The sequence below is a fragment of the Synechococcus sp. Cruz-7E5 genome, assembly GCF_024345995.1.
GTDB lineage: Bacteria > Cyanobacteriota > Cyanobacteriia > PCC-6307 > Cyanobiaceae > Regnicoccus_A.
In genome coordinates, this window is sequence record NZ_JAGQCE010000001.1 from 1 (window position 1) to 57,453 (window position 57,453).

The following is a 57,453-nucleotide window of genomic DNA, read 5'->3' on the forward strand; positions in this document are numbered from 1 at the left end:
TGCTTCTTCCAGCTCTTCCCATGGCATCAGAGAGGAGAAGAGCACCCAGCGGTTGTCCGAGTCCAACGTGCCGCCAAAAGGCACATGGAACTCCTCGATTGATAGCTGCCCGTTATGGTGTTTTCGGTACATCTGCAGCGTTCAGCAGTTGTAGCAATCGTCAATTGCCCTGTTCGAGGCCAGTTTATCGGGTCTCGATCACTGAAACAAGTTGCGCCGCAGTCGATCTGGCTTTTTCAGGAGTCCCGAATTACTGAGAGCTATTTGCAGATCGCCTTTGGCCAGCCCTTGAAAATACGATGAGTATTGCAACAACTATCCTATCAAAGGTGGAGGAGTTCGTAGCCAGCATCGGCAGGCGAAACAACCGAAATAAAAGTGAGTGGTTCAGGGCCACTGTTGCTGACGCCGTGCACACAACCTTTTGGAGCAATGACCACATCCCCAGCTGTGATTGCCAAGCAAGATCCATCGGGCTCTATCTGGTAATCGCCCCGACCCGAAAGAATCGTCCAGGTGTCCTGCCCAGCAGGATGGAGGTGGGCAGCGATTCTTTGGCCTGGCTTGACGTACCACGCGACGACTACGGCCTCAGCGGTTTCAGTGATCACGCTCCGTATCGGCTCATCGTCCGAGGGCTTCATGAACTCGAAAGCATGAAAATGGCGACCAATACCCATGGATAAACCTGAATTGGGATAGAACGGTTGACGACTTTGATGAAGACAATGTCAATATTACGCCAATTCCAAAGACTAATTGTATTGCGTTTGACGGAAGTCATAGCTCTAAGACCAAGCGGCACCACAGCCAGAGGCCAAGGTTTGCACGCAAGGGCCTTCGGGTCAGCCACCTGAGGGTTCAAGCATGATGGGCATCGAATCCATTCGAGCTTCTCGCCGGTACTGGTTGCAAGCGTGAGCAGATCCGCCAGGAATTCCAGCTCGCGCCGTACTCCTTCGATCCATTCGTCATGAAGATTCTTTCGATGCCCCTGGCAGGCGCGCTGGCCATGTCGTTCCTTGGCAGCTCCGCGGCTCTCGGGCAGACCCATGACCTTTCGGGCCCCGTACCGACGGTGATCGCGCAGGCGGCTCCGCTGGCCATGCAGAGCTTCCGCATGGCCGAGGCCCCCGTCAACGGCAGCTTCACCATCATCCAGAAAGGTGGTAAACAGTTGCTGGTGCTTAGCAGTGACTTCAAGACCAAGGAAACCGCTCCCGACCTGAAGGTGATATTCAGCCCATCGGCGACGCCCCTGACCAGTTCCAAGGCACCCAGCTTTCCACTCAAGACTGGCACCTACACGGTTCTCGCCCCGCTCAAATCCGCCTCCGGGGCCCAGAGCTACGTGATACCCGCCTCGATCGACCTGAGCCAGCAGGGATCGGTGATGATTTGGTGCGAAGCATTTAACGCCACAATGGCCTGGGCCCCCCTGAAGCCCTGAGCCATGCAGATCGTTGACTGGCTTTGGCTGCTCCACCCAGCCCTGGCAGTGGTGCTCGTCTACCCCCTGCTCGGGATGGTGTTGCGGCTTGCGCAGCAGACCCGGCAGCGACGTCTCACCCAAGCCAAGCATCCGCCGACTGTGGGCCGGGATCACGCCGATCTCGGCAAGTGGCTGGCGGGTTCGGTGGTGGCGATCGTGCTGCTGGCGGAGGCGGTGGTGATTGCCACCAAGAACCCTCTCCCCTCCTTTGAGGGGGGAGGATCACGGCTGGCGCTGCTGCTGCTGGTGCTCATCGGATCCGGTGTCGCCCTGGCAGCCCTCTGGTTGGTGAAACGGCCCATCTATCGGGCCAGCTTTGCCCTGCTCTGCTGGGTGGGGGTGATGGGCCTTGGGCTGCAGCCGGAGGTGTTCCGGCTCAGCGACAATCCCCTCAGTCCAGCCTTCTGGCAATCGCACTTCTGGGGCGGTGTCGGGCTAACCGGTCTGATGCTGTTCTCGGTGGCCTGCCGCCCCGAAATTCACAAGCACCTGCGCTGGCGCAGGCTGCATGTCAGTGCCAATGCCCTGGCGGCCCTGATCTTCCTTGCCCAAGGCATCAGCGGTCCACGAGATTTACTCGAAATCCCGCTCAGCTGGCAGAAAGCCACCCTCTACAGCTGCGACTTTGAGGCGAGAAGCTGTCCCGCGCTGGCTCCAGGAGTTTCACCATCCTGAGTTATCTCCAGGGATCCTCGAAATATTGCCACTATCGAGGCAGCCCTGAGAAGACATAGTCTCATCCTCTGCACGTGCAGATTTGCCAGATAACTGACATCCATAACTTCAAGGCGGGGCGATTATCCAGCTACCCGATGATCATGCAGTCAGCGACTGCCTTGATGAGCAGCGCAGATAACGCAGGAAGTTGTATGTCAGATTGCGCAGTCCCCACCAAGCCTTCGTTCTGGCCAGTCCAATCCGCCTGGTAAGCTTGCCGCGCAAGCTGGTTGTGATTGCAGCAAAGACATGCTCAACTCTTGCTCGCAGGCTCGATCGGACCTTGTTCCGATCCTTGGCCTCCTCGCTCAAGGGATAGCAGCGTGATCCCTTTTCATGAATTCGGCTCTCAAAGCCAGTCATTTCCAGTCCATCCTCATAGCGCGCCCCTGCGTAGCCGGAATCAGCCCAGACGAAGTCATCCCTGTTCACAGGATCCAGCACCCGCGGGATCATCTGGCTGTCGTGAATGTTGGCTGGGGTAATGGCGTATCTGCGGATGAAGCCGTGAGTGGCGTCAATGCAGATGCTGCTCTTGCACCCGTAGTGGCTGATGCCGTTCTTTTTGACCCATCGAGCATCAAGATCCTTCTGCCGCAGGCGCTCTGGCTTATCGGCCCACCCCTCTGGCAGCTGGTTTCGCATTATGGCTTCATTCTCAGGCCGCGAGTTTCGCTGTTTGGGAACAGGGACCAGTGTGGCATCGATGATCTGCCCGCCACCGGCCTCCAGTCCCTGGGATCGCAGGTGCTCCTCAAACCGTTCAAATAGCTCATCGATGACACCCGCCTTGCGGAGCCTCTCGCGGAAGAAGGCAACTGTGGTGGCATCGGGAATAGTGTTCATCACTCCCAACCCGACAAACTCCTCAAATGAGCGCCTGTCGTTGACCTGAAATTCCAGCTCCTCATCGCTGAGGTTGAACAGCTGCTGCAGCACCAGCATCTTGAAGAGGATGAGCGGATCAATCCGCTGCCGAACAGCATTTCTCTTAAGTTCATGGCTGTAACTCTGCTCCAGCAGTGGCCTGAAGGCCTCCCAGGAAATCGCCTCAGGTAAGGTCGCTAACGTGGGCTTTTCTGCTGAAGCCTGTGGATGCGCTTCTCCTCATCCCAGAATCCACGCTGTCCCATTCAGCTGTACTGAGCTGAATGGATTCTATGACATATCTAACAAGCTGTCAGGGTGTGGTGAGGATTTTTCGAGGCGCCCTTAATTGACTGAATCTATGACTTGAATGCTGCAACTATGCTTAGTCTCTTGTATTTGACGCTGTTGGTGAGTGGAGCAAGAGCGGTGTCCAGAGCTCCCTCAGGTCGTAAGCAACTGTAAAGATAAAATAGTAACGTGAAGACAATCCAGCGATTGTGACCATTCTGCCCGGGTCGCGGTCATGATATAATAAATTTCTGCAATCGTCCCATGGCTGCTCCTGGACCCTCCCCCGTCGTCAATACTCAGTTTCTGAGTGACGATGGCGTCTGGAACTTTTCAGACTTTGCTGACAATGTGCAGCTGAATAATTTCCCCGCCTCCTTCGGCGCCCTGATCCGCATGTTTGCGGGCAACGACTCTGTCACTGGCACCAACTTCAATTCGCCAGGCTGGGCCAACCAGGTGAACGGAAACCTTGGGGGTGATCTATTGGTTGGAAATATCCTGCGAGATAAGTATCTTGGGGGTAAGGAGAACGATAACCTCCTTGGTGCTGCAGGGGCGGATTGGCTTAACGGAAACGACGGTAGTGACAACGTTTCCGGTGAAGCCGACAACGACATCCTGCGCGGCGGGAAGGACAGCGATGCACTTTTTGGAAGTGACGGTAATGACATCTTACTGGGCGACTTTGGCCGGGATCGTCTTCAGGGTGAACTTGGGAGCGATCGCTTCGTGTTGCGCACAGACTCGGTCACAGAAGGTGGTGTCTTCTTTTCGAACACCTCAGCGAACGCTTCCGAGGTCGACGTAATTTGGGACTTCTCAGCTGGTGACAAGGACAAGATCGTGATTCCAGGAGTGAGTTCCTTCTCTGAGCTTGAACTCATCAATACCACCGCCCATGGAGCCACTGATACGCTGATTTCGTTCACGGCAGCAGCGGGCGGTGAGCGCATAGGTTTGGTGTCAAATATCAACGCTGCCACTCTCGGCGCCGGTGGCGGCGCCAACTTCGTGCTAGGTGCCACCGCCGACGACTTCCTCTCGAAGATCACCCCTGAGTTCTTCCTGGCCAACCCGAACATGGCCACTACGCTGATTCCCGTCTGAGCTGCTGCTCGCAGCGGCCACCTTCACTTCTCAAGCTCACAGGCAAGGCGACCAATGTTACTCTAACTTTTCAAGTGGAAAATGGGCCATAATTGAGTTTGTGAGTGCTTCCTGAAAGTCATGGCTGTCCCCGGACCTTCCCCCACAGTCAACACCCAGTTTCTCAGTGATGATGGCGTCTGGAACTTCTCTGACTTCGCCGACACTGTTGAGCTGAATAATTTTCCTGCCTCTTTCGGTGCCCAGATCCGCATGTTCGCGGGTAACGATATTGTTCGCGGTACCAACTTCAACTCCCCGGGCTGGGCCAACCAAGTGAATGGAAACCTGGGGACAGACGGCCTTTTTGGCAACGTCCTCCGAGACAAGTTTCTGGGCGGCAAGGAGGCTGATGGTCTCTTTGGCCTGGCAGGTGCGGATTGGCTGAACGGCAACGACGGTGATGACTTAGTTAACGGCGGAGCTGAAAACGACATCCTGCGCGGTGGCAAGAACATTGATTCACTTATAGGTGAGGCCGGTGACGACATCCTGGTGGGCGACTTCGGCCAGGATGCCTTGGCTGGTGGGGCCGGAAACGATCGCTTCGTGCTGCGCACCGACTCGGCCATTGAAAATGGCGTTCTGTTAAAAAATACCTCGGCAAACTCTGCCGAAGTGGACTTCATCTCTGACTTCTCAACCGCTGCTGGCAACAAGGACAAGATCGTGATTCCAGGTGTGAGTTCCTTCGCACAGCTTGACCTAGCTGATACCATCATTGATGGATTCAGCGGAACACTGATTTCGTTCACGGCTGCAGCAGGAGGAGAACGTATCGGGTTCGTCGATGACATCAACTCGGCCTTCCTTGGTGCCGGCGGGGGCTCCAACTTCGTGCTCGGTGCCACCGCCGACGATTTCCTCTCAAAGATCACCACGGAATACTTCCTGACCAACCCGAACATGGCCACAATGCTGATCCCTGTCTGAACGCTCGGAAATATGGGTTTATACAACTCAAGAATGGAGAATAGGTGACTCGAACTCCTGACCTCTTCGATGCATTCGCAGTGCGCTACCAGCTGAGCAAACTCCCCTTGGCGTACCCTCTCCAGGGCACCTCGAAAAATCCCGAATCTCACTAGGCACGCAACTTGAGAAGCATTGCAGCTATTGGATAGTGTCTGTCGCGATGGGGGTGGAATGGGCATTTTTCGAGGTCCCCTCCATAGATTTCCTAGGGTATAATTGCTATTTGTGGGGTTTATTGTATCTTTGAACAGCGCTAATCTTAACCGGTTAAACAGACTCTCTAGCCACCGTGAAGGACTTATCAGCTGTGAGTTATTACTTCACTGATACCTCCGAATTCAATTCCAAGGCCACCGTGGAGGCGGACAGCATCCGCAGTCAGGCATATACCGAATGCGCTCGTCCCTCAAACTCTGCAATCTTAATCTTGAAACTTCACGACACTCTACTCAGCTGCGATTGATAAGCTTGATGCAGCCGAGAACATTTGATACTCCGTAGACTCATTTGAGACCAAGTCCTGTTTGGCATCATTTATTCATTGTTGCTGCTCAAGCTCTGCATTTATAATCCCGTGCTACGTCAGGTAGCAGCATTCTGCTGAGATGAACAGGCCTTTATCGCCACCAAATAATGTGCATTTCAGCCAGTACTAGTATCAACAACTGAGAGGACCGTACGATTCTCGATTCGGCTACAGTTAATGATGCGCTTCAGGCTCAAGCATGCATATAATATTACTGTCAATATGACCTTTGGGGTCAAAGCTTTGACAGCAGCTAGAGATGCTTAATAGAAAGGGGGGAGCATGTATGCATCACGAGCGATTGTCAATATGTTTCCACTCCGCAAGCTCTACAGTAATATCCTCAGGCCCTCGAAGGAAGACAAGTTTTCGACCATGGAAGTCCATAACGTCGTTTCTCGGCTGAATTCCTTCTGCCACTAACCTTGCCAACTCAGCTTCAAGGTCATCGACAGCAAAGCATATGTGATTATATCCGGTCTTCGTGAGGTTCGCGATGGCCGAGTCCAGCAATGGCTCTGGTTGGTGGTACTTCAGAAGTTGTACCTCAGTTCGGGGGGAATGATTGGCTAGCGACATCGTTACGTGTTCAGCCTTGATATCCTCTACTCCCATATAGTCTGAGAACGTCTGGCCGGCGATCACAACAGACTTATCTTCCTCGAACCCAAGTAAACCAAAGAAGTGCTTCGCTGATTCTATGTCTCTCACTACGATAGTGACATGGTCAAAATGCGAAATCATCGACCTTTTTGATAAGATTATGCTGTTCTGTACTCTATTGTAATCTAGAGCAATTTAGCATGGCCTGCGTTCATGCGCTCCCTGTTGTCTTTCTTATTATAGTATCTTCTTTGGCACCCTGCTATGCCTGTATCGGCCATAGGCCAAACAACAATTGCTGTCAGTTGACGAGAGAACTGTCGACCGCAAGTGCTACAAGAACGTTGCTATCAGCATAACTACCTATTGCAGCGCCCTGTCAGGCTATCCGAAGTTCGTGTTATCCAAGTTCGGATCCCACCCGGTTATCGCCAAGGTAGGAGTTGAGAAGGCTTCCGCACAGGCACGCTTCTCTGCTCCGGGATCCCTGGTTATCGGGCTTTTCGTGACATCCTCCTCCTGCAGCTTGATGGACATCAGACAAACCCTCACGACGCTGGCCGAGGAACACAAAGATGCCCTGCAGACCGCGATGGTGAGGCTGATGATCCAACCCAGCTGGAGCCTGGAGACCACGATGGTGCTGATGCAGACCGAGAAGGGTTTCGCGACCATCGGCCCGGTCAGTGCACTTCCATCACTCCTGGAGCACACCCGGCCGGAGCTGGATACCTTCCTGAGGCTGCAGGACGAGGGGATGGACTTCGAGGAGGCCTACCAGCACTGCCTGGAGGAACAGGGCCAGGACTTCCTGGAGGCCTGTGAGGTCGCTGAAAAGGGCCGGGCTCTCCTGACCTACGACACTCTGGTCGAATTTGCCGCACTCTCCCAGAAGGGCTTTGCCCGCAATCCCCGTGAACTGCTGGTGGTAGCGAAGTGGCCGGACTACGTCACTGCGTTTCTGGTCTCCTGCCAGCTGCTCTAGTGAGACCATTCACGTCCGGCATGGAGGTGGGATGGAGCCTCACGCCGCCTCATCAGTGGCTTCGGCAGGGACCAGACGCAGCGACTTCTTACCGATCTTGATCTCGAACTCATCGCCCGGCTTGAGGTCGAGCATGGCGGTGTAGGCCTTGCCTACCAATAGGTTCCCGTTGCCCTGAACCCTAGCCACATAGCTCAACGTGCGGCCCCTAGTATCCTTCCCCGTGCCCAGTCCCTGTCCCAGGTTGACACCCTTGGCCTCCAGCAGCGCCTCGTAGAAAGCGGTGAAGTTCAAACGCTCGCTACCGTCCTTCTTGGTACTCACGTATCCAGCAGCTCGGACCAGCTCGGACTTCGAGACATCTCCCAGCTCTTTGACTTTGGCGAGAAGGTCAGCACCGGAGAGAGCCATGAGTGCAACAGGCTGATTAACCACAGCTTAACGCCTAGGCTGGATTTTGCAAAGATAGTCTGACCCAGCCAGAAACGCCTTCATCGGATGGTCTTGCAGGGCTGACCATCGCCTCTGCCATCCAACTTAAGGTGACCTTTGTGCAGAAGCACCTGACTTTGTTGCCAGGTGCCGGGCTCCTTGCAGCGGGACTTCAGAACCCAGGGATTACCCCATATGTCCTGCCCAGACAGGTGTTGGTAGGGCCCGTTGGCCCGTGATCCACTTGACCGGCTGGTCCGCGGAGGTGACGCCATCACCGGAGCCTGGACGCGCTAAAGCCTCGATCGGAAGGGGACTGCATTGGCACCCGGTGATCACAAATAAAGGAGCTGGTCACACCGTTCACGTAAAGCTTCTTATAAAACCGTGCCAAAGTAGGTGACGCCAGTGATCCAGCCGACATTGTGTCCATGCCTGGAGCGGGACCCTGCCTGAACCTGTCCACTGGTTCTTGAGTGATCACCGCATGCGATTCACCTTCTCCCTGCCGCTGAACACCGCCTCGGTGCGCAAGGTCCTTCAGGCCCGCGGCATTGAAGCGGTCCTGGCGCAATGGCCTGAGCTGGAAGCCCATCGCTCACTGCTCAGCCAGGTCCAGATCGAGGAGCAGGAACGGGCGGCCTACGAACGCCTCAGTCAGGTGGCGGCAGGCCGGGTGGAGCGGTTGCTCGATCTTCTCAAGCACGAGGTGGCGCAATAGCCATCAGGACTGCTGCTCCAGCCCCTCCAGGGCCGTGCGCAGCTCACCGATGAACTCCTCATCCACCTCGGTGGCGGTGAGCTCCTCACCCACCAGGTCCTGGATCAGGGGGTAGAAGCGCACCTCGAACCACTTGCGGAACACCGAGTAGGTGCGCTCCGCCGGCCAGGCACCGCTGTCACGATGCCAGAAATCGAGCTCCGCCTCAAAGATGTCCTCATAAACCTCCTCCAGGATCTCCTCCGCCTCCTCGTCCGTGTCGTAGTCAGGGATGAGGTAAAGGCAGGGCTCCCTGGCTCCGGCAGCCTCGACATCCAGATCGAGTGCCTGGGCCCACTCCAGCAGTTTTTCGCTGGGGTAGATCCCGACCGCACAGCGGTTCACCACAGTCATGGTCATACCAGCGGCATTCACCAAACACTAGGCATACCTACCTGAACAGGCATGACGCCACCAGGAAGCGAGATACCACTTGCTCATCAACAATGCCGCCAGCACACAAGCACTGCAGATGATGGCTGCGCGTCTCAAACAGGAAGGTCCTCTGAGTCGGATGCCCTACTGCTTCGCAGAAGCCCCAATGCAAGGGACGGTTGCAGAGTCTGGTCTCAACTCGCCCATGACGAGGCCGTGATTCAGTACTAGATCCGCCAGCACACCTTGTCAGTCCGGCCAGCCGTCACTCAACCAGCCGTCCTCGGGAGTGAGGGGAGGGCGAACAAACGTCGCGGGTGTCAACCCCCTCCAGTGCCCAGCCACGTTGTCGAACCAGGTCATCGGTCCAGCCTTGAAAGCGCCGGGTCAGGTGCTCGCCATGGGCCAGGAGCCCCTGATGCCGCTGGAAGGTGAGCAGGGGGATGCAGCTAACCCCGGGGTGCTGGCGATACCGCCGGCACCGCCACAGCTGCATCAAATTCGTCACGCCCCATCAGTGCCATAGCGGAACCGTCTCCACAATCTGCAAGCAGCGTACCGATGTCTACGAGAATGCCCATCGGGCCAATCCAACTCACGTGAGCTAAACCACCCGCTGGTGGCATCAACCCCTAAGAAGTATGGATCAACAACCCACCAGAAGAGCCCGAACCGATCCAGGCGCTATCCTTGACACAGGCCGCCAGAGTGGCAGCCTAAGAGTGATACCTTTCCTGGAAGTCACAGGGCTCTAAAGTCTAAGCATTCTGCATTTTGAGAAAAGCATGATCTTCTCACTCCCATTCAGAATTCAGGCAAAGAATCCTGCCTACACAGTCTTCCTCTGCTTTACTCTGGCTGTTGTACTGCTTTTAGCCACCCCTGCCTTGGCAGCCTCATCAATGAAGGCGATTGATACGCCAAAGTTCAGACTTCACAACAGTTCCGTGCAGGGAAACAGGCCAACAGGACCAGTCCCGAATGCGAGTATGACAATTACATGCGGTAACGGGAAAAAGTATTCAATTTCCACCGGCAGCAAGAGTGGGACATGCACTACGGTTGAACAAGGTGGCAAGATAACAGCAGGAATCTGCCAGGACAGCGCAGGATCGAGCACAGTTGCATGTAGCTTAGGCTGCGTGGAAACAGCGGGAAGCGGTTCCTGTAGTCCTGTGAATTGATAACTTTACGGCAAGAACATCCTCAAAACTGATAATCCACCTATATCCTCTTGGCGATCAGCCGAACATCTCACCCCAGCGAAGCGAAACTGGGCCATGGACCGCAAGACAATGCAGACGTACCAGCAAAGTGGGCTCGGGCCTGATTTCTCCCCGAAGAGGGCAGGCTTAAGTGCAGAAGCAGGTGCTCAGACGTCGTCCCCGCGTAAGCCGCGCAAGAAGATCAGATCTCAGTTGTTGCAACGGGTCTAGCGCTTCATATGCTCTTACGCTTCTGAAGAATGACCAGCGTGCTCGGTTCAGAGCAGTGTCCTCGATCGTCCCGCCACCGCAGTCGCGGGCGTGCTTTCTGCCACCGTGACCTGACCCACCCATCCCGGCGGCGGCGAGGGGAGATCGATCACGCGAGCGCAAAGGTGCGGGAGCGGCTCCAAGCAATTTCGTGTTCAACGGCAGCGGGAGGGTGCGATCGTCATCCCGCACTCGCCTTGCCCTTGCGCCTCGTGACACCCTGCCCCCCCGCTGCCGGGTGGGTTGCCACGCCTTCTGCCGGTGGTGTTGCAGTGAGGGTGTGCACGTGTTGCACGTGCATCCAGGCAGAGCCGTAAATGGATTCTCGCGCAACTGATCTCCATTCTCGACAGCCTCCTGTGTCAGCAAGCCGTCGGCACCATGACGCCACGTGATCTCTAATAGTTGAAATAGCAGCCTGCACAGCTCAGAAATGCACAGAGCACAGAGCAACGAACGAGGCAGAACGCCACCTGTCCACGTCATATGAATAGTTTGTCACATTTGTTTTAACCAGTAGGTCACTCGTTTTTCTCCATTTGGGGAGTCTTTTCAAAGGAGTTCATGGCCAATCAACTGCGAATTGACTTGAAACTGTCTAGACTAAGGCCGAACCTTACAGGCGAATTAGACGTTGAAATTCATTCCACACAAGCTGATTGCCTCGTTTTGCGCATTAGTGTTGACCTTTACTGCCATCGTGCTTCCACAGCCTGCTGAGGCACTAGTCAACATTCATACTCCAATCCCCATCGCTTTTGCTGTCATGTCTAATAGACTCGATGCCGCCGCCAAAGATGCAGAAGGCAAGCTTGAAGCCGCATATGGAGAACTCACTGACGATTCTGGTCATGTGATCAAGGGTAAAGCCAAGCAGGTACAGGCTTCCGCCATGAACACTGCCGAAGACCTTAAGCAGGGTGCCAAAGCGACAGCCAAGAAAGTGAGTGAGCTTTCAGGAAAAGCTGCAGACAACATTAAGTGATTTCCTCGGGCACAGTCTATCTGCTTTGGCCTGTCAAGACAGATAGGCTGTGCCCGCCCATGCTCCATACTTCACCGAAAGAGACCCCTGCTTGAACTGATTGCTGTTCTGCTGGAGATCGCCATCACGCCAGCTATCTTTCGGCGAACCAGAGACCGAGACATCTTAATTTTCAGCGCCAAGAACAAGCAGGAGTTTGGCGGTATCAGTAGCGATGTGACACAGACACTGAAGCATCAGCAGTGAGCGCCGTTAGTAGCGTCGAGGTAAGTAGCCCAAATGAGAAACAGATTTACAAGCTAATCCATGGATTCACCTCTTAAAGTTCTGCCTATTCAGCTATCTCCTCTCAAGATCCGCGTGGGGTTCAAGCTGGAGCTCAGCTGCCCAAAGCCGACACCGATGATCGTAACTCTGGGCGTCCATTCCAGCAGGGCTGACGATCTACTCGAAGCCGACAAGATGAAGTTGGATCCCCCAGTCCCGCTCCGATCCTACACTGATTCATACGGGAACCATTGCCACAGGCTGGTAGCCTCAGCTGGTCGGCTACGCATCACGGCCAGCGGGCTCGTGGCGGATCGTGCTCTGCCCGATCCAGTATTGCCGTGGCTGGAACAACAGCCTGTAGATGATCTGCCGGATGATGTTCTGCTCTTCCTTCTGGGTAGCCGCTACTGCGAGACCGATCTACTCACGCAGTTCGCATGGTCAAGGTTTGAGCTGGCATGCACGGGCTGGGAGCTAGTCCAGGCGATTTGCGATTTCGTGCATGAACACGTCCGCTTCGACTACGGCCGCACGAATCCCACCAAATCAGCGTTGCAGACCTTTGAAAACCAGGAGGGGGTTTGCCGCGACTTTGCCCATCTGGCTATCGCTCTCTGCCGTTGCATGAACATTCCAGCGAGATACTGCACGGGATATCTGAGCGACATTGAAGTGCCGCCACCCCACTCAGCCATGGACTTCCATGCCTGGTTTGAGGCCTATCTTGGTGATGGCTGGCATGTGTTCGACCCGCGAAACAACACCCCGCGGATAGGCCGGATTCTGATCGCCCGGGGCCGGGATGCGTCCGATGTTGCCCTCACCACCACTTTCGGTCCTTCGGTGCTGGAGTCGTTTGAGGTCTGGACGGCGTGAACCTACTGCATGGCTACCAGAAAACCCAGACCACCTCAGGTTCCGCGTCTCCCGCCGTAGTGCTGGTGCTAGCTGCCGCAGGGGATGTTGCAGGAAGTTTCTGGGGAATACCGCTGCAGGGACTGCTGAGGGCTGCCCGTGAGCCCTACGGAAGGGTGCAGGCTTGGTGCCCGCGCCTGAGCTCACCGTGTGGTTGATTCGGCAAAGTCTGCTAATTCTTCTTCCCGAAGCGCAGTGGGAATCCATGGCTGCTCCTCCTGAGTGACACCACTCCCTTGGACGCTGCTGGAGCACCGCATCCAGCTCACTCGCTCTCGGCGTCCGCCGCTTGGAGTCCATCTACTTGGGACAACCCATGAATCTTGTCGCCATCTCGTTGCTGGTGCGCTGGCAGCTCGGCTGGGCCCTGTGTCTGCGGCTCTTACGGCTCCCTATGGGCAAGGTCGATGGGCACCCGAGTGTTTCGGTGTTGATTCCTGCCCGCGACGAGGAAGGTACCCTCCCCAACCTGCTACCGGCACTCCAGGCCCAGACCTTCTCTCCCCTCGAAGTGATCGTGATCGACGATCACTCCAGTGACCAGACCGCAGCGATCGCGGCGGCGGCCGGTGCCACAGTCATTCAACCTCCTCCGCTTGCAGAAGGATGGTGCGGCAAGACCTGGGCACTGCACCACGGCGTCCAGGCCTGCAAGGGCGAGATTCTGGTCTTCCTTGATGCCGATACCGAGCCCAGTCCAGAATTTTTGGAACGACTCGTGGCGGACCAGCAAAACTTGGGAGGCCTGGTGTCTGTACAGCCGTTCCACCGCACCGAGAAGGCGTACGAGCAGCTCTCGGTACTGTTCAGCCTGGTGGGGTTGATGGCCGTTCCGATGGGGCCAGGTTGCGGAGTGGCCTTTGGACCAGCCATGGCCACCAGCCGGAAGGACTATGACCGGGTCGGAGGCCATGAGGCCGTCGCCGGCAAGGTGGTTGAAGACTGGTTCATGGGCCACCTCTATGAGGAAGCAGGGCTGCCGGTGAGCGCATACATCGGCGACGGTCTGATCGAGTACCGCATGTATCCCGGGGGCTTTCGCGACATGGTGACGGGCTTCGCCAAGAACTTCGCCACCGCAGCTGGGGAGGTGCATGGCATCTGGATGCTCGCCGTACTGCTGTGGATCTCAGGGTTGTTCTGGGCCGCCTGGTGCCTGCCGGCTTCTCTGCTGGGCTGGCCCTTGATGGGTCAACCGTCAGTGCTTCCCAACCTGCTGCTCTACCTAGCCTTCGCCGTGCAGCTGATCACGCTCACCAGGCGCGTTGGGAATTTCGCCTGGATCTGCCTGGTCTTTCCGATCCCCGTTCTCTTCTTCCTAGCGGTGTTCTTCTTGGCGATCATCAATCTGAAACAGGGCACGATCGAATGGAAAGGCAGGCAGGTTTCGACGCGTTAGCGGCCCTGGCCTGTGTGCTGGGCTGGATGCTGTGGTCGGTGCTGATCGGAGGGCTGGCCCATCGCCTTCCCCAGGCGGCCCTGCGGGGCGACAACTGGCTCACGCGGGAGCGCCCCTGGCCCGAGAGCAAGCGGTCCTACGAGCGTGTTCTCGGGATCAAGTTCTGGAAGCCTCTGATGCCGGATGCCGGCGATGCTCTGCCTGGAGGCGTGCGCAAGAACAGCCTGGTTGGCCGTGATGCAGCCTCATTGCAGCGCCTCGTAGAGGAAACCCGGCGGGCAGAGCTGGTGCACCTCGCCATCTGGCCGTTCTGGATCGTGACAGCCCTCTGGCTGCCGCCGGTCGGCGTGTTGGTCAACCTGAGCTTCGCCACGCTGTTCAACCTTCCCTGTTTGTGGCTGCAGCGTTACAACCGGCTGCGGCTTCAGCCCTTGCTTCTGGCCATGGGGAACCGGGAGCGATCTGTCGCGTCCTGATCCCTCAGCTGCCCTCCACTAGGTGTGTTTTCTCACCAGGTCACTCAGCGCTCAGCCACCGCAGTCGCGGGCGTGCGTCCTGCAACCGTGACCTGACCCACCCATCCCGGCGGCGGCGAGGGGAGATCGATCACGCGAGCGCAAAGGTGCGGGAGCGGCTCCAAGCGGTTTGGTGTTCAGCGGCAGCAGGAGGGTGCGATCGTCATCCCGCACTCGTCTTGCCCTTGCGCCGCGTGACACCCTGAACCCCCGCTGCCGGGTGGAAAGCCAAGCTTTCTGCCAGTGATGTCACAGCTGGGATGGGGAAGCACTGGTCTGTGAATCCTGCATCGTAAATCAAATTCTCTCTTCCGTTACGACGGGAATGCCTGGAACGTTGAACCAGCCAGTCCTGATCTCCTCCTCACTCTGAAGCCCAGCTCAACTTGATGAGCAGGGTTCGTCCTCACTTGCCGATACGGTCACCAGGCAGTTGAGATGAGTCAACCAGCCAGAAGATCGTCTTATCGATCATGTGGCCAGGACATTGGCTTTGCTTTCCATTGCAGCGTTGCGCCACGGCCGTGAAACTGCAGGCCTCATGTCGCCCACCCACAAAGCCACAATCAGCCTAAACGAAGTCATCTCTGTTCTCAGGAACGAGCACCTACGGAATCAACTGACTGTCGTGAAAGTTTGCTGTTGCAATGGCTTATCTGCGGTTTATGCTCGGATCAATCAGCTTACTGCCAGCACTACTGATGCGTTCATCGTTGTAACCTTGCTCCAGCAGTGGTCTAAAGGCATCCCAGGGAATCGTTTCGGATTGGGTAGCTAACCTCGGCTTTTTGTGCTGAAGCCTGTGGATGCGCCTTTCCTCATCCCAGAATCCACGCTGTCCGATTCAGCTGCATTCATTAACAGGCAGTCAGGGCGCGACGGAGATTTTTCGAACCCCCGGTAAGCCATTGCAGAACTTATACTGAATCAAGCATCGCCTCGACGGGGTGATGCCGCCGCTGGTGTCAAATCGCTGAGTTGTCAGTCTCACAAGTCACAAACGATTGCCCCATTCCAACGACCAATCAGACTCAAGCTTGCGCGATGGGCGGTCACGATAAATCTAAGCAAGCACCTATTGTCAGCATGCCCGGCTCCGATTCCATGCTTCATTGACAATAAACTCTTAATATCTGATGTATTTTGTTCAGTTTCCTTTGGCTTCGAAAGCGCTCATTCTGGGGCCATACCTAAGGTAGAGTTAGCATCGTAGATCCATACCACGAGGCTTCCGGGATAATTAGTGACATAAAAGGAAGCACAAATCGTGGTGGAGTTGGCCACGTCGGATGCGTGTGTGACACAGTAGGTTTGGCCGTCGGTGGTCGAGACCGTCTTTGCGACGAAGTCTGCTAAGTTTGTGTACTTAGCCCCGAGGTCGGCACACACAGCCATGTAAGGCAGGTATACAGCTTCACCACTTGGACCAGTTCCTATCAGACTAGGAGTGTGAAACGCAATTGCCGCCGTGGAGCCACCATACTGGAAACTCAATGCCAAGCCCGCATCTTGAGTAAATCCATTTACTTGTGTGTCAAACGAATAGACACCGAGTCCACCCATCTTCGCCGGCGCGCCAGTTTGCATGGCCCTGTGTTTCGCAGGAGACGGATAAGTCCGAACGCCTGGAATCAAATTCGCATCTGCAACACTTCCGCCAGGAGTTGCGGGAGGGTCGCCGGTGTAGGCAATGGGAGTTACCACATTACCCGAGGAGGAATACGGGAAAGAAGTCACGATGAGATCGCATTCAAGACTATTGAGGATCATGATCCGATGCTCTCCACAGCTGACATCAGAAATACCGGCAGCAACTGCAGGATCGATGCCGACCATGTACGCTCCCAAGATCCCGGTTTTAGCGAACTGAGCGAAACAGTATGCGAACGGATCGGCAATCAACGCAGCGGAAATCGCCATTGTTCCGTTACTCATGGGATCACCGCCCAAGGTGTCAGGAATGGCAAATTATCTATTTTATAGAGACGGAGTTGCATCTCGCCTTCACTTTGTGCGAGAGGAAACTCCGGATCAAAGGGGGTTGGGAAAGAATCTGGATTGAGGTCAACGATATCCTGCCAAAGATTGGGATCGCCGTACTGGGTGCCCGCGAGTGTATATAAGTTTGTGCCTGCAGGCACGGGATACATATATATGCTTTCGGTCACGTACGGCAAAGCCCATTTTTCGTATAGCGTAAGATGCATGCCAGCTGTTACTATATTCGGATTCTTCAATTGCCCACGGTTTAGATAGAAGATTGTTGGCCACAGTCTCGCATCGCCGTACAGGCTCGTAGCGATGCCAATAAGCGTATCGCCATCTGCCGCGGCATAAGTAAAGACAGGCACACCGGATTTGCTCACGTCCGTACTCACGTATGGCAAGCTCTTTCTGTTATAGATTTTCAATTGGGTACCGACGGGAAGTGGGCTTAGATCTGTTAAGTTGTCCCAGTTGTGATTGCAGATCGAAAACCACAGGCTGGAATCTGAATACTGGCTGTTGGCGATAGTCTGGATTGTGTCCCCTGCTTGCACCGTGTATGTGTAGAAATCTAAGCTGGCTTTTGCCCCCCGCCATTGTGCGATGCACTGGCCGAAGCGGTCGATGTCATCTTCGGTGACCCCAATCAGCGCGTTCGTAGTGACCATCTTCTTCCACTCCACGGCGCGCTTTCTGCCTTTTGAGACAGCGTCGGATAGCTCATTGATCTGGACATTGCCATGCGGGTATAGTGGCATTACATCATATCCAGAAGCCATTGTCTCAAGCGCGTTCCAGTCCTTTCGCATCTTGGTATAGAGACCATCAGTACCGTCCGCCGCAGTCACACAATCTTGAATCATGAGGTCGACGTATTTATTCATCAAAGACTGAGTGCTGGCAGGGTCGTTCGAATACCGATCCCACGTTGACGGTTGGTATCCGGCAAATGTCAAATAGGGATACTTGCCATTAAGATCGGCCTGAAGCTGGCCGAAGGGGTGTGTCGTGGCATAGGCAGGGTTCTTGTTTACGTGCGTCTGCCAATCATCGATCACAGCTTTATACGCATAATACTGGGCGTTCAGCATCATCGCCCATCCCCACTCCCAAATCGCCACCATCTTAAGATAGCTCACAATGAGTCCGTTTGTCAGGCATAGAAGGGCTGTCTGGGCGGTGCGATGTTCGGAAACATCCAACGGCTTAGACTGCGGGTCGTTCAAGGACGAATTCTTGAAGTGGTTCTGATAATTGATGAGTTTGTATAAGACTCCCTTCTGATCATTCGCGACGTAGTTAGTATTGGTAGTGTTGATCCAATTTTTTGTGTGCAGGTCAAGTGAGTCAACCCACGTCTGGGTATGGGGATCGATGCTGGCGAATGCACTATTCTTGGTATCGACACCGAGCTTTTTCATCGCATCCCAGGTGTCAATCAGGCCGTCGCTGGTAGAAAGAAGGTCGTCGCGGTCTTGGTCGGACGCAGTTTTCCATTCTGCATCGATGATTTTCTCCAGAAGATCCTTTAGCTCTTTCTGCAGTTCCGCTCTGTCGACAGGTGGAGGCGGTGGCGGAGACTCGGAATCGGGATAGATCAGTTTGAAGAAGAACTCAAAAGCTGCGATCCCCCCCGCGATGATGGGGCCTTCCTCGGGTATGGCGAAACTAATGGTCGTCAGGGTGCCCAGTACGGACTCGATGGTTGCCTTCGTATTCATGGCTTCAGCTCGCAGATCCGGCGTCTTGTTCCGCCATGCGGGCCATCAGTTCCAGTCTCCAGTAGCGCGATGCATAGGGAAGGGACGGGTTAGACCCCAGAGCTGTGTTCACAAGACGCTCGCAGACGGCAACCAATCCGATGGATGTGACCGATCCGGGAGCATCATCCCAGGCTTCACCTGCGTCGTACCAAGCCTTGTATGCCGCGGCGTAGTCCGTAGGCGAGACGGGATTGGCTCCGCCGACACCGCACATCAACGTCACCTGAGCAAGCGCAGCGGTAACTACGATGAATTCGTCGGAACTCAGCGTCGGCATCACACCGCTGACATTCATTTGATACGCGGACCAGAAGGCTTTGTCATCCAAGCTCGCCATCTTCACTGGTAGCTGTGGCAAGTGCACAGTGTCGGGATCGACGATCACCTTGCCGGGTGTGGACAGGTTCCCTAGTGTGTCGGCAAATTGATACCAAACCGGCGCTGGCGTGACCGGAACGTTGAGCGACGGATCGGTTTGAAAGACAATGAGGCCGTTGGAATCCACAATCCAGGTTCCCTGGCCGGGAGAGCCTAGGGATTTTCCATCCTTGGCGACGGCCGCATAGGGGACCGCATGCGCTAGGCCGTCGTCCACCGTTCCAAGGAGCTTGACGCTGGCTGGATCTTTGGCGAAGTAGGAAGTACTGGCATTGAGTACGTCCACCGCGATGGTAACTCCTGGTCCGGGAACAGTGGAAACGGCGCAATTTGATGCTCGGGGCCGGTAGCGGTCCATCGCCGAGAAGTCGACCGAGATGGTGGCGGTGTTCGATTCGGCGCCGGTCTTATCCAACACCGAGTAGTCAAGCGTCACGCCGCTACCGAGTGCCTGGCTGGCGTCAACGGTAACGATAGGGTTACCGTTGCTGTCGGTGGACAGGTTCCATATGCCGGTAGTGGGGGAATCCGTGGAGCCAAAGGTGCGGTTCTTGGCCTTGATGGTTTGATAACCGTTGGGGATCAGGCAGTGATCCAGAACGGAGATGGAAACGGGCTTGAATCGGCTGGCTTGTGACGGCGAAGGGATCGAAAAAGCCATCATCGCATTTTGGAGCGTGAGCGTCAGGGTGGCGCGTGCACTGGTCGTCTTGCCGATCCTCGCGTCATTCGTCACCAAAGCCCACTCCACGGAAACGCTGCGGTTTTTGTTCGGTTTGAATACATTGGGATCGGCCCGAAACTCGATTTCGAGAGGTTGTTTATTATCAACAGACCATCTTGCGCCAGTTGCAGTGTCGGCAAAAGACGCTACCAATTTATTCTCATTCCAGAGCCAGACCTCGCCCTTTTTGCTTGGAACAGATATCGGGGAGTAGGAGTAGGAGGAGCTGAAGCGGAACTCACTACGACTGACGGTCACCGTTTGAGATAAAGGGGCCGGCAGGATCGTGAGGGTGAGTTTCTTCTCTGCGGCACCAGCCTGCAACGCATACATGACGGTGACAGTCATTTCGCCGGTTGGCGGCTTGCTCGGAAAGCTGTAGATGGCGTACGGAGATCCGTCGGTACTCCAAGTGCCTCCATTGGGACCGGTGGCCATACCGAGTATGGGAATCCCAGGGAGGGGGCACCTCACCGGCTTTGACCGGTCTGCCGTAGTGATCGAGATGTCCTCCGGGGTGGCCGCTGAGGCAAAGTTCAGGGTCAGAGTGGCGGCAGGAGTGATCTTGTCGGCATACTTGAGGGTGTAGGGAACCGAAAGCGAGTTGGTCTCGTTTCTCAGGGCCGTCTTTGTAATGGCAATCTGGTTATTTTCAAGAACCGACCATTCGATCTCAGCCACGGTGATGACCTTCTGCTCTTTGCCGCTGGCGTCGATCAGGTTCAGTTCAACGCCCATATCAATGCTGTCGTCGAAGATCGTGACTGCCGGTGGGTTGATCCGGGGTATTGAGGTTTGGAGTGGAATCGGCGGGTTGGGCAGCAGCACGACGATGCTAAAAATCTTCCCGTTGAGCTCACACGTTGTGCGCTTGGTGACGCTGGTCGGTTTGTTTGGCGTGAAGACAATCGAAGTGGTGCCGTTGGGGTTGAAGACGACGTCCCACTTGGCTTCCTGGTCGGGACTGGGGCCCGCGGCGAGTATGGATCCGGTAGGAACAGGGACAGGGACGGCGGATGTGCGGTCTGGGGCGAGGACTGTGATGTCCGTTGTGTCGCCAGGGACGATCGGACTAGCTGGGATGAAGTCGATTTCGATGTTCGCGGGCTCTGAGTAATGCGCGGCGAGCCCTGAGAGCGCATCGCTGAACTCGAGGACATACTGGATTGAAGCCTTGGTCCGATTCGTGACTGTGTAAGAGATCTCGTTGGGATTTGTCACAGCCCACGATCCGTCGTTTCCTATTAATGTGGCGACTTTTTCCTTTGAGGAGGGGTCCAGCAGATAGGCGGCGCTGATGGTGAGCCCTTCCGGCGGTGGTGGGTCGTCGCCAAGAGAGATCGTTGCCGCTTTATCGCCGATCGCTATAGATATCTTTTTACTGTTGGGTTGATATGTGGTTCGCGTGCCGATCAACCCGCCGAGGGTTGCACCGGCCACTATCGACCCCGCGAGACCCAGGATGCCAGTGATTGCGAGAGCAATCTTGGCGTTGCGTCCCGTCGTCTTAGCGAGCTCCGCGCGGTTACCCTTGCGGAGGAGTTTAGGCATGGCGTCACGGATCTTCCGAGCGTTATCAGCTATTTCGTTGGCATGTTGCGCGGAACTTTTATTGGAGGGCGAAGGGTAATCTTGCGACTCATTGATCGCATTATTCCTACTGGCGTCTGCATCAGAAACCGCAAGGTCGAGGTCTGCGAGGGCTTTCGTTATCTTCTGCCAATCTCCCTCAGCTTGAACAATTTCGTTGCCGGCCTTCACGGCCCTCAACCCAGCTTCATTACAAGCCAGCGAGGCAGCATTCAAGGGCAATGGCCCTGGGTTGACTGGTGCGTCGTCTGACATGAGAGAGTCAGGAGCCTCATACTGATTTTTGAATTGTGGAAGAACCCCGTAGTTGGTGTCGGCCAGTTGCACTGGTTGCCTTAATTGAATAATCTGATTAAGGGAGTTGGCTGCCGCTCGGACTGGCGCCAAGGCTGCGGCCAAGCTGTCTGCAGCTACTTGGACTCTATCAGCGTTGACATTGTCTCCATCGATTGGACGCAGTTCAATTTGATTGGCGTTGTCACCGTTATTATTGTCGTCGCTATTATCGTCACCGCCGTCCTTTGGAACCAAGAGGATGACGTGTGGGGTGGTCGAAGGGGCGGCCAGCCCCGATTGCAACGAAGCAAACAGTGGATCGTTCGCGTGACCAACGGGAAACTGCAACTCCACGAGTCCAGGAACGGGGTTCTTCAGCAAGGCGGAGGTGAATCCGGCAAGGATCGCTCCTGCGATGAGATCCGTCTTCACACTCAAGCGTTTGTTGTAGAGATTCGAACTGAAGAGGGTATTGCGGAGAGCCTCAATTACAGGCAGGTTCTGCTGTGCGGCGAGGGTGTTGTATCCGGCCAGCGTCTCGATGATCTTTTCGGCGGTAGCTTCAATCGCCTGCAGAAAGTCAGACTGAGAGGCATGGTTCCCATCGAAGGGAGGGGCCAGATAAAGCATAGAGACATTTTTGGCATTACCATTCGGGCGACGGGAAGGGTCAAAAACGTCAACAAAAGCGGCCCCCTCGTAGTAACCCGGTGCCTGGCTGATGAGCCTGGCGTTAACGTAGGAAAAAGCGCATGGATCCGTGTTTGTGTAGGCCGCCGAGGACGTGCCTCCAGCCGCTTGGGCGATCAGTTTGAGGTGGCGGTCCTGGTAGTCGTCGTAGTTCCCTGGCTGACAGGCCTGATTCGGAGACAAGTTCACCCGCTGCTGATTGGCATGCTTGGTCAGCTCAAGATAGAAGCCTCCATTAACTCCGCCCAGGCCGACACACAATCCGTCGGCGTTGCCGGCGTTGACTGAGGCGAGATTCAGGCTGCCTTGCCCAGCTGCCTCGTAGAGAGGCGGATACTTTGAGGGAAATGTGAAGAATTGGAGTTTGACTTGAGTTCCGGGAATGGTTACCATCGAAATCATCTCCTAAAGACATAGATAGTGAAAGCAGGCCACGCGCGGGCTGAGCGCTCTAATGTATAGCACTCTTTCAGTACGAAGCAATCTGGTGCGTAATGTAGGCATTGCTACTGCGATTGAGCGTAAATGGCTGTTTCAAGCAAAGAAGTTTCACTCCACTACGGCAAAGCCCGGGCAGTATGTATTGTAACAGATGTCTTACGGCTGGAAATGGCGATGGGACATTTAGCGCATTAGCCTGGCACCTCCGATCAAGGAATGACTCCAAGCCATGGCCGTGGTGATTCATGTCGTCATCGGCAGGACCTACCGGAAATAACGGCTCCAGCATGGCGCTCTACGCCTCAGAACATGAACGAGCATCTGAAGCACGAAATAAACCAAGATTACTCTAGGCCCTGATCGCTGACTGCGCAGTAGCCACCAACACCGCAACCGAGATCTCAGACCGCTCGCCTAGAGTGACTTCCCGGAGATTTGCACACAAAGTCGCTGCAGCTTCTCCAGGATTGAATCCGCTGTGGCGGTCCAATTGAACGGGGCCTTGGTCTTGTTGTAGGCCGCCACGAACTGCTCGATCCTGGCGATCAACTCCTTGACACTGGAGAAGCTGCCGCGGCGAATGGCTCGCTGGGTGATCACCCCAAACCAGCGCTCCACCTTGTTGAGTCAGGAGGCGTTGGTGGGTGTGTAGTGAACGTGGAAGCGGGGCTGCTGCGCCAGCCAGGCACGGACTTTTCCGTGCTTGAATACATACTGATCAAGGTAGGACCACTCCTCGATCGGCTCGTTGCGGGATAGCTTTGGTCGCCTGAGGCGAAATTGGGCCATGAATCGCAATGCAGCACAGGTGTACTAACACAATGGTCTCGGGCCAGTTAGCTCCACACCCAGGGCAGGCTCAAGTGATGACGCAGGAGATCAGGCGTCTGCCCAGCGTAAGAAGCTCAGTACCCAGTCGCTGCAATGGGTTTGGCACCTCTTACGCTCTTACGCCTCTGAAGAAGGACCAGGGTGCTCGCTTCACAGCAGCGCCTTCGAGTGCTCAGCTACCGCAGTCGCGGGCGTGCGTTCAGCCACTGTGACCTGACCCACCCATCCCGGCGGCGGCGAGGGGAGATCGATCACGCGAGCGCAAGGGTGCGGGAGCGGTTCCGATCGTCTTGGCGTTCAGCTGCATGAGGAGGGTGCGATTGTCCTCCCGCACTCGCCTTGCCCTTGCGCAGCGTGACACCCTGAACCCCCCGCTGCCGGGTGGAATGCCAAGCCTCCTGCCGGTGCCTTCACAGTGGGGATGAGTCAGACCAAGTGGAACTCTTTCCTGACGCAGGGGGGTCTGTGAATCTTGCTTCAGTCCTCAAATTCTTGTCCTCCGTTTTGGTCGGAATGCCTGGGACGTTCAAAAAGAAGTCCTGATCTCATCCTTTGCCTGAAGCCCTGCTCAACAGGATCAGCTGGTCTCTCCCCTATGCACCGATATCGACTTCCCCTCCTTTTCTGGCACAGCAGGATCTATTGACCTGACCGCATCCAGAGGCTGGCCAGCCGCTTCCTCATGGAATGCCGCGCAGGCTCCTCGACGGCATCACCGACCACTGCCCCTTCCTGGCTGCACTCGACAGCGTCAACCAACTTCTCAACAGGGCATTCGCGCTTCGGTCCCTCAGAAGCCCGCAGATCAACCGCAGGGTCCTGTTGCAGCACCAGACCCACATCCAGAAGGAAGCGCTCAACGAGCGGCAGCGCTGAATCCAACTGTTGTTTCCCTAACATGTTCGCAACAGCATCAGCAGGATCAGTGGTCACCACCCGAAGCGCCGAGAGATCCAGCAGCAACAAGTGCCAGGCCAGAGCTGGATACCTGCGCTCGTAGTGACTGGCGACCACATGAACGTGGCTGGAATCGATGGCACCTTGAAACCAGCTCAGCGTGATCGTCTGGCCAGCTCGTGGAGCAGCCTCAGCAACGGGTACCGGGCTGGCTGATTCACTTCTCAAGGCAGGCTCAGGGGCACGGCTCTGCTTCACCAGTGTCACTTCCGTTTTGGAACCCATCTCAGGTTCATCAACCCTCTCGTGACCGGAGGGGGCACCTCCGGCAACCTTCGGCTTGAGCACCTCGTGGGAGTCCACCAGCAGGAAGCGCGGGTAGTCGTTGATGTAGCTGGCCAGGTCATCAAACAGCGGTGCTGGCCACTGCTTGGAAGAGCAGCTCTGCTGTGCCCGCGTCAATGCCACGTAGCGCAGGTTGAGCTCCACCTCCGGCAGCACCACCCCGCCCCGATACCCCTGCTCGTCCCAGAGAGCAGGCGCTTGCTCGGGGCCAAACTCCCAGGTCCTGAGATCAATAGGAACTCCGTGCAGCAGGTCGTGGCAATGAAAGTCATCAGCGAGGGTCACGCTGCCGAATTCCAGTCCCTTGGATTTGTGGGCCGTGGTCAAGGCCATCACAGTGGGCGTGAGCGAACTGACGACCATCCGCTTGATCCCTGCGATCTCTTCGGGGATGCCTTCCCAGCGCTCGTGACGATCGATCAGATGGCACCAGGCCTTGAGATCCCGCACGTCCTGCTCATCCGCGTAGCTGCACAGCTCCCCATAACCCTTGAAAGCAGCGAGGAACCGATCACGGATCTGTGACTGCTCACCACGCTTGAGGTGGTAAAGATCCAGAAGCTGCTGGAGTCGGTACCCATCGATCCCTCCGCACCAGTAGGTCTGCTTCCCCTGGCAGGCCAGGACCAGCGCCTGCTTGTAGATGGCGGCATTGCCACGGGCGATGAAGGCAGAGGTGTCGGGAGCTGGTGTGCTGCGCAGACCCCGCAGCTGGCGAGTCTCTCCTTTCAAGGCCAGGAGATGGTTGGCTGCCTCAGCGATGTCAGCACCAAAGCGGAAGCTGCCGGTCAGAGCCAGCTCGTCCCAGTGGCCAGCACCCGCCATAGCGTTGGTGGCATGGCGGAACTGATAGATCTGCTGGTGAGGATCCCCAACGAACACCCTGCTGCAGGTCTGCTCAGAGAGGACCCGCAGCGTGACGGGGTTGGTGTCCTGGGCCTCATCAAGCAAGATCACGTCGTACCTGAGCCGGGGCCTCGAGAGCTGGTACAGCTTGAGGTAGCCGTCATGCAGCATCGGCACGCAGAACGCACTGGGGTCAACCATCAGCTCCCACAGCCGGGCAGCAGCCTGCATGGCCTGTCTGGGGTAGCGCTGCCGGTCTTTGACGGCCCAGGCAAACTCAGCCATATCGTCGCAGCCGCTGCAGAGGAAATGCTGCAGCACCTTGAGAGCACGATCAGCCAGCACCAGGTCCTTGTGGTTGCGCTGGTCCAGCCCAAGGGCAACTGCAGCCTGATTGGCGCGGATGCTGCCCCGGAGCTGGTGCCTGTATCGGTACCCCACAGCCCGGTAGGCCAGGGCGTGAATCGTTGAGCAGGTGACGTTGCCAGGGAAGCTCTCTCGGGCTTCTGCCGCCACCGTGCGGTTGAAGGCCAGATACAGGATTCGCTGCTGTGGTCGTTCCCGGGCATAGGCACGCAGGGTCGTCGTCTTGCCCGTGCCCGCAAAGGCAAGCACGCGTAGTGAATCAGAGCGGGAGTGAACAATCGCCTGCTGCTCCTCGCTCAGAGTCCATCCGCCATCAGGCGGGTGGTGGGAAATGGTCATGATGATTCTCCTCAAAAAACATGTGTTTGTTGGTCAGGGTTGTCTCCATGGACACTGGCTCTGTTGCATTTAGACAAAGCAAAGCCAGTGGCTGAATCGAGTGACGATCAGCGGAGGATGAACAAGGCGACCGGTGTTGAACCTTCTGCCGCCTTGGGCTCAGTCAATGATTAAGTCAGCTGCAGAAGCCCCTAAGGCACCCTGAAACCACAATCGGGCAATTTTCCAGCGGGGGAGAAATCCCAAATTCTGTAAATCAGTCATGCTCACCCTCGGCGCTCAACCAAGGAGATTCAGGCCCGCGAAGATTGCTAGCAAGTAGATATAGCTTATATATGCATATCATTTTAGGTACTATTTATAAGACGATTCATAATCGCGCTCGATAGCCTCAAGTATTCCTCTTGCAATCTCCTGGAAGAGTGTATGCTTAATTTAGATGGCTAACAGTTCAGCCATCCATTTCTTTGCCCGTATGTATATGCTCTCTCTGCTCATGTAATGACTCTCGAGCCCAGCGGGCAATCAGGCCTGCCAACGAGGCTCATCGAAAATACCCCCTGAACAACGCGAATCCCTCTTGGATAGCAGGGTCGCCAAGTACGTGGGCTAGATACTCAGCTCTCCGTGATCCGTCTCGGTTGCTTTGCGCTGCCTTGGCAGAGCCAGTCTACTGCTATATACATCATTTCCTAGCGAGCCAGGGGCGAGCGGGGGTGAGTAAAGGGCAAGCGTAGATAGCAGTAGCCACTAGGAATTACTACTTGTTATTAGTGGTAGAGGAAACGAAGTGAATCAACTGGATATATTCTCTGAATGGATTAAAGTTCTCCATGCGCTAGCATGGAGAACGATTACCCAGGGATCACTCTCTCTACTTCCGTTCAATATCAATACTGCTTTTGTTTATACATTGATAAATATCTCGGTTTTTCACAATGACATCACCTAGCACCAGCTTCCAGCGGCCGCCGCGCTCCACTCCCAACCAAGAACAGGCCCAGCTGCGTCAGTTCCTGGAGGAGCTGCTCAGGGCTGGCTTCAACCCCAAGTACATGGTCAGCTATCACCCCCGCTCTCCTGAGGAGACTGGCTGGCACGGCAAGGGCCAGCCCGCTGCAACTTCAGCCTCGAGCAGGCATCGACCCACCATCAGCGCCTGGAATCAGGTGGGCTCCTACGAGTACTACAAGCGCCGCCGCAACGACGTCGACTGCATGACAACAGACAACCAGCACATACGGAACCTGGTCATGCGCCGTCACTACGGCATCCAGCGCCTCAACCAGGACTGGCGTGAAGCTCCACCGCCAATGCTGTTCTTCATGGAGCAGGGCATCGGTGTTCAGCAGCATGTCCACCTGCTCCTTCCTCAGCCCCTGCCGCAGTTCGACTCTGCACAAAGCCTGACTGCTGAGTGGAAGCTGTACATGACCAAACACGCCAAGTGCCTCTCCAGGCAACGCCCACCCCATGTTTGCTCAGTAACGGATGCAGCGGGTGTCATGGGCTACCTCACGAAGGAAACCTCGTCTGAGCGGCTGGTGTTGGACGTGACGGCCTCGAACTTCCTCAGCCCAGCATCGCCTTGATCTTGTCCTGATCGGTGGTAGCAGCAGCACTGCACCTGAGGATCAGGAAGACCGTAACCCCCTCAGCACTGCGGAGGCATCCCGTATACAGCTTTCGACAAGAGTTCCGCCGCTTTGTCTTCGTGCCCCAAGCACTCCCTACCGTTTTTTATTAACTATGTGCTTACTTCCTGATTAGGATCGTCTTATTAACTATGTGCTTACTTTCTCATCAAGACCGCTTTTTGTTAACTATGTGCTTAGCTTCAGGCCAGAGCAAGTATGTCTCCTGGTGCTCTAGGGATCACAGCATGTCCCGTCAATAGGCTATAGTTTAATTGGCGCAACTCGCTATCAATTCGTATTTTATTTATTATGAAAAAATCTGCATCAACCTCCAGCCCCACGCTGCAGGACACCCCGTTTGATCTTTACAGGCTGTACTTGCTGGCCGAAACTCCAGTAGAGAAACAGTCGTTCGTCCTTGTCGCCTTGGCCACGCTCCGTGCCGTCAAAAGCAAGAAGAACAGACCGCATGAACTAGAGCTCGCTTCCGCCCTGATTGTCGGGGATGCTTTGCGCACGCTCAAGACTCTCAAAGGCAGTGAGAGCTATAAAACCTTCCTCGAAAACCACAAGATCACGCCAACTGATGCCTCGACATGCATACGGCTGGCAGAAGATTCTGAAACGATCGAGGGGCTGGACGTCAGCGGGTGCACTCTGCCGGCGGTGATCACCAAGCTAAGCGAGCTTAAGCAGCAGGAAGCCAAGGATGCCTTGCCCTTCGCTCAGCAACTCATTGGCGAGCCTGTAAGCCCTCCTCAAGTACCCACGTCGCGGATTCGTGAACGAGGAACGTATGAGCGTGATGACGATGACGAAGTTGTCGAAGCGTTCCGGGCAGCTCAAAGGTATGGGTATCCGGCCTGAACGGAAGAGGTCAGCCGTCCGCCGTAGGCGGGTCGGCTGGAGCGACTTGTTGTACTGCAATCTCATGTGAAGTCAGGTGAGTCAGCCAACAGCGTTTCTGCCTTGCCAATCAAAGCAAGATACTCAACCGTAAGGCTGCTAACGCCAAACGGATAGAACCAATGGGGCTTGGTCGCCCCAGCGCGAGCTCCTGCGTGGTCGGGTAGAAAGAGACCGCTTCTGCTAAGGTCATTAACCACAGTCAACAGTTCGGTCTCGTCGCGAACGAATGCGCCAAGGTGGGGCTCCCTGGTTAGTATCCCGTCTGTGATTAGTCGTACCTCATATGGAGGATCATTCTGGGGACTGAGATCCATGCTGACTAGATGGACAAAGACGAGGAGAGATTGATTGGAGCATCCTCGGAGGGCTGAAACAGCATGGAGCTTAAGGAGACTCTGGAAAAGCCACCCCATTCACGGGACAATGACCTTGTGATCGCAGGAAAGGGCTGGGTCCATGGGCGGCAAGCAGCTTGGCTTTGGTGATTACGAGCAAGCCACGGCCAAGAAGCGCACCAAGCGTGAGAAGTTTCTGGCAGAGATGGAGGCGGTTGTGCCCTGGAAGGCGCTCATTGATCTGATCGAACCTCACTACCCCAAAACCAGCTCCAAAGGAGGACGTCCGGCCTATCCGCTGGCCACCATGCTGCGAATCCACCTGATGCAACAGTGGTATTCACTCAGCGATCCAGCGATGGAGGATGCCCTGATTGAGGTGCCCACGATGCGGCGCTTTGCCGGCATCGACCTCGTCAGCGAGCGGATCCCGGATGAGACCACCATCCTGGCGTTTCGGCACTTGCTGGAGAAGCACAATCTGGGCGAACAGATTTTTGCGGTGGTGAAAGCCCATCTCAAGGAACGGGGCATGGCCATGAAGCAGGGAACGATCATTGATGCCACCTTGATCGCGGCTCCCAGCTCAACCAAGAACAAGGCTGGGGAGCGAGATCCGGAGATGCACCAGACCAAGAAGGGCAACCAGTGGTACTTCGGGATGAAAGTCCACATTGGCGTCGACAAAGACTCGGGCCTCATCCATTCGGTGGAGACCACGGCTGCCAATGTGCATGACCTCACCCCAGCCGCTGATCTCCTGCACGGGGAGGAGACTGTGGTCTATGCGGATGCCGGCTACCAGGGGATCGAGAAGCGAGACGAGATGCAAGGAAAGGGGATTGGCTTTCGCGTTGCCATGCGGCCCGGAAAGCGCAGGGCTCTGCCGGACACACCGGAGGGTCGACTGGATGATCTGGTCGAAACTGCCAAAGCACATGTCCGCGCCAAGGGCGAGCATCCGTTCCGGGTGATCAAGCAGCAGTTCGGCTTTCAGAAGACACGGTTGCGGGGCATGATCAAAAACCGCTGCAAGGTGTACGTGCTGGCAGCCCTCTCAAACCTATTCATGGCACGTCGTCGGTTGTTATGCAGCGCGTGATCGGGGAAGTAGTGTGCCCATGGAAGGCAAAATGCCCCCAGATGGGCAAGATTGAGCTTCCAAGAAGGTGAAATCAGGCCGATCAATTTTAGATTCGCCGGGAAACTGTTCATCTCGAACAAGTCGCAACCTCAGGCTCTCTTCGAGGGCTCGTTGCCCAGAGATTCCTTAAGCGATTGCGTGTATTCATGCACCTCAAAATCGGAATACAGCAGCGCCAAGCATGCATGAGCCAGAGTTGCGTTCGTAAGTAGGACACTGTCGGCGTAATCCGACAGAATTTCTGTGCCAACATCTGACTGGATGTATTCCTCGAATTTCTCTTTCCTCCCAGCATCCCAGGCGTTGCTTGTCGTGTGAATTGACTTGAGAAAACGGATGATTCTTCGCTTGCGAACTAGGGTGTATGCGGCGGAGGCCATTCTGACGTAGGGGACTACGTCCTTCAAGTCGTCGGCCAATTCTGTTACCTCGGTTAGTCTGAGCTGCATTTCGTTCATGTCCATGGTTCATCCGACTGATATTCGTGCATCCCATTCAAGATCCCGCATTCTGGCGATTGGCTTGCAGTCCAACAGTTACCGATCAGCGGGGGGCGACGAGAGACTCTCCACCGGTAATTCGCCTGACTTCGCCGCTCTGTTGCATCGGATGCTTCGCCCACATTGTTTGCATTTATTGAACGTGTTGGCATTCCCACCCGCGTCAGTCAAGGCAGGTGATGCCGGCGCGTTGTCGGCAAGCGATACAATTGACAACGCCTCGGTCATTTGCTCGTCAGTAAGCACTTGCAGTACGCGTACATTAAGTTCGTACATCCGTTTCGCAAGTGAGGGCGCGTTTGCGTAGAAGTCGGGACCGTCGCATCCAAAGTAGACAAAGCGATCAAATGTAACCTCGGGTCCGCGTTTGCCGACATATTTTTTGTGCGGTCCAACGCCGATCCAATTAACCATCCCGGCAATGCCATTCAATTGAGCCTCTGGACCAATGCCGCCGACCCCGATTACAGCGTCGTATTCACGATCGCGGACAGCGCCCATGCAATCATAGACGCCAAAACATCCGTCGGTGTCGGGATCGCCGTTGTGCGTGCGTTTATAAACGAGGATGTTCATGATTCGATGTGTGGTTGAACGCTCCAGATCAGAAGCGGGCAGCAATCTCGGCATAGAAACCAGCCTCAGCACCCGTCTTCTGAATCTGGTTGTTGGAGGGAGGCTTTCGTCTGATCTCACTCCCATCCTTTCTGCCCGCGAAAATTGAACAGTTGGACATGACCGCATTCATTGCAAATCATAATTCGCCAACTTGACTGAGCAGTCGACTTGAGACCAAATCCGTCTGCCTTTCGTGGATCACTGTCTGAATGCAGATAGTATTTTCCTCTCCCGCAAAAGTTGCATTCATGCTGAATCGACTTCGATAGGTAGTGAGACCTTCGACGAATCAAGGCTTGAGCCTGGCGAGTAAGAATAAGCAGATTTGCTGAGTCTCGGCGATCATTGGGATCTTGTGTCACCATAAGATCAAGCAGGAAGTTCACATGTTCGAGTATTGAGTCTCCATTTGGCGAAAACGGATCGTTCCAGTGTTGTTTGATATCCCACTCCTTTTCTCGGTGTGCTTCTCTACTGAATACTCTTCCCGTAAAAAGCCAGTAAAGCAGCTTGCCTAATGAGTAAACATCTGATGCGGGTGTAACATGCTCTACACGGCCGCTTTCAAGCTCTGGAGCCATATACAGTCTCGGGCCGACTGCCTCCTGCGTTTCTGTTATTCTGTTGCCTGATTCAAGAAAGATCGATAGGCCAAAATCTCCTACCACTGGAGGGCCTATTGCAGACTTTAGGAAAATATTATCTGGCTTAATATCTCTGTGCAAAACTCCATGTGAATGTGCCGTATGCACCGCATCCAGTATTTGCTCAAATACTACAAGCGTAGCTACCGGATCAGATCTCCAGTAGGGGGCTGCATTAGCGATTGTTCCGCCGTGACAATATTCAGTTACGATGTATGGGCGGCCCTCATTTAACGAATGGTCAACAATCCTAATGATATTTGCGTGACTCAACCTGGATGTCGCCTCAATCTCTCTTTCGAAGCGATCGAGCCTGCTTGGGTTCTTTAGTCTCTTTAACACATACTCTGTTTCATCGGCATGTGCATCATCAGGCCCTGACTTGCGCTTGACTACATGCGTCCATGATTGCCCCCCTTCGCTTAGGTCGCGGATGATTTCCCATGCATGAGAATTGAACTTAGCCATGAATAGCTTGATGTGAAATCATGGGCACATCATCATGATAGCCAAATAGAAGGTTGCCAGGCCTTATGCGTCCTTCCCTCCAACAGTATTTCGGCGGATCCGGTATCCACCTCAAGCGTGGGTCCTCGTGCCGCATAAGACACCTGTCACCCTTGCAGGATGACCCAGGATGCCTTTCCTTGCAATGGCTCTCAATAGCAGCGTTGGCAAATCAGGGAACTTAGGCGGACCCGGTATCCAACTGTTCGTTCTGTTACAAAGCCCTTCAATGAGTTCCGTCAACCGTCTTCGCCGATTCACCCCATTTTCAGTTGATGATTTCCGTCCTCTTGCCTTGGAGGAGTGGAATTCATAGATCATCCCCCGCCCGCCCGTGAACCTGGCTGAACCAACGAGCAGCTCAAGGACATCCTGAGTCCGGCTTTCAGTCCAGAGACGAAGGGAAAACAGCGACCACCATCAGACAGCACCTCCAGTCTCGAATTGTTGGGGTGGGCTCAAGGCCCTCTGACCTGGGAACACTGTCACCACTCAACCCAGGCCGATGACCCTGACCATTGCCGACATCTCCACCGAGCTCCTGATGGACACCACTACCGCCCTCTAGGAGATCGAGTGCCGCATGAATGCCCGCGTCTTCACCGCCGTCCACCACCTCGAGCAGGGGCCAGCGGTTCGCCAGGTGCTGAAGCTGCTCCTGGAGATTCTGGACCGCACCAGCCCTGACGGGGTGATCTGAGCTGCCTCTGCAGCTCCAAACACCTCCAGCCCGCATTCCCGGAGCTTTTCTGCTGACCACCCTGGCGGCAATCAACACCCTGGTCTTCAGGACACGCCGTTGGCTTTGAACCATGCCTGCAGCCGGCTCCAGCCATCCGCAGCAGCTTCAGGCCGGTAAGTGGGGCGGTAGTCGGCATGGAATCCATGGGGAGCCTCCGGATAGATGACGATCTCGCTGCGACTTCCCGCCGCCTTCAGGGCTGCCTGCTTCCGCTCCACCGTCTCCAGCGGGATGCCGTCATCCTTGCCGGCGTACAACCCCAGCACCGGGGCCTTGATCCTGGCCGCCACATCCAGGGGATGGAACGGTTGATCAGCGGTGCTTGCTCCGACCAACCGCCCGTACCAGGCCACACCGGCCTTGAGGCTCGGGTTGTGGGCGGCGTAGAGCCAAGTGATCCGTCCACCCCAGCAGAACCCGGTGATGCCGAGTTTCCCGATGTCTCCTCCTCCCTCGCTGCTCGCCCAGGCAACAGTGGCATCGAGGTCGCTCATCACCTGGGCATCGGGCACCTTGGCAACCACAGGCAAAATCGAAGCGATATCAGGCAGCTTGGTGACATCCCCCTGGCGCTCGAACAGGCTCGGAGCGATGGCCAGATAGCCAAGCCGCGCCAACCGCCGGCACACATCCTGGATGTGGGCATGCACCCCGAAGATCTCCTGCACCACCAGCACCACCGCTAAGTTCGTGCCTGTGGCTGGTCTGGCGCGGTAGGCAGGAATCGTGCCTCCTTCCACAGGGATGCTCACGAAACCTGCTGTCAGTCCACCTGGATCAGTGGTGATCGTGGCCGCTGAGATCGGGCGCACGGCCACTGCAAAGCCAGCGGCGAGGGTGCCTAGCAGCAGCTCGCGGCGGCGGATGCCCTGGGGGCCGGCTGGATCGGATGGGGTCGAGGCCATGCGGAGGGGATTCCCTTTCACTCAGACCTCCATTCTGTTGCGCTCCTCGAACTGGGGTGGCCGGGATGGCCCTGCTACCCCCTTACGACTCAAGGCCCATTATTGCCCGCAGTGAAACGGTGGCCAGCAATCCCTTCTGCCGGGGTGCCCGGCGACTTCGTCGCTGCCTCATCCCAGCCGATGGCTTCTACGAGTGGCTCCCACCTCCCGCCAACGACCCTCAAGAGAGATCCGCCCGTAAGCAAGCCCTAGTGGACCCGCAGGCAGGACCACGGCCTGTACTGGCTGGGAAGACTCTGGGACCGCTGGATCGCCCCTGACGGCAGTGCCCTGGAGACCTGCTGCATCCTGACCACCACCCCGATTGCCCTGCTCCGCCCAATTCATGACCGCATGCCTGTGGTGATTCCAGACGGGCAGGAAGACACCTGGTTACTCACCAGCGGGGCCGATGAACTCCGTTCGCTGGAGTCCCTGCTGCTGCCATGGCAGCCCGCAGGCTGGGAAGCCGTTCCGGAGGACTGGTCCTGACTGCTGTGCCAGTTTCGAAGGCCCAGCCTTTTGAGCAACGCGTCGACAGCCTTTGATTCAGCAGCCGCAAGTTCACATCGCAACAGTAGACTGCGATGGTAGATGTAAGCCAGCAAGACCATGGGTCAAGGGAAAGACTATAGCTTGGTGCATGGCATGTACCAATAGCATCAGCAACATGGCCTGTTCAATCTACGTGCAACCATTGATTCCGAATACTCTATCCGGTCAGAGTGCCCAGGCGCTTGAAGTTCTGAAGGATCTCCATTGGCAATCGATTGCAATGCTGGCCGCAATAGTGTGTCCTTGCCGAGAGAAGTGCGCCAACAGATTTATCCCCATTGCTCGATCCAGGGCTGTTTTCCAGCTCTCACCAGCTCTCAATCAATGGTCGTGTTGCCCAAAGTCATTGCCGTGCAGTGGATCTGCTTGTCTTCCTGAGCGCTCCCAAAGCACCCGCGCTACCAAGCTGCGCCACGCCCCGTCAGATGTGACTTTACCTTCCGAGCTCATGGGTATTCCGTCAGAGCTGGGAAGCTCACTCGGCTCTGGTCAGGACAGAGAGTTCATTCCCACACACACCCTCGAGCCCTGATCGCTGGAGAGCACCTCGATGCCGTAGCGGATGCGCTCCTTGAGGGCTCCCACGTGACTGATGATGCCGATCATGCGGCCGCCTTCCCGCAACCGGTCGAGCTCGTCCATCGCCAGCTGGAGGTTGTCGGGATCGAGGGTGCCGAAGCCCTCATCGATGAACAGTGCCTCGAGGTGCACCCCGCCTGAGTGGGCCTCGACTGTGTCGGCTACGCCCAGGGCCAGGGCCAGGGAGGCCTGGAAGGTTTCGCCGCCCGAGAGGCTGCCCACCTCTCGCTCCTCGCCGGTGTAGGCATCGAGGACACGCAGGCCCAGTCCCGCCTGGCGGCCGCCGCGCCCCCCCTCATCGGTGAGCCGCAGCTGGTAGCGGCCTGAGGTCATTAGCTCAAGTCGCTGGTTGGCGTAGCGGCAGATATCGCCCAGATAGGCGGAGAGCACCCAGCGCTGCAGGGAAATGAAGGGAGCGGCCTTGCCAGAGCAGCGATCGGCCACGGCACTCAACAACTGTGCCCGCTCTCGCCGGGTGGCCAGCTCGCCTGCCCCGCTCCGGTGCTCGGAGCTGAGCCGCTCGATCTCTGCCTGCGCTCCTCGGGCTTCGCTGTGGCGCTCCACGGCAGCCATGCGAGCGGCATCAGCGGTAATCACCGCTTCCTGGGCCGTCGCGGAGTCTGGCCGCTCCGCTGGCAGATCGGCCAGGTCCGCTGAGGCCAGCAGTCCCCTCAGCCCGATCAATTCCGTCTCGTAGGCCTTGATCCTCTGGGCCCAGAGCTGGCGCACGTTCTCCTCCCTGAGGGCGGCCACCACGGCCAGGCCATCGGCAAACTCCGATCCAGCCATGTCCGTCGCCAGGCGGCCCGAAGCCTGCTCAAGCCGGGTCATGGCAGTGGTGAATTCTTGGCAGCGTCCCGCCAAAGCTTTCAGAGCTTCCTCCAGGGGTTCGAAGGTCTTCACCGCCTGCAGTGGATCGACCCCCTCCCCAAGCTGGCTGGCGATGTCGGCGGTGAGGGTCTGCGCCCGTTGATTTTCGTCCGCAGCGGCCCTGGACTGCACCGCCAGCTCCGTGCTGGCCGACTGAATGCTGGCTTGGAGTGCCTGGAGCTCCTGCTCGTGATCCTTGATCGCCAGCTCCAGACCGGCCACTGTTTCGGCCAGGGCCTGCGCAGTGGACAGGGTCTCGCTGGCCTGTAGAGCTGAAGTGCGCGCCGACTCCTGATCAAGGTCGGCGCCGCCGGCTTTCTCCAGCACCGCCGCCAGTTCTCCCTGTGTCTTCTGCACATCAACCGCAGCCTGCTCGGCAGCCTTGGTTGCCACGTTCAGCTCACTCTCAGCCCCAGTGATCGCCTCATCACTGACGGCGTCCTGGGACGGCTGAGCTGGTGCCGGATGGTGCGCCGAACCGCAGACCGGGCAGGGGGCTCCAGGCTCCAGTCCGCCGGCGAGCCGGGCCGCCATGCCGGCAATCTGATGTCGCCGGTGATCGTTCAGGGCCGCTTTGGCCTGGTTGAGCCGAGCATCGGCCATGGCTTTCGCGGCCGTGGCCTCCTTCTCCTTCTTCTGGGCAGGGGCGATGGCCTCCACGGCCCGGGCGCGATCACGGGCCTCCTGTGCCGCCCGCTGCAACCCGTTGAGCTGGTCACGGGCCGAGCAGGCTTTGGTGAAGGCATCGGCGGCGGCCTGCCGCGCCTGCTGGCGGTTTTCTCTGGCGGCGTTGCTGCTGGTCAGCCGCTCCTCCGCCCTGCTGGCCAGTGCAGCAGCGGCGGCGGCCCTGGCCCTCGCATGGGCTGCCTCCATGGCCTGACTGGCCAGGGCCGTCAGCTCCACCCGTCGCGCCGCTAGGTCGTTGCGCGCTTGGCCCAGCTCCTCCTGGCATGGCAATGACATCAGATCGAGCAGGACCAGTGAAGCTGGCAGGGCCAGAGCGGCGTCCCTGGCCCGGTTCGCCCGCAGCAGCTCTGCCTTGATCCGGGCCTCAAGAGTGGTCAGGGCAGTACGGGCGGCCTGTTCGGCTTCCACGCTGGGGCGCAGCGTCTCGGCCTGCTCCGCCCTGCTCAGCCGCTGACGGAAGTCGATGACCGCCTCCTGCTTGGCCTCCAGTTCGGTGAGCCTGGAGAGGGCCTCTGCGCGCCGATCCCAGCGGTCGGCCGTCTTCTCGATCGCTGCCATGGCCTGCAGGGCGAGTTCAAGGCTTGCGCCCACCTGCTTCAGGCTGTCCTGGGTGCCCCCCACCACCAAAGCGATCTGCTCCACCAGCCGGTCCAGGTCCTCCTGATCATTGGGTACCTCCAAGGGCTGCAGGGCATAGGGGCTCCACTCATGGGCGGCCTGGTGGCGCAGCACCTCCAGGGTCCGGTTCTGCTCGGCCACCTCGATGCGTGCGGCCTTGGCGCGCTCCTCCAGCCAGCTGCCTGCCTGCTCGTAGATCACCGTGTCGAAGAGGGTTTTCAGCAGCGCCTCCCGCTCCTCGGCCCTGGCCCGCAGCACTTCGGCGAACTGGCCCTGGGGCAGCAGGATCACCTGACGAAACTGGGCGGCATCCAGACCCACCAGCCCCTGCACCTCGCGGGTGACCTCCGTGCTGCGGCTGGCGATCGGCTGCCACTCGTTGCCGACCAGCCGGAACAGCACCGCCTGCGGCGTCTTTTCGGTGGTTCCCTCACCCCGGGTCTTGGGGGCGGTGTAAGCGGGCGATCGCTCCACGCGGTAGCGGACTCCGCCACTGGAGAACTCCAGGCTCACCCGCGGCACGGCTGAGGGCACGGCGTGATCCGATTTCAGCGCCTTGACGCTGCGATCCCCAGACACCTCGCCGTAGAGCGCAAAGCAGAGGGCATCGAGCAGGAAGGTCTTGCCGGCACCGGTGCTGCCGTGGATCAGAAACAGCCCCTCCTGGCTGAGCGCGTCGAAGCCGATCTCCACGGGCTGGGCAAATGGCCCGAAAGCCTCGATCCTGAGCTGGTGTGGTTTCAGCGCTCCCCTCCCTTCGCGGCCGCCTCGAGCGCTTCCCGCAGCAGATCGCCCTCGGCCTGGTTGGCGGCTCGCCCCTGCTGATCTGCGAAGAATGCCGAGGTCAGCTCAAACGGTGAAGCGGCCTGGCGCACCTGCTGGTTGCGCTCGCTGGCCGTGGACCGCAGCACCTCCGGCGGACGGTGGCGCAGTTCGGCCACATGGGGGAAGCGCCGGCGCAGTCGGGCCATGGCCTGCAGGGGCAGCTCCTCGTCGCTGAGGATCACCCGCACCCATGCTTCGACGGCCGACTCAAACTGCGGATCACGGCAGAGCTGTTCGATGCCACCTTCGATTGTGCAGAGCGATCGCCCCACCTGTAGCGGCACAACCTCAACCGTTGGCTGGCCTGCGGCGTCGAGCTCCACGATCCGCACCGACTTGGTGTGGTTCTGCTCGGAGAAGGAATAGGGCAGAGGCGTGCCGGAATAAGCCAGCCGGGGGCCATCCAGCTGCTGGGAGCCGTGAAGATGGCCCAGGGCCACGTAGTCGAAGCCGGCGAAGGCTTCCGCGCTCACCCGATCGACGTTGCCGACCGTGAGCTCCCGCTCCGACTCCGAGCTCTCCCCACCAGCGACGAAGGTGTGGGCCACCAGCACAGAGCGTTGCTTCGGTCGTCCCTGGAGATCCCGGCGGATCCGCTCCAGTGCCAGCCGCGTCACCTCGTCATGGCGGAGGCGCACCGGCAGCGTCTCCTCCCCCAGCGCACTGATCAGGCCAGGCCCATCCACCGCCGGCTCCAGGTAGGGAAGCGGGTAGATCGCCACCGGGAACCCCCCCAGCCGTGGGCTCACAAGCACCGGCTCATGGGCCCGGCGCACGTCCCCCCGGATCGTCACCCCTAAGGAGGCGAGCAGGGGGTCGTAGACCGACACCCGCACATGGGAATCGTGGTTGCCGGCGATCGCCACCACCGCGGCACCGTTCTGGCGCAACTGGGCCAGAGTTTCGTTGAAAAGCTGAACGGCCTCGGATGGGGGGATCGCCCTGTCGTAGAGGTCGCCGGCGATCAGAACCGCATCAACAGCCCCCTCCCTGGCCAGCTCGACGATCCGCGCCAGCGCAGCCGCCTGCTCCTCAAGCAGGGATGCGCCGTGGAAAGTCCGCCCAAGGTGCCAGTCGGAGGTGTGAAGCAGGCGCATCAGCGGCAGCTCACGCTCAGTTCCTGCCTGATGCCGACGTTAGGAGGCCATCTACTAGGCCTCAGTCGGCAGCCCGGTCTCCAACAACGATCTGGCTGGCGGAGGCAACCGTGATCAAGGCTCTGGTGCCTGGCCCGCTGAGCGGGAACGGAATCAGGGTGCCCAGCCGCAGTGGTTGCCGGGGTAGCGCAGCGTGCGCCAGTCGCCGCCGGGGGTGCTCACTTCGACGCCGATGCCGATCGGGTCCTCAAGGCCGTTGCAGTTCTGCTGCCACCACTCCTGGGCTGCGTCCCAGGCGGCATCCATTGAGTCGAAATGGTCGTCGAGGACTGGGTGGGGGCAGCAGCGCTGGTCGACCAACCGGTATAGCCGCTCAACGTGGGCCTGCTTGCCGGCGGAGACGGTACGGAAGGAAGAAAACGCCATGGCCCGCACATCGACAACCTCCCCATGGTGGCGGCTGTGACAGCTGTTGACTGTCACCTTCATTACAAGACACGGATGTCAAAGGTTCCGCCCTGTGGTCGCCAGGGCAAGGGGGACGGCTCAGCTGCTGGCCACCAGCCTTCAGCCCAGCAGGGCGATGCAGTCGATTTCGACCAGGGCCCCCTTCGGCAGCGCCGCCACCTGGACGCAGGCCCTGGCCGGTGAGATCCCTGCGGAGAACACCTGCGCGTAGAGAGCATTGACCCGGGCGAAGTCGGCCAGGTCGGTGAGGAACACCGTGGTGCGCACCACCTGCTGGGCTGTGCAGCCCGCCGCGCCCAACACCGCCTGAAGATTGGTGAGCACCTGCCTGGTTTCGGCCTCCACATCCCCGTCGCCCACAAGCATGCCCGTGGCTGGATCAAGGGCGATCTGGCCGGAGCAGAACAGCAGTCCACCCGCCTTGACCGCCTGGTTGTAGGGACCCACTGGTGCTGGCGCTGCGGCCGTGGTGACCGCCTCGGCGGGAGTACCCATGGCCATGGCAGGTGAAAATGGAGATCAAGTTTACGGACCAGGCTCCATCGCTCCTTCCACCCCGGTTTCGCTGCCTGTGTCCACCGCACTCCAGGCGGATGAGCGACCTGATCCTGTGCGGCTGGAGAACGTCTGGCACCGCTATCCCAGTGCCCGCGGCGCCACCGACGATGGCAATCCACAGAACTGGACCCTGCAGGGGGTGAACCTGCAGCTGCACCAGGGCGAATTGGTGGGGTTGCTGGGCCCTTCCGGTTGCGGAAAGACCACCCTGCTGCGCCTGATCGCCGGCTTCGAGCGGCCTGCTCGCGGCCGGGTGCTGATCCACGGCCAGGAGGTGGCAGGCCCCCACGGCTGGCTGGCACCTGAGCGTAGGGGGGTGGGCATGGTCTTCCAGGACTACGCCCTCTTCCCCCATCTCGATGCCTGGAGCAACGTCTGTTTCGGGCTCAAGCCCCGCCAGGATCGCAGCCGGGCCGCCTGGCTGATGGAGCTGCTGGGGCTGACGGGGTTGGAGCGCCGCTACCCCCACGAACTCTCGGGCGGTCAGCGGCAGCGCCTGGCTCTGGCGCGGGCCCTCGCCCCGGGACCAACTCTGCTGCTGCTGGATGAGCCCTTCTCGAACCTGGATGTGGAGGTGCGGCTGAGGCTGCGGGCCGAGCTCCCCGGCGTGCTCAGCCGCTGCCAGGCCAGCGGCCTGATCGTGACCCACGATCCGGAGGAGGCCCTGGCCATCTGCGACCGGGTCGCGGTGCTGCAGGGGGGGCACCTGCACCAATGCAGCAGTCCGCGAGAGATGGTGCGAGCCCCCGCATCAGCCTTCGTGGGCCGCTTCGTGTTGCAGGGAAACCTGCTCGATGCCCATTGGAGCGGCGACCAGCTGCTCACGCCCCTCGGTGCCTTGCGGCCTGAGCCGAGCGGATCCATCCCGAGCGCTGATGCCCCCGGCCCCTGGCAGGTGCTGCTGAGTCCATCGGCCTTTGATCTCAGCGTCGATCCCACTGGCCCCGCCGAGGTGGTGGCACGCGAGTTCCTCGGGCGTGAGTGGCTCTACCAGGTGCGGCTCGATGACCCGAGCTCCGCTGCCCCGGTTGATCTCCGCTTTCGCCTGCCCCTCGAGCGCGACTACCCTCTCGGCCTGCGCTGCCGGCCGTCGATGCGGCCAGGCGAAGCCGCCCGTCTCTTCCCCACAGGCCAGAGCCTCTGGCCGTCGGAGTCCCCCAGCCCCAGAGCGGCCTGATCAGCCCTGCCAGTGGTCCTTGCTGCGGCGACGGCTTGCGAACGCTTCAGCATCGCTGGCCCTGAGCATCAGGTTCGTGGCCCACTCCAGGGCGATCGTGCTGGGGATGGTGGGTTGATTCCGCCGCCGCCGCTCGTCCACGGCCGCGAGCCGCTCCTGGATCGCCGCTCGCTCTGCCCCAGGCTCCGGACAGTTCGCCGCCGCCCAGCGCAGGTTGTCGAGGGTGTACTCGTGAGCGCACCACACGCGGGTGTCCCCCGGCAGAGCCCCCAGCCGCTGCAGCGACTGGTGCATCTCCGCGGGGCTTCCTTCGAGCAGGCGCCCGCAACCTGCGGCAAAGAGGGTGTCGCCGCAGAACAGCTCTCCCTGGCCACCCGGAAGCGGCGGCAGATAGAAGGCCAGGTGACAGCGGGTATGGCCGGGCACCGCCATGACGTCCACGCAGCGCCCCAGCAGCTCCAGACGGTCACCGTCCTGCAGGGCCACGGTCTGGAAGGGAATGCGTGCCCGGTCGGCGCCTGAAGCCATCACAGCTGCACCAGGCCAGCGGCGCAGCAGCCCTGGGGTGCCGTCGATGTGGTCCCAGTGGTGGTGGGTCTGGAGCACCGAGACCAGCTCAAGTCCCTTGCTCTCCAGCCAGTTGATCACCGGCTCGGCCACACCCGGGTCCACCACCACCGCCCGTGCACCGTCGTGGAGGACAACGACGTAGTTGTCATGCAGCACCGGGATCAGCTCCACCTCGCTCTGACTCGCGTGCATCGGTAAAGTTCAGGTTGCGGTGTAAGTCCATGATCACCGTCGCGCTAGCCAAAGGGGCTTTGCTGAAGGATTCGGTCCGCTGCTTCGCCGCTGCCGGGCTTGATTTCAGCGCCCTGCTCGATGCCGACAATCGCCAGCTGATGGTGCCCAGTCCTTGCGGCCGGGCCAGGGCCCTGCTCGTGCGTAATGGCGATGTGCCTGTCTATGTGGCCTATGGCCAGGCCCAGCTGGGTGTGGTGGGCGATGACGTGCTGCGCGAGCACCAGTTGCCGGTGGCACCGCTGCTGGATCTGGGCTTCGGCGGCTGCCGCATGGCCGTGGCCGTCAGGGAAAACAGTGGCTACAGCCGGGCGGCGGAGCTGCCGGCTCACTGCCGGGTGGCCAGCAAGTTCGTTCGCTGCGCCGAAACCTTCTTTGCAGGGCTCGATCTGCCCGTGGAGCTGATCCATCTCACCGGTTCGGTGGAGCTGGGTCCGATCACCGGCATGTCAGAGGCGATCGTGGATCTGGTGGCCACCGGCCGCACCCTGCGGGACAACGGCCTGGTGGCACTTGATGAGTTGTTCCACAGCACTGCCCGTCTGATCGGCAATCCCCTCGCCCTGCGCTTCGATCTCGGCGAGCTGCAACACATCATCGACAGGGTCGCCACCTCCAGCTGCGCGACGACCACGTCCGCCTCCGCCCCCTCCCAGCGCTGATGGCCGCCCTCGACAGCCAGCGGCTCAGGCGGCTGCTGCCCTACCTGCGCTACGACCGGCGCCGTCTGATTCTTGTGGTGCTGCTGCTGATCCCCGTGGCGCTGGCCGCTGCGATCCAGCCGCTGTTGATCGGTCAGGCCATCGCCGTCCTGCGTGGTGAGCCCACGGCCGCCTGGCTGGCGGGCCAGAGCGTGTCGCAGGCGATGCGCACCCTCGTGCTGATTCTCTTCGGGGCGGTGCTGCTGCGACTGGCGTTGCAGGGGGCTCAGTCCTACAGCGTCCAGGCGGTTGGCCAGCGTCTCACCGCCCGCATTCGCGACGACCTCTTCCGCCACGCCCTGGCCCTTTCGCTGCGCTTCCACGACCGCACCCCGGTGGGCAAGCTGCTCACCCGCCTCACCAGCGATGTGGATGCCCTGGCCGAGGTATTCGGCAGCGGCGCCGTCGGCGTGCTGGCCGATCTGGTCACCCTGCTGGTGATCGGCGTGACCATGATCAGCATCGAACCTCGCCTCGGTGCCCTGCTGCTGGCCAGTCAGGTGCCGGCCATCCTGGTGATCCTCTGGCTGCAGGGCCGTTACCGCAAGGCCAACTACCGGGTGCGTGAAGAGCTCAGCCAGCTCAACGCCGATCTGCAGGAGAACCTGCAGGGGCTTGAGGTGGTGCAGATGTTCCGGCGTGAGGCCACCAACAGTGCCCGCTTCGCCGTCACCACCAACGCCTACCGCCGCGCCGTCACCGGCACGATTTTTTATGAAAGTGCCGTGTCGGCCTTCATCGAATGGGTGGCTCTCACCGCCGTGGCCGTGGTGCTGGCCATCGGGGGCTGGATGGTCATCGCCGGCAGCATCGGCCTGGGCACCCTCACCACCTTCATCCTCTTTTCCCAGCGCCTGTTCGACCCCCTGCGCCAGCTGGCGGAGCGCTTCACCCAGATCCAGGGAGGACTCACAGCGGTGGAGCGCATCGGTGAGCTGATGGAGCAGCCGATCGAGATCTCCGACCTGGAGCAGGGCCTGCGCAGCAGTGCCGCCCAACGCTCTGGACTGCTGCGAGCCAGCGCCGGTGAAGTGATCTTCGAGGCAGTGAGCTTCGCCTACCGCCCCGATGATCCGATCCTCACCGACCTGAGCTTCCGGATCGCCCCGGGGGAGAAGGTGGCCCTGGTGGGTCCCACCGGCTCCGGCAAGACCACGATCATCCGACTGCTATGTCGGCTCTATGAGCCCCAGAGCGGCCGGATCCTGCTCGATGGCATCGACATCCGCGAGCTGCCCAGTGCCACCCTGCGCCAGCGGCTGGGGGTGGTCCTGCAGGACACCTTCCTGTTCAGCGGCAACGTGGCAGACAACCTTCGCCTCGACGCGCCGATCCCCCAGGCTGACCTGGAGCGGATCTGCGCCGAGCTGGGTCTTGATCCTCTCCTGCGTCGCCTGCCTGACGGCCTGGCCACTGAATTGCGTGAGCGGGGCGGGAACCTTTCCTCGGGTGAGCGCCAGCTGCTGTCGGTGGCGCGGGTGGCGATGCGGGATCCCTCCGTGCTGGTGATGGATGAGGCCACCGCCTTCATGGATCCTTCAACCGAGGCCACGCTCCAGCGCGATCTGGAGCGGCTGCTCACCGGCCGCACCGCCATCGTCATCGCCCACCGCCTGGCCACCGTGGAGGCGGCCGACCGCATTCTGGTGCTGCGCCGGGGGCGACTGATCGAGCAGGGCACCCACCGGGAGCTGCGGGCGGCCGGTGGCCTCTATGCCGAGCTGGCGGACCTGCAGGAGCGGGGTCTGGCACGCCTTTAGGGATCAAGGCAGCCGCTCCAGCCAGGCGTCGATCAGGGCGGCCAGCTGGCGGGGACACTCCCGCATCGGCAAGTGGCCGCAGTCTGGGATGACGGCCAGTTCATGGCCTGGTGCATAGCCCGCCAGGTGGCGCACGTAACGGGGAGCCATCACCTGATCCATGCTGCCCGCGATCCATAGGCTCGGCACCTGCAGGGCGGCGGTGAGTGAGGGCAGCTGGCTGACAGCGCCGCGGTTGGTGCTGCAGGCCAGCAGGCCCCGGGCCGCGCGCGCGTCTGCCACCAACGGACTGCTGATCGCTGCGGTTCCTGGCAGCCGCGCCAGCCAACCCGGGCGGTAGCGCAGGAACAGGGAGCCGCCTTGCCGCACCCGGGCGAAGGCTCTGGGCTGATACACCCCGCCACCGGCCGCGATCTGGATCACCCCCCGCAGCCGTGGCCCCAGGAGCCCGGCCGCGTGCAGGGCAATGCTGCCCCCCAGGGAGTGGCCCATCAGGACGACGGGTGCGTCGGGATCGATCCGGTGGCAGGCCTCGCTGACCCAGCGCCCATAGCTGGCCAGGCTCGGCTGCAGTCCAGCCGGCCGCGGCTCCGCTCCGAAGCCAGGCAGATCAGGGCACCACAGACGCCAGCGGTTCTGCAGTTCAGCAGTCAGTGGGTCCCAGAGCCGGCCGGAGAGCATCCAGCCGTGCAGTGCGATCAGCAGCAGCCCGGGCTGGTCGGGTTCCAAGGCCTGGGAGCGTGAAACCAATCCCTTCAGGGGGTCTGCCACCAGCCTGCCCTGGAACGCCCTCGATCGGGCAGGATCGTGCCAATGCGTTGCCTCGGCCGTCTGGTTTGGACACAGACCCGCTCCTTTCGAGCTTTTACGGCCCAGGCTGGCGCCATTGCCCCAGTCCGAACCCCCAGCTGGAGCTGGTGCTCAGCCTGGAGCGGGACATCGATCTGGTGGAACTCGAGCAGCTCTGTGATGCCGTCGGCTGGAGCCGCCGTCCGATCAGGAGGGTGCGCAAAGCCCTGCAGAACAGCCTGCTGAGGGTGGGCCTCTGGCGCCATGACCCGAGGGTGCCACGCCTGGTGGGCTTCGCCCGCTGCACGGGCGATGGGGTGATGGAGGCCACGGTCTGGGATGTGGCCGTCCATCCCCTGTACCAGGGCGCTGGTCTGGGGCGGCAGCTGATGGACTATGTGCTCGAGCAGCTCAGGCTGATGGAGGTGGACCGGGTCAGCCTGTTCGCCGATCCCGAAGTGGTTGGGTTCTATCAGTCGCAGGGGTGGGAGCTGGAACCTCACCAGCGTCGCTGCGCCTTCTGGTATTCGCCCTGACCCTCCTGATGTCCAGACGGCCCGCTCAAAGCTGGTAGTACCGGGCTGCCAGGGTCGCGGGATCGACGCCTCGGCGCCAGGCGCGGCGCAACCGGGCGTTGCGCCAGGCCGTGCCCCAGACCCCCAGGCGCCGCCAGCGCCGTCCATCCACCTGCACGGGCAGCCCCAGGTCGCGAATCGGGCCCAGCTGGCGCAGCCGCAGGATCAGATCGAGGTCCTCCATCAGGGGGAGGGCCCGCAGACCACCCGCTCGCTCCAGCAGCCGCCGCGGCAGAAGCAGCCCCTGATCGCCGTAGGGCAGCTGGCCGAGGCCACTGCGCAGCCGTACGCCCCACTCCACCAGGCGCAGGGCGGGACCTGCCCCCTGGATCCCCAGGCGGAAACACCAGGGAGCCTCAGGGGCTGCCATCGCCCACTGCACCGCCGACCACCATCCCGGCGCCAGACGCAGGTCGGCATGCAGCAAAAGCAACCAGGCAGCACTGCTGCGGGAGACTCCCGCCGCCAGCTGGCAGCCCCGCCCGCCCGTGGCCTGCATCACCCGTGCGCCCGCCAGGGCAGAGAGGCTGGAGCTGCCATCACGGCTGCCCCCATCCACCACCAGGCAGCTCTCGATCAGGCCGGCGGGAGCCATCGCCAGATCCGCCAGCAGAGCCGGCAAGTGCCCCGCCTCGTTCAAGGCAGGGATCACCACCGCCAGGGGGGCGCCGACGGCAGATGGTGCAGCCGTTGCCCTCACCCCAGCCAGGGCTCCAGGTCCCCGGGGCGGTCGAGGTCGCTGTGGACCGACAGCTGAGCGGGGGCCAGTCCCTCACAGGCGGCCCGCTCCAGGGTGCGGCGGAGCACGTCGGTGCCTCCCCAGGGAATTCCGCTGAGCAGGCTGGACCGGCGTCCAGTCAGCCCGATCAGCCAGTAGCCCCCATCGTTGGCCGGGCCGAGCACCAGGGGGCTGTGGGCGAACGCCGCGAACGCCGCCTCGAGATCCGCGCTGGTCAGCATGGGAAGGTCGGTGCCGATCAGCAGCACCTGCTGGGCACCCTCGCCGAAAGCTCGCGCCAGCTGCCTGGCCATCCGGCTGCCCAGGCCACCGATCCCCTGCAGCACGGCCCGGTGAGCGCCGAGGCTGTGGCCCCAGCGTCGGGCGCCCCGCGGACCCAGGCCGCTCACCGCCAGCACCAGCTCGATGCCGCCCAGCTGGCGTGCAGCAGCCAGGGTGTGTTCGCTCAGTCGGCGCTGGATCCGAGCGGCTGCCTCAGGACCGGTACCCGCCGCCAGGCGGCTTTTGCAGCGTCCCGCTGCCGGCCAGCGGGCCATCACCACCAGCTGCCTACTGGGACGGATCAGCTTCAGCGGGCTCACTCGCTGGAGCGCAGCTCCGCCGGCTCCAGCGAGATGGTGCGGCTGCTGTTCCCCCGTCTGAAGCTGATCGACAGGGGCTGGCCCACCTTGCCCTGATCTACGGCCACCTGCACTTCGGATGGATTCTTCACCGCCTTGCCACCAACGGTCTCGATCAGGTCGCAGGGTTTCAGGCCCGCCTTGGCCGCCGGGCTGTCCTTGAGCACCTCCACCACCACCACCCCATCGGTTTCAGGCAGGCGACATTCGCTCGAGGTGGCATTGATCTCCCGGGCCAGTCGGGGTGTGAGTGCCTGCAGGCGCACCCCGATATAGGGGTGTGAGGCGCGTCCCTTCTCCAGGATCTGGGCGGCGATCTGCTTACCCAGGTTGATCGGGATCGCGAAGCTCAGGCCAGCTCCCGGCGCCTGGCGGATGGCGGTGTTCACGCCGATCACCTGACCGCGGTCGTTGATCAGGGGGCCGCCGCTGTTGCCGGGGTTCACCGCCGCATCGGTCTGGATGTAGGGCACCCGCTGGCCTTCGCCGATGGCATTGGTGCGCTGAATCGCGCTGATGATGCCCGCCGTCACGGTGTTGTCGAGGCCAAGGGGGTTGCCGATGGCGATCGCCCATTCACCGGGTCGCACCTGGCTGGAATCACCCAGGGGCGCCACCGGCAGCTTCTGGGCTACAACCCGGACCACAGCGATGTCGGTGAGGGGATCGGCGCCGAGCACCTTGCCGTTGAAGCTGCGCCCATCCGGCAGGGTCACCGACACTTCATTGGCGCCCTCCACCACGTGGGCGTTGGTGAGGATCACCCCATCGGAGCGGGTGATGAAGCCAGACCCCTGGCCCTGCTGCTGCTGGATCGAGGGTCCCCCGCCGAACAGGCCTCCGAGGGGATTGATCACCCGTTTGACCGTGTCGATGCTCACCACAGCTGGACCGACCTTCTCGACTGCCTTGACGATGAAGTTGCTGCCCACCTGAAGCGGCGCGGCTGGAGGGGCGTCACTCACCCGGGGACCCGGGGCGGTGGGGCCACCCCTGGGCAGCCCAGGGATGTTCGGCAGCGGGATTGCGCAGCTGGCCAGGAGAAATCCACTGAGGCCGGTCGCAGCCAGGACCCGGCGACGGGGCGTCAGGAGGCCAGGGGCGCGGTGGGGAGTCATGGCGGGGGAGCGGAGCGGGGCCGCGAAGCGGAGAGGGTCCGCGAAGCGCTTCATTAAAGACGGTTCAGGTCGGGAGAGCTGCCTATATTCGGCCACTGGCTGAGTGAGGGTTGGACGGTGCAGCAGGGTCAGGAGCTGTGGCACCAAGTCCAGGAGGCACTGCAGGCCAACCTCAGCAAGCCCACTTTTGAAACCTGGATCCGCCCGGCCCGCTGCACGGGCTACGCCGATGGGCAGCTCCAGTTGGAGGCTCCCAACAGCTTTGCCAGCGGCTGGCTGCGTAAGAACTACCTGGTGATGATCGCCGCGGTGGCCACCGATCTCGCCGGCCACGCCATTCAGGTGGAAGTCGGCACCGCCGCCGCGCAGGAGCTGGATGGGGCCCTGAATGGCTCCACTCCGGCCGAGCGCCCGGGCACCGGCCAGCAGACGCTGGCCGGTGCCTCACCAGGGGCGGTGCTCAGGGCCACAGTGGGCCCCAGCGGTCCCACCGCCAGCGGCGAGACGCCCCGTCGTCCGGCTCCGGGGCTCAACCCCCGTTATGTCTTCAACCGTTTCGTGGTGGGGCCGAACAGCCGCATGGCACACGCGGCTGCTCTGGCGGTGGCTGAGGCGCCCGGCCGTGAATTCAACCCGCTTTTCCTCTGCGGCGGCGTCGGGCTGGGCAAGACCCACCTGATGCAGGCGATCGGTCACTACCGCCTCGAGATCGATCCGGAGGCCAGGGTCTTTTACGTCTCCACCGAAACCTTCACCAACGACCTGATCCAGGCCATCCGCAAAGACGGCATGCAGAAGTTCCGCGACCGTTACCGCGCCGCTGACCTGATCCTTGTTGACGACATCCAGTTCATCGAGGGCAAGGAATACACCCAGGAAGAGTTCTTCCATACCTTCAACGCCCTGCATGAGGCCGGTCGCCAGATCGTGATCGCCAGTGACCGCCCCCCCAGCCAGATCCCCCGCCTGCAGGAGCGTCTGATATCCCGCTTCTCGATGGGACTGATCGCCGACATCCAGACGCCCGACCTGGAAACCCGCATGGCGATTCTTCACAAGAAGGCGGAACAGGAGCGCATGACCCTCCCCCGCGACCTGATTCAGTATCTGGCGGGGCGTTTCACCTCAAACATCCGCGAATTGGAGGGTGCCCTGACCCGGGCGGTGGCCTTCGCCTCGATCACCGGCCTGCCGATGACGGTGGAATCGGTGGCGCCGATGCTTGATCCCGTGGGTAACGAGGTGCCGGTCACCCCCCAGCAGGTGGTCGACAAGGTGGCCGAGGTTTTCGGAGTCAGCGCCGAGGAGATGCGCAGCAGCAGCCGTAAACGGGCTGTGAGCCAGGCCCGCCAGGTAGGCATGTACCTGCTGCGCCAGAGCACCGACCTGAGCCTGCCCCGCATCGGCGATGTCTTTGGCGGCAAGGACCACAGCACCGTGATGTACGCAGTCGAGCAGATTGAGAAGAAGCTGGCGATCGATCCCTCGCTGGCCCGCCAGTTGCAACAGGTGCGAGATCTGCTCCAGATCGACAGCCGTCGCCGTCGCTGAGGTGGCAGGTCAGGTGAGCGGCAGGCTGGGATCGAGCCCTTCCACTTCCCCCTGAAACACGCGGCTGGCGGTGATGTCCTCGGCCTGGATCGTGATCAGGTCCAGCTTGGTCAGACCCCGCCCCATGTGGTTGAAAAGCCGGTTGGCCTGACGCATGCGTGCCCTGTCGATGGCATTGCGGATCGAGCGGCCATTGGCGAAGAAGGGCAGTTGCATACGCCGCTGGATGTATTCGTAGAAGGCGGCCTTGGCCTCATCGCCGAAGCGGTAACTCTCGGCAGCCAGAATCAACTGGGCGATAGCCAGCAATTCCGCGGCGGTGTAATCAGGGAAATCAATGTGATTTGCCACCCTGGAGGAGAGGCCAGGATTCGACTGGTAGAAGATATCCATCTTGTCCTTGTAGCCTGCGAAGATCACAACCAGATCGTCGCGATTGTTCTCCATCACCTGAAGCAGGATCTCTATGGCTTCGGCGCCATAGTCACGTTCGTTCTCAGGACGGTAGAGATAGTATGCCTCATCAATGAAAAGTACACCGCCCATTGCCTTCTTGAGCATGTCGCGGGTTTTGGGCGCGGTGTGCCCGATGTACTGGCCCACCAGATCGTCCCGGGTTGCGGTGACGAGATGGCCCTTACGCACGTATCCCAGCCGGTGCAGGATCTCGGAAATACGCTCGGCCACGGTGGTCTTGCCGGTACCCGGCCTACCCGTGAACGACATGTGCAGACTCGGCGCAGCCGTGGCCAGGCCCACCTGCTTGCGCGCTCGCTCCACCACCAGCAGCGCCGCTATCTCGCGGATGCGCGTTTTCACCGGCTTGAGGCCGATCAGGTCGGCATCGAGTTGATCAAGCACCTCCTGCACATTGGCGGCCTCGTAGGCCTCCTGCAGGTTGACCGGGGCATCCAGGTCGGAGAGAGCGCTGCCGGCTTCGGGCTCAGGCAAGGAGGTCATCGATGGCCGCAGCGAAGGCGTGATCGGCGGAGGCGATCTGTGTGTCGTCGCCGTCGGAACGCACGGTGATGTTCACGTAGGTGCGTCCGAAGCTGATGTCCGGGTAGCGGCCCTGCTGCACACAGAGGTCGTTGAGGCGGTCCAGGAAGGCCCGGTTGCTGGCGTAATCGGCGAATTCGATGCGCCGCTCGAGCCGCTCGGCCTGTTCGGGTTTCGGGCGCGGGGTCCAAGGCTGCTCCATGAGAACCACGCTACGGCAGGGGGTCGAGGCAGTCCGTGCGGGCGGCCGCCAGCCGAGCGGCCCAGGCTGCCGCGTAGGCCCGGTTGGCCTCACGGGCCGCCGGTTCGGGGCTGTTCAGGGGATGGGGGAAAGTGCCCCGGATGGCTGCGTTGGTGACGCAGAACATCGACTTCTGGAAGCTCATGCAGATCTTCACCCGTACGTCGCCCTCACCCCGGGTGCGCTTGCGGTAAAGCCGATCCAGCCGTTGCGGCAGGTGACGGAACATGTCCTGCATCAGCAGGCTGGGGGGTATGCCAGCTCCCATCGTCGGGAGTGGATCGGCGAACAGTGCTCCGTAGGCGAACTTGGCCTGATCCGGGGAGATCTGCTGAGCCTGGGCATTGAAGCTCACAGTGCCCAGGAACGGCAAACCTCGCAAGAAAACCGCCTCGACGTAGGGCACGGCCACATCCACCAGGAAGGTGAGCCCCGCCTCCGGTGGCAGCACCCAGAGGTGCTCACCCGCCACCTCCACCCCATAGGTGATCGGGTTGGCGGCGGCGGCCACAAGGCCGTCCTTGATGAACTCCACCACTGCCTCGATCGAAGCCACGCTGCCGTCGGCCTCGGAGCGGGCCAGATCGAGGAACAGATCGCTCATCACCCGCCAGAACTGGCCCAGGGCGTGGGTCGTGGCCGCCGTACGGATCAACTCGATCAGGAAGCCCGAAAACAGCGGATGCAGCAGGGCCAGCAAGGGATCGCGCCGAGTCTTGCGGCGGATGATCACAGCGCAGCTCTCGGCAAAAGCCTCTGAATCAAGGTACGCATCAAGGCCTCCGGTGCCATGCCAGAGCATCGCCTTCATGCAGTATTCGGCGTACTCGAAATTGATCCGGTCGTGGTTGAGGTGGCGCCAGATCTTGGCGGGGCTCTTCTCGCCATCCAGGTACTTGAACAGCGGCACCGGCACCAGGAACTGATGTTCGGCCTGGAAGATCAGGTTGGTGCTGTAGGCATCGAGCACCTCCCCGTAGCTTTTGAGCACATCCACCACTTCGATCAGATGCTCGCTGGTCTCGGCCAGCAGCGTCTGCGCCGTCAGCAGTTTTTCCTCCAGCTCGGCGGCGGCGGGCATGCCACCGCTGTGCACCAGCTCGGCCGGGATAATCGGCATCAGCCCAGCCCTCCCGCCTGCAGCCCCAGCAATGGCCCTGAGGCCAGCTGCAGTGCCGATACAAGGGCCGGCAGCTGGGCGATGGCCGTGCTCGTGCTCTCACTCAGGCGCCCCAGACCAGCTGGCAGCAGACCGATCGCCACCACCGCCATCGCCAGTCCCGTCGCCGGAATCGTTTCCCGGGGTGCCACCGGCGCCAGTTGCACATCCAGGCGACCGTGGGTCACAGGATCCGTGACCGGAGTGATCGCCAGCCGGCCGAAGAAGGCGCGGTTCACCAACAGCAGGAAGTACACCGCCGTCAGGCCTGAGCCCAGCATCGAGAGCAGGGTGGCCAGCGGGTAGGCGCTGATGCTGCCGCGGAAAACCATGAACTCGGAGATGAAGCCCGCCATGCCGGGCATGCCGGCGCTGGCCATGACACCAAGAATCATCAGCGTGCCGGTGAACGGCAGGCCCCGCTCCGGGTTGAGCAGCCCGTGCAGCACCGTCAGGTCGCGGGTACCGGTCTTGCGGTACACGATCCCCACCAGCAGGAACAGCAGCGCCGAGATCAGGCCGTGGCTCACCATCTGGAACACCGCCCCGAGGATCGCCACCGGCGTGGCCGCCGCCGCCGCCAACAGGATGTAGCCCATGTGGCCCACCGAGCTGTAGGCCACCATCCGCTTCATGTCCTTCTGCGCAATCGCCGCGAGCGAACCGAACAGCACTGACACCGCCGCCCAGATCGCCAGCCCTGGTGCAAGCTGCGCCCAGGCCTCCGGGAACAGTCCCAGGCAGAAGCGCAGCAGGCCGTAGGTGCCGAGCTTCAGCAGCACACCCGCCAGTAGAACCGACACCGGCGTGGATGCCTGGGTGTGGGCATCCGGCAGCCAGTTGTGGAAAGGGAAAAGCGGCACCTTGATGCCGAAGCCGATCAGCAGCGCCCCAAGCAGGAACAGTTGGGTGCCCATCGCCAGCCGCTCGCTGCTGACCGGTGTGAGGCTGAAATCGACCGTGCCCGTGGCCAGGGCCAACCCCAGGAAGGCGCCCAGGATCAGCATTCCCGACACTGCCGTGAAGATCAGGAACTTGGTGGCCGCATAGGACCGGTTGGCGCCTCCCCAGATGCTGATCAGAGCCCAGAGCGGGATCAGCTCCAGCTCATAGAAGAGAAAGAAGAGCAGCAGGTTCTCAGCCAGGAAGGCGCCGTTAACGGCGCCACTGATCAACAGAACCAAGGCGAAGTAGAGGCGCGGACGCTGGCTGATGTCTCGCGTGCAGATCGCCGACACCAGCGTGAGTGCGGCGTTGATCAGCACCAGCGGCATCGACAGGCCGTCGACGCCGAGCCGGTACTCGAGCCCGAGGCCGCTGACCCAGGGCAGCGACTCCTGCAGCTGCATGGCACTGCTGCTGGGATCGAAGCGGGCGAGCACCATCAGGCTCCAGGCCAGTTGCAGGCCAAGCACCACCAATGCAACCGCCCGTAGCCGTCCTGGGGCCAGCTGGCCGGGCCAGAGCACGAGTGCCAGAGCGCCGGCGAAGGGGATCAGCAGCAGGATGCTCAGCATGGGCATGGGTGGCTCCACCAGTGTCTCGGTCTATCCATGCAGCCACTGCAACCACTGCAGCGAGGCAAGAAGAAGCACGATCGCCAGCACCACCGTGAGCAGGTAGCTCTGCAGCTGGCCGCTGACGCCGAGCTTGAGTCCATCGGCGCTGGCCAGAGAAAGCCTTCCGATGCCGTTCACCAGGCCGTTGACCACCCTGGTGTCGAGCCAGTCGCTCAGCCTGGCCAGGCCGGCCACTGCCGCGACGATCGTGGCCCGGTAGATGCGATCGGTGTAGAAGTCGGAGGCGAGCAGATCCTGCAGCACTCGCAGTGGCTGGACCAAAGATCGCGACCAGAACTTGTGAAGCGGCGCCACAGCGCCGCCGGCTACCCCGAGCAGGCCGCTGGAGACAACCGCAATGGCCACCGGCAGGGAGAACGAGGCGATGCCCGGAACAGGATCGAGGCGGGCCATCAGCGCTGGCATCAGTGCCACCAGCACCGTGAGGCTCACCATCGGCAGCGCCATCAGCCAGTTCACCTCCGGCGCGCGCTTGGTTTTGGGCATCGCCTGGCCAAGGAACACGTGCCGGTAGACGCGGGTGAGGTTGAAGGCGGTGAGGGCGTTGGTGAGCAGGCAGACGGCCGCGAAGAAAGGCTGCTGGTGGGCGAAGGTGTCAACCAGCAGCCCAAAGCACCAGAAGCAGCCAAGGGGCAGCAGGCCCAGAAGGCCGGCCGAGCCCACCAGGTAGGCGCTGGTGGTGGCGGGCATGCGTGAGCCGAGGCCGCCCAGTTCGGTGAGGTCCTGGCAGTTGGTGGTGGCGATGATGCTGCCCACGCTCATGAACAGCAGTGCCTTGGACAGGCCGTGGGCAAACAGCAGCAACAGCGCGATAGCCGGCTGCTGCAGAGCAATCGCGATGAATACCAGCCCCAGATACGAGGTGGTGGAGTACGAGAAAGCTCGTTTGATGTCCACCTGGGCGATTGCCACCAGGGCGCCGCCGACGGCGCTGATCGTGCCCACCACCAGCAGCACGGAGGTTGCCAGGGGGGAGAAGCGCAGCAGTGGCATGACCTTCATCAGCACCAGGGCGCCGGCGGTGACGACAACCGAGTTGCGCAGGATCGAGGCCGGGTTCGGCCCCTCCATCGCCTCATCGAGCCAGAGGTGCATCGGGAACTGGGCACACTTGCCCATCGGCCCGGCTATCAGCCCCAGCCCCAGCAGCGTGCCGGCCAAGGGCGTGAGCGCACCACTGGCGTCGGCCTCGGCGGCCCAGACGTAGAGATCCTGAAACTCCATCGAGCCCGCCCAGGCCGAGAGCGCCACCATCCCCATCAGCAGCAGCACATCGCCCACCCGTTTGGTGAGGAAGGCGTCGCGGGCGGCCGTGACCACCAGCGGCTGGGCGTACCAGAACCCCACCAGCAGATAGGTGGAGAGGGTGAGCATCTCCAGCAGGAAATAGCTCATGAACAGGCTGCTGCTGAGCACCACACCTGCCAGGGCTCCCTCGAAGAAGCCAACCAGCGCGTAGAAGCGGGCCAGCGACCATTCCTTGTCGAGGTAGCCGAGGGCGTACACCTGGCCCAGCAGGCTCAAGCCCGTCACCAGCTCGAGCGCCGCCAGATTGGTGAGCGAGAGGTCGAAGCCGATGCGCAGGTTGAGGTCGGCGGCCTGGAACCAGGCGAACTCCAGGTGCTGGGGGCCGAGCTGCCATACCTGCTGCAGGATCCAGCTGCCGTGGATCACTGCCAGCAGCGTGACCAGCAAGTTCAGGTAAGCCGCTGGGCGTGGGCCGTTTCGCTTGAACCAGCCTGCCGCCCACGGCAGCGACAGCAGCATGCCGCTGAATCCGTAGAGAGGGATCATCCAGACCAGCTGGATCGGCAGGGAGAGGGAGGGGGCGGACAAAGGGGGGGCTCAGAGGGCCGGACCTAGAAGGTGGCGCGCTCAAGCAGGCGGGCCGGGCCAGCGTCGAGGACGGCCAGCCATTGGTTGAGTTCCTCGCCGTGCTGTCTTTCCTCGTTCCATAAGTCCTGAAAGAAGGCTGAGTTGGCTTCATCGCCGATCAGCAGGCAGAAGCGACTTGCCTCGGCATACAGCTCAATCAGCTCCTGCTCCAGCACGATGTTCAGGCGCAGCAGTCCAATCAGGTCGCGGGCGGTGCTCACCGGTTTCAGTTGGGACGCGGCAGGCGCTACGCCGAGACGAAGCATCTGTTGCACCAGCCGCTCGGCATGTTGCATCTCCTCGACCGTTTCCTGGCGGAACCGCTCGGCGGAACCGCCATCGCCCCAGAGAGCGAGCAGAGAGGCCTGGGTCATGTACTGCTGAACGGCGGAAAGTTCCAGGCTCAGAGCTCGTCCCAGGTAGCCCAGCACCCGAGGGTTAACGGTCTCCATGGCGATCAGCTCCTGCGCTCAGCGCCGCTGTAGGCAAGGATCGGCTCCAGTTCGCTGTGGGGGCGGGCAATGATGTGGGCGGCTACCAGTCCGTCGCCCACGCGCTCGCAGGCATCGGCCCCTGCACGCACGGCGGCGTTGACAGCACCGGTTTCGCCGCGCACCATCACAGTCACGTAGCCGCCACCCACGAATTCACGCGAGATCATCGTGACTTCAGCGGCCTTGGTCATGGCGTCAGCCGCCTCGATCGCGGGTACGAGGCCGCGGGTCTCGATCATGCCGAGAGCAATGCCGTGCGGAGTCGATGCCATGGCTTTGGAGGGGGAGGAGGGGGACTTGGGGGGAGGTGTGGTGCCACCGGAGCGGCCGCGGCTGGCGGCAGCCGGGGTGCTGCTGCTGGCCTTAGCCGGGGGGCTGGGGGCCGCTGCTGCTGTGGCTGAGGCAGGGCTGCTGCCACTGGTCGCGGATGAACCTGGGGCTGGAGGCGGGTCCACGGTTTTGTCCGCAGGGGAGGGGGGTGTGGGGGTGGCCGAGGCGGGAAGTGCCTTGGCCGCGGCAGCTCGGCTCACACCACTGCTGGCGCTGCTGCGCCTGGAGGAGGGTTGGCGGGAGGAGGGTGTGGCCATGGATCGAGCTGGGCTGACGGCAGGGAGGATGTGGAGGGAGGGGGGATCAACCGTCTGGATCCCAGAGATCAATGATCCCAGCAATCGTGAGGTCGGTCTGGGTGTCGGGAACGCCGGTGGCAAAGCGAGCGGCGGAGCCACTGGCGGTGAACACCCAGTTGCCTGGTGCGGCGCCCACCGGGTCGACGGCCACCATCAACTTGCCTTTGGTGGAGCGCAGGATGCGGAGTTGCCAGTGGAGCAGGCC

Annotated in this window: 50 protein-coding genes and 1 pseudogene (1 of these 51 only partly in view); 20 read left to right on the forward strand and 31 right to left on the reverse strand. The window is 60.2% G+C overall.

What is annotated here, in order from left to right; genetic code table 11:
* Positions 1-323: 323 nt before the first annotated feature.
* Complete coding sequence (locus KBY77_RS00005; protein ID WP_255101578.1) at positions 324-680, reverse strand: cupin domain-containing protein; 357 nt, start codon at positions 678-680, stop codon at positions 324-326.
* 293 nt (positions 681-973) lie between these two features.
* Here KBY77_RS00005 and KBY77_RS00010 point away from each other — a divergent pair, with 293 nt between their 5' ends.
* Entirely contained in the window at positions 974-1,450 is a 477-nt protein-coding gene (locus KBY77_RS00010) for a DM13 domain-containing protein (protein ID WP_255101579.1), read from the forward strand.
* Between the two features lie 3 nt (positions 1,451-1,453).
* Positions 1,454-2,167, forward strand: coding sequence for a DUF4079 domain-containing protein (locus KBY77_RS00015; protein WP_255101580.1), 714 nt, complete (start codon positions 1,454-1,456; stop codon positions 2,165-2,167).
* A 141-nt stretch (positions 2,168-2,308) separates the two neighbouring features.
* On the opposite strand, the gene KBY77_RS00020 is transcribed toward KBY77_RS00015, so the two are convergent.
* Complete coding sequence (locus tag KBY77_RS00020) at positions 2,309-3,256, reverse strand: IS5 family transposase (RefSeq protein WP_315856453.1); 948 nt, start codon at positions 3,254-3,256, stop codon at positions 2,309-2,311.
* Positions 3,257-3,631: 375 nt separating this feature from the next.
* Between KBY77_RS00020 and KBY77_RS00025 the strand changes: the two genes are divergently transcribed.
* A complete protein-coding gene (locus KBY77_RS00025) occupies positions 3,632-4,477 on the forward strand; it encodes a calcium-binding protein (RefSeq protein WP_255101581.1) in 846 nt (281 codons plus the stop codon).
* A 120-nt stretch (positions 4,478-4,597) separates the two neighbouring features.
* A complete protein-coding gene (locus tag KBY77_RS00030) occupies positions 4,598-5,449 on the forward strand; it encodes a calcium-binding protein (protein WP_255101582.1) in 852 nt (283 codons plus the stop codon).
* Between the two features lie 859 nt (positions 5,450-6,308).
* Here the strand turns inward: KBY77_RS00030 and KBY77_RS00035 are convergent.
* On the reverse strand, positions 6,309-6,761 hold the full coding sequence (locus tag KBY77_RS00035) for a VOC family protein (protein WP_255101583.1): 453 nt from the start codon (positions 6,759-6,761) through the stop codon (positions 6,309-6,311).
* Between the two features lie 364 nt (positions 6,762-7,125).
* Between KBY77_RS00035 and KBY77_RS00040 the strand changes: the two genes are divergently transcribed.
* A complete protein-coding gene (locus KBY77_RS00040; RefSeq protein ID WP_255101585.1) occupies positions 7,126-7,605 on the forward strand; it encodes a hypothetical protein in 480 nt (159 codons plus the stop codon).
* Positions 7,606-7,644: 39 nt separating this feature from the next.
* Here the strand turns inward: KBY77_RS00040 and KBY77_RS00045 are convergent, their stop codons facing one another.
* On the reverse strand, positions 7,645-8,016 hold the full coding sequence (locus tag KBY77_RS00045) for an AbrB family transcriptional regulator (RefSeq protein ID WP_255101586.1): 372 nt from the start codon (positions 8,014-8,016) through the stop codon (positions 7,645-7,647).
* A 508-nt stretch (positions 8,017-8,524) separates the two neighbouring features.
* Between KBY77_RS00045 and KBY77_RS00050 the strand changes: the two genes are divergently transcribed.
* Positions 8,525-8,758, forward strand: coding sequence for a hypothetical protein (locus tag KBY77_RS00050; protein ID WP_255101587.1), 234 nt, complete (start codon positions 8,525-8,527; stop codon positions 8,756-8,758).
* 3 nt (positions 8,759-8,761) lie between these two features.
* Here the strand turns inward: KBY77_RS00050 and KBY77_RS00055 are convergent, their stop codons facing one another.
* Positions 8,762-9,157, reverse strand: a complete 396-nt coding sequence (locus KBY77_RS00055) for a hypothetical protein (RefSeq protein ID WP_255101589.1) — start codon at positions 9,155-9,157, stop codon at positions 8,762-8,764.
* 2,124 nt (positions 9,158-11,281) lie between these two features.
* On the opposite strand from KBY77_RS00055, the gene KBY77_RS00060 reads away from it, so the two are divergent.
* The 4 genes from KBY77_RS00060 to KBY77_RS00075 all read left to right on the forward strand — a co-directional run bounded on the left by KBY77_RS00060 (position 11,282) and on the right by KBY77_RS00075 (position 14,692).
* Positions 11,282-11,632, forward strand: coding sequence for a CsbD family protein (locus KBY77_RS00060; protein WP_255101591.1), 351 nt, complete (start codon positions 11,282-11,284; stop codon positions 11,630-11,632).
* Positions 11,633-11,938: 306 nt separating this feature from the next.
* Complete coding sequence (locus KBY77_RS00065; protein ID WP_255101593.1) at positions 11,939-12,778, forward strand: transglutaminase family protein; 840 nt, start codon at positions 11,939-11,941, stop codon at positions 12,776-12,778.
* Positions 12,779-13,133: 355 nt separating this feature from the next.
* The gene (locus tag KBY77_RS00070; RefSeq protein ID WP_255101594.1) at positions 13,134-14,216 is read left to right on the forward strand and encodes a glycosyltransferase family 2 protein; all 1,083 of its coding nucleotides are present in this window, start codon (positions 13,134-13,136) and stop codon (positions 14,214-14,216) included.
* Positions 14,186-14,692, forward strand: coding sequence for a hypothetical protein (locus KBY77_RS00075; RefSeq protein ID WP_255101596.1), 507 nt, complete (start codon positions 14,186-14,188; stop codon positions 14,690-14,692). The genes KBY77_RS00070 and KBY77_RS00075 overlap by 31 nt, the downstream gene beginning before the upstream one ends.
* A gap of 1,212 nt (positions 14,693-15,904) precedes the next feature.
* Here KBY77_RS00075 and KBY77_RS00080 read toward each other — a convergent pair.
* The 5 genes and pseudogenes from KBY77_RS00080 to KBY77_RS00100 form a co-directional block, all read right to left on the reverse strand.
* Complete coding sequence (locus tag KBY77_RS00080; RefSeq protein ID WP_255101598.1) at positions 15,905-16,666, reverse strand: hypothetical protein; 762 nt, start codon at positions 16,664-16,666, stop codon at positions 15,905-15,907.
* Positions 16,663-18,438 carry a LysM peptidoglycan-binding domain-containing protein gene (locus KBY77_RS00085; protein ID WP_255101600.1) on the reverse strand — a complete coding sequence of 592 codons (1,776 nt, stop codon included), beginning with the start codon at positions 18,436-18,438 and terminating at the stop codon, positions 16,663-16,665. The genes KBY77_RS00080 and KBY77_RS00085 overlap by 4 nt, the downstream gene beginning before the upstream one ends.
* 4 nt (positions 18,439-18,442) lie before the next feature.
* Positions 18,443-22,531 (reverse strand): hypothetical protein, encoded by a 4,089-nt coding sequence (locus KBY77_RS00090; protein WP_255101601.1) that lies wholly within the window; start codon positions 22,529-22,531, stop codon positions 18,443-18,445.
* 462 nt (positions 22,532-22,993) lie between these two features.
* Positions 22,994-23,284, reverse strand: a pseudogene (locus KBY77_RS00095) (transposase); the annotation flags it as partial.
* Between the two features lie 765 nt (positions 23,285-24,049).
* The gene (locus KBY77_RS00100; protein ID WP_255101602.1) at positions 24,050-26,203 is read right to left on the reverse strand and encodes a UvrD-helicase domain-containing protein; all 2,154 of its coding nucleotides are present in this window, start codon (positions 26,201-26,203) and stop codon (positions 24,050-24,052) included.
* A 938-nt stretch (positions 26,204-27,141) separates the two neighbouring features.
* On the opposite strand from KBY77_RS00100, the gene KBY77_RS00105 reads away from it, so the two are divergent.
* From KBY77_RS00105 to KBY77_RS00115, 3 genes are all read left to right on the forward strand, one after another.
* The gene (locus tag KBY77_RS00105; protein WP_255101603.1) at positions 27,142-27,795 is read left to right on the forward strand and encodes a hypothetical protein; all 654 of its coding nucleotides are present in this window, start codon (positions 27,142-27,144) and stop codon (positions 27,793-27,795) included.
* Positions 27,796-28,149: 354 nt separating this feature from the next.
* A complete protein-coding gene (locus KBY77_RS00110) occupies positions 28,150-28,707 on the forward strand; it encodes a hypothetical protein (RefSeq protein WP_255101604.1) in 558 nt (185 codons plus the stop codon).
* A 498-nt stretch (positions 28,708-29,205) separates the two neighbouring features.
* A complete protein-coding gene (locus tag KBY77_RS00115) occupies positions 29,206-30,186 on the forward strand; it encodes an IS5 family transposase (protein ID WP_255101605.1) in 981 nt (326 codons plus the stop codon).
* Positions 30,187-30,317: 131 nt separating this feature from the next.
* Here KBY77_RS00115 and KBY77_RS00120 read toward each other — a convergent pair whose 3' ends face one another.
* The 4 genes from KBY77_RS00120 to KBY77_RS00135 form a co-directional block, all read right to left on the reverse strand.
* On the reverse strand, positions 30,318-30,692 hold the full coding sequence (locus KBY77_RS00120) for a hypothetical protein (RefSeq protein ID WP_255101606.1): 375 nt from the start codon (positions 30,690-30,692) through the stop codon (positions 30,318-30,320).
* Positions 30,693-30,764: 72 nt separating this feature from the next.
* On the reverse strand, positions 30,765-31,358 hold the full coding sequence (locus KBY77_RS00125; RefSeq protein ID WP_255101607.1) for a hypothetical protein: 594 nt from the start codon (positions 31,356-31,358) through the stop codon (positions 30,765-30,767).
* A gap of 62 nt (positions 31,359-31,420) precedes the next feature.
* Positions 31,421-32,458 (reverse strand): serine/threonine-protein kinase, encoded by a 1,038-nt coding sequence (locus KBY77_RS00130; RefSeq protein WP_255101608.1) that lies wholly within the window; start codon positions 32,456-32,458, stop codon positions 31,421-31,423.
* Between the two features lie 825 nt (positions 32,459-33,283).
* Entirely contained in the window at positions 33,284-34,144 is an 861-nt protein-coding gene (locus KBY77_RS00135; protein WP_255101609.1) for a dienelactone hydrolase family protein, read from the reverse strand.
* Positions 34,145-34,209: 65 nt separating this feature from the next.
* Between KBY77_RS00135 and KBY77_RS16710 the strand changes: the two genes are divergently transcribed.
* Entirely contained in the window at positions 34,210-34,464 is a 255-nt protein-coding gene (locus tag KBY77_RS16710; protein ID WP_399211888.1) for an SOS response-associated peptidase family protein, read from the forward strand.
* Positions 34,454-34,675, forward strand: coding sequence for an SOS response-associated peptidase family protein (locus KBY77_RS00140; RefSeq protein WP_399212063.1), 222 nt, complete (start codon positions 34,454-34,456; stop codon positions 34,673-34,675). Before KBY77_RS16710 ends, KBY77_RS00140 begins: the two co-directional genes overlap by 11 nt.
* A 552-nt stretch (positions 34,676-35,227) precedes the next feature.
* Here KBY77_RS00140 and KBY77_RS00145 read toward each other — a convergent pair.
* The 4 genes from KBY77_RS00145 to KBY77_RS00160 form a co-directional block, all read right to left on the reverse strand.
* A complete protein-coding gene (locus KBY77_RS00145; protein WP_255102035.1) occupies positions 35,228-38,236 on the reverse strand; it encodes an AAA family ATPase in 3,009 nt (1,002 codons plus the stop codon).
* Positions 38,233-39,414: an exonuclease SbcCD subunit D gene (locus KBY77_RS00150; protein ID WP_255101610.1), complete on the reverse strand. Its 1,182-nt coding sequence runs from the start codon at positions 39,412-39,414 to the stop codon at positions 38,233-38,235. The genes KBY77_RS00145 and KBY77_RS00150 overlap by 4 nt, the downstream gene beginning before the upstream one ends.
* A gap of 153 nt (positions 39,415-39,567) precedes the next feature.
* Complete coding sequence (locus KBY77_RS00155) at positions 39,568-39,840, reverse strand: hypothetical protein (protein WP_255101611.1); 273 nt, start codon at positions 39,838-39,840, stop codon at positions 39,568-39,570.
* A gap of 141 nt (positions 39,841-39,981) precedes the next feature.
* Positions 39,982-40,383 carry a Rid family detoxifying hydrolase gene (locus tag KBY77_RS00160; protein ID WP_399211890.1) on the reverse strand — a complete coding sequence of 134 codons (402 nt, stop codon included), beginning with the start codon at positions 40,381-40,383 and terminating at the stop codon, positions 39,982-39,984.
* A gap of 70 nt (positions 40,384-40,453) precedes the next feature.
* On the opposite strand from KBY77_RS00160, the gene KBY77_RS00165 reads away from it, so the two are divergent.
* Positions 40,454-41,617 carry an ABC transporter ATP-binding protein gene (locus tag KBY77_RS00165; protein ID WP_255101613.1) on the forward strand — a complete coding sequence of 388 codons (1,164 nt, stop codon included), beginning with the start codon at positions 40,454-40,456 and terminating at the stop codon, positions 41,615-41,617.
* On the opposite strand, the gene gloB is transcribed toward KBY77_RS00165, so the two are convergent.
* On the reverse strand, positions 41,618-42,379 hold the full coding sequence (gene gloB / locus KBY77_RS00170) for a hydroxyacylglutathione hydrolase (protein WP_255101614.1): 762 nt from the start codon (positions 42,377-42,379) through the stop codon (positions 41,618-41,620). It lies immediately after the preceding gene.
* 29 nt (positions 42,380-42,408) lie between these two features.
* Here gloB and hisG point away from each other — a divergent pair, with 29 nt between their 5' ends.
* Both hisG and KBY77_RS00180 read left to right on the forward strand, forming a co-directional pair.
* Positions 42,409-43,080: an ATP phosphoribosyltransferase gene (gene hisG, locus KBY77_RS00175; protein ID WP_255101615.1), complete on the forward strand. Its 672-nt coding sequence runs from the start codon at positions 42,409-42,411 to the stop codon at positions 43,078-43,080.
* The gene (locus tag KBY77_RS00180) at positions 43,080-44,879 is read left to right on the forward strand and encodes an ABC transporter ATP-binding protein (protein WP_255101616.1); all 1,800 of its coding nucleotides are present in this window, start codon (positions 43,080-43,082) and stop codon (positions 44,877-44,879) included. Before hisG ends, KBY77_RS00180 begins: the two co-directional genes overlap by 1 nt.
* A gap of 3 nt (positions 44,880-44,882) precedes the next feature.
* Here KBY77_RS00180 and KBY77_RS00185 read toward each other — a convergent pair whose 3' ends face one another.
* Positions 44,883-45,650, reverse strand: coding sequence for an alpha/beta fold hydrolase (locus KBY77_RS00185; protein WP_399211893.1), 768 nt, complete (start codon positions 45,648-45,650; stop codon positions 44,883-44,885).
* Positions 45,651-45,715: 65 nt separating this feature from the next.
* Between KBY77_RS00185 and KBY77_RS00190 the strand changes: the two genes are divergently transcribed.
* A complete protein-coding gene (locus KBY77_RS00190) occupies positions 45,716-46,204 on the forward strand; it encodes a GNAT family N-acetyltransferase (RefSeq protein ID WP_255093402.1) in 489 nt (162 codons plus the stop codon).
* 25 nt (positions 46,205-46,229) lie between these two features.
* Here KBY77_RS00190 and KBY77_RS00195 read toward each other — a convergent pair whose 3' ends face one another.
* From KBY77_RS00195 to KBY77_RS00205, 3 genes are read right to left on the reverse strand one after another with little or no spacing between them, the layout of a single operon-like run.
* The gene (locus tag KBY77_RS00195) at positions 46,230-46,943 is read right to left on the reverse strand and encodes a TIGR04283 family arsenosugar biosynthesis glycosyltransferase (protein ID WP_255101618.1); all 714 of its coding nucleotides are present in this window, start codon (positions 46,941-46,943) and stop codon (positions 46,230-46,232) included.
* Positions 46,940-47,563 (reverse strand): TIGR04282 family arsenosugar biosynthesis glycosyltransferase, encoded by a 624-nt coding sequence (locus KBY77_RS00200; protein ID WP_255101619.1) that lies wholly within the window; start codon positions 47,561-47,563, stop codon positions 46,940-46,942. Before KBY77_RS00200 ends, KBY77_RS00195 begins: the two co-directional genes overlap by 4 nt.
* Positions 47,560-48,720, reverse strand: coding sequence for a trypsin-like peptidase domain-containing protein (locus KBY77_RS00205; protein ID WP_399212066.1), 1,161 nt, complete (start codon positions 48,718-48,720; stop codon positions 47,560-47,562). Before KBY77_RS00205 ends, KBY77_RS00200 begins: the two co-directional genes overlap by 4 nt.
* Positions 48,721-48,837: 117 nt before the next feature.
* On the opposite strand from KBY77_RS00205, the gene dnaA reads away from it, so the two are divergent.
* Complete coding sequence (dnaA, locus tag KBY77_RS00210; RefSeq protein WP_255101621.1) at positions 48,838-50,271, forward strand: chromosomal replication initiator protein DnaA; 1,434 nt, start codon at positions 48,838-48,840, stop codon at positions 50,269-50,271.
* A 9-nt stretch (positions 50,272-50,280) separates the two neighbouring features.
* Here dnaA and cbbX read toward each other — a convergent pair whose 3' ends face one another.
* The 8 genes in view from cbbX to KBY77_RS00250 are tightly spaced (at most 46 nt apart) and all read right to left on the reverse strand, a layout consistent with a single transcriptional unit that may run on beyond the window.
* A complete protein-coding gene (gene cbbX, locus KBY77_RS00215; protein WP_255101622.1) occupies positions 50,281-51,231 on the reverse strand; it encodes a CbbX protein in 951 nt (316 codons plus the stop codon).
* Positions 51,215-51,472 (reverse strand): 4a-hydroxytetrahydrobiopterin dehydratase, encoded by a 258-nt coding sequence (locus KBY77_RS00220; RefSeq protein WP_255101623.1) that lies wholly within the window; start codon positions 51,470-51,472, stop codon positions 51,215-51,217. Before KBY77_RS00220 ends, cbbX begins: the two co-directional genes overlap by 17 nt.
* 10 nt (positions 51,473-51,482) lie before the next feature.
* Positions 51,483-52,631, reverse strand: a complete 1,149-nt coding sequence (locus KBY77_RS00225) for a CO2 hydration protein (RefSeq protein ID WP_255101624.1) — start codon at positions 52,629-52,631, stop codon at positions 51,483-51,485.
* Positions 52,631-54,187, reverse strand: a complete 1,557-nt coding sequence (locus tag KBY77_RS00230; RefSeq protein ID WP_255102036.1) for an NADH-quinone oxidoreductase subunit M — start codon at positions 54,185-54,187, stop codon at positions 52,631-52,633. Before KBY77_RS00230 ends, KBY77_RS00225 begins: the two co-directional genes overlap by 1 nt.
* Before the next feature lie 30 nt (positions 54,188-54,217).
* Entirely contained in the window at positions 54,218-56,086 is a 1,869-nt protein-coding gene (locus tag KBY77_RS00235) for an NAD(P)H-quinone oxidoreductase subunit F (RefSeq protein WP_255101625.1), read from the reverse strand.
* Between the two features lie 23 nt (positions 56,087-56,109).
* Positions 56,110-56,577 (reverse strand): ferritin-like domain-containing protein, encoded by a 468-nt coding sequence (locus tag KBY77_RS00240; RefSeq protein ID WP_255101626.1) that lies wholly within the window; start codon positions 56,575-56,577, stop codon positions 56,110-56,112.
* Between the two features lie 5 nt (positions 56,578-56,582).
* Positions 56,583-57,206 carry a BMC domain-containing protein gene (locus KBY77_RS16580; protein ID WP_315856445.1) on the reverse strand — a complete coding sequence of 208 codons (624 nt, stop codon included), beginning with the start codon at positions 57,204-57,206 and terminating at the stop codon, positions 56,583-56,585.
* Between the two features lie 46 nt (positions 57,207-57,252).
* On the reverse strand, positions 57,253-57,453 hold the 3' portion of the coding sequence (locus KBY77_RS00250; protein WP_094554446.1) for a carboxysome peptide B. 51 nt of this gene lie beyond the right edge of the window; the window shows 201 of its 252 coding nt (coding positions 52-252); its start codon lies beyond the right edge, outside the window; its stop codon occupies positions 57,253-57,255.

Excerpts from the sequence above, each read along its gene's own strand:
- KBY77_RS00005 (WP_255101578.1), bottom strand. The coding sequence starts at position 680 with ATGGGTATTGGTCGCCATTTTCATGCTTTCGAGTTCATGAAGCCCTCG.
- KBY77_RS00010 (WP_255101579.1), top strand. The coding sequence starts at position 974 with ATGAAGATTCTTTCGATGCCCCTGGCAGGCGCGCTGGCCATGTCGTTC.
- KBY77_RS00015 (WP_255101580.1), top strand. The coding sequence starts at position 1,454 with ATGCAGATCGTTGACTGGCTTTGGCTGCTCCACCCAGCCCTGGCAGTG.
- KBY77_RS00025 (WP_255101581.1), top strand. The coding sequence starts at position 3,632 with ATGGCTGCTCCTGGACCCTCCCCCGTCGTCAATACTCAGTTTCTGAGT.
- KBY77_RS00030 (WP_255101582.1), top strand. The coding sequence starts at position 4,598 with ATGGCTGTCCCCGGACCTTCCCCCACAGTCAACACCCAGTTTCTCAGT.
- KBY77_RS00035 (WP_255101583.1), bottom strand. The coding sequence starts at position 6,761 with ATGATTTCGCATTTTGACCATGTCACTATCGTAGTGAGAGACATAGAA.
- KBY77_RS00045 (WP_255101586.1), bottom strand. The coding sequence starts at position 8,016 with ATGGCTCTCTCCGGTGCTGACCTTCTCGCCAAAGTCAAAGAGCTGGGA.
- KBY77_RS00050 (WP_255101587.1), top strand. The coding sequence starts at position 8,525 with ATGCGATTCACCTTCTCCCTGCCGCTGAACACCGCCTCGGTGCGCAAG.
- KBY77_RS00055 (WP_255101589.1), bottom strand. The coding sequence starts at position 9,157 with ATGACCATGACTGTGGTGAACCGCTGTGCGGTCGGGATCTACCCCAGC.
- KBY77_RS00065 (WP_255101593.1), top strand. The coding sequence starts at position 11,939 with ATGGATTCACCTCTTAAAGTTCTGCCTATTCAGCTATCTCCTCTCAAG.
- KBY77_RS00070 (WP_255101594.1), top strand. The coding sequence starts at position 13,134 with ATGAATCTTGTCGCCATCTCGTTGCTGGTGCGCTGGCAGCTCGGCTGG.
- KBY77_RS00075 (WP_255101596.1), top strand. The coding sequence starts at position 14,186 with ATGGAAAGGCAGGCAGGTTTCGACGCGTTAGCGGCCCTGGCCTGTGTG.
- KBY77_RS00080 (WP_255101598.1), bottom strand. The coding sequence starts at position 16,666 with ATGAGTAACGGAACAATGGCGATTTCCGCTGCGTTGATTGCCGATCCG.
- KBY77_RS00085 (WP_255101600.1), bottom strand. The coding sequence starts at position 18,438 with ATGAATACGAAGGCAACCATCGAGTCCGTACTGGGCACCCTGACGACC.
- KBY77_RS00090 (WP_255101601.1), bottom strand. The coding sequence starts at position 22,531 with ATGGTAACCATTCCCGGAACTCAAGTCAAACTCCAATTCTTCACATTT.
- KBY77_RS00100 (WP_255101602.1), bottom strand. The coding sequence starts at position 26,203 with ATGACCATTTCCCACCACCCGCCTGATGGCGGATGGACTCTGAGCGAG.
- KBY77_RS00105 (WP_255101603.1), top strand. The coding sequence starts at position 27,142 with ATGACATCACCTAGCACCAGCTTCCAGCGGCCGCCGCGCTCCACTCCC.
- KBY77_RS00110 (WP_255101604.1), top strand. The coding sequence starts at position 28,150 with ATGAAAAAATCTGCATCAACCTCCAGCCCCACGCTGCAGGACACCCCG.
- KBY77_RS00115 (WP_255101605.1), top strand. The coding sequence starts at position 29,206 with ATGGGCGGCAAGCAGCTTGGCTTTGGTGATTACGAGCAAGCCACGGCC.
- KBY77_RS00120 (WP_255101606.1), bottom strand. The coding sequence starts at position 30,692 with ATGGACATGAACGAAATGCAGCTCAGACTAACCGAGGTAACAGAATTG.
- KBY77_RS00125 (WP_255101607.1), bottom strand. The coding sequence starts at position 31,358 with ATGCCGAGATTGCTGCCCGCTTCTGATCTGGAGCGTTCAACCACACAT.
- KBY77_RS00130 (WP_255101608.1), bottom strand. The coding sequence starts at position 32,458 with ATGGCTAAGTTCAATTCTCATGCATGGGAAATCATCCGCGACCTAAGC.
- KBY77_RS00135 (WP_255101609.1), bottom strand. The coding sequence starts at position 34,144 with ATGGCCTCGACCCCATCCGATCCAGCCGGCCCCCAGGGCATCCGCCGC.
- KBY77_RS16710 (WP_399211888.1), top strand. The coding sequence starts at position 34,210 with ATGGCCCTGCTACCCCCTTACGACTCAAGGCCCATTATTGCCCGCAGT.
- KBY77_RS00150 (WP_255101610.1), bottom strand. The coding sequence starts at position 39,414 with ATGCGCCTGCTTCACACCTCCGACTGGCACCTTGGGCGGACTTTCCAC.
- KBY77_RS00155 (WP_255101611.1), bottom strand. The coding sequence starts at position 39,840 with ATGGCGTTTTCTTCCTTCCGTACCGTCTCCGCCGGCAAGCAGGCCCAC.
- KBY77_RS00160 (WP_399211890.1), bottom strand. The coding sequence starts at position 40,383 with ATGGCCATGGGTACTCCCGCCGAGGCGGTCACCACGGCCGCAGCGCCA.
- gloB (WP_255101614.1), bottom strand. The coding sequence starts at position 42,379 with ATGCACGCGAGTCAGAGCGAGGTGGAGCTGATCCCGGTGCTGCATGAC.
- hisG (WP_255101615.1), top strand. The coding sequence starts at position 42,409 with ATGATCACCGTCGCGCTAGCCAAAGGGGCTTTGCTGAAGGATTCGGTC.
- KBY77_RS00180 (WP_255101616.1), top strand. The coding sequence starts at position 43,080 with ATGGCCGCCCTCGACAGCCAGCGGCTCAGGCGGCTGCTGCCCTACCTG.
- KBY77_RS00205 (WP_399212066.1), bottom strand. The coding sequence starts at position 48,720 with ATGACTCCCCACCGCGCCCCTGGCCTCCTGACGCCCCGTCGCCGGGTC.
- cbbX (WP_255101622.1), bottom strand. The coding sequence starts at position 51,231 with ATGACCTCCTTGCCTGAGCCCGAAGCCGGCAGCGCTCTCTCCGACCTG.
- KBY77_RS00220 (WP_255101623.1), bottom strand. The coding sequence starts at position 51,472 with ATGGAGCAGCCTTGGACCCCGCGCCCGAAACCCGAACAGGCCGAGCGG.
- KBY77_RS00225 (WP_255101624.1), bottom strand. The coding sequence starts at position 52,631 with ATGCCGATTATCCCGGCCGAGCTGGTGCACAGCGGTGGCATGCCCGCC.
- KBY77_RS00230 (WP_255102036.1), bottom strand. The coding sequence starts at position 54,187 with ATGCTGAGCATCCTGCTGCTGATCCCCTTCGCCGGCGCTCTGGCACTC.
- KBY77_RS00240 (WP_255101626.1), bottom strand. The coding sequence starts at position 56,577 with ATGGAGACCGTTAACCCTCGGGTGCTGGGCTACCTGGGACGAGCTCTG.
- KBY77_RS16580 (WP_315856445.1), bottom strand. The coding sequence starts at position 57,206 with ATGGCCACACCCTCCTCCCGCCAACCCTCCTCCAGGCGCAGCAGCGCC.